Source organism: Shewanella mangrovi (genome assembly GCF_000753795.1).
GTDB classification, from domain to species: domain Bacteria; phylum Pseudomonadota; class Gammaproteobacteria; order Enterobacterales; family Shewanellaceae; genus Shewanella; species Shewanella mangrovi.
Genome location: NZ_JPEO01000006.1, coordinates 173,015 through 228,741, shown reverse-complemented (window position 1 = coordinate 228,741; position 55,727 = coordinate 173,015). Strand labels below are relative to the sequence as shown.

Annotated in this window: 52 protein-coding genes and 2 tRNA genes; 40 read left to right on the top strand and 14 right to left on the bottom strand. The window is 49.3% G+C overall.

Annotation, left to right across the window (positions count from 1 at the left end):
- Positions 1 to 51 precede the first annotated feature (51 nt).
- The 26 genes from HR45_RS10780 (at position 52) to HR45_RS10655 (ending at position 25,864) form a co-directional block, all read left to right on the top strand.
- Positions 52 to 127, top strand: a tRNA-Gly gene (locus HR45_RS10780).
- A 20-nt stretch (positions 128 to 147) separates the two neighbouring features.
- Positions 148 to 223, top strand: a tRNA-Gly gene (locus HR45_RS10775).
- A gap of 250 nt (positions 224 to 473) precedes the next feature.
- The gene (locus HR45_RS10770) at positions 474 to 929 is read left to right on the top strand and encodes a hypothetical protein (protein ID WP_037442764.1); all 456 of its coding nucleotides are present in this window, start codon (positions 474 to 476) and stop codon (positions 927 to 929) included.
- Positions 930 to 1,138: 209 nt separating this feature from the next.
- The gene (locus tag HR45_RS10765; RefSeq protein ID WP_037442762.1) at positions 1,139 to 2,611 is read left to right on the top strand and encodes a bifunctional ADP-dependent NAD(P)H-hydrate dehydratase/NAD(P)H-hydrate epimerase; all 1,473 of its coding nucleotides are present in this window, start codon (positions 1,139 to 1,141) and stop codon (positions 2,609 to 2,611) included.
- A 33-nt stretch (positions 2,612 to 2,644) separates the two neighbouring features.
- A complete protein-coding gene (gene tsaE, locus HR45_RS10760; protein WP_037442760.1) occupies positions 2,645 to 3,124 on the top strand; it encodes a tRNA (adenosine(37)-N6)-threonylcarbamoyltransferase complex ATPase subunit type 1 TsaE in 480 nt (159 codons plus the stop codon).
- On the top strand, positions 3,111 to 4,445 hold the full coding sequence (locus HR45_RS10755; protein ID WP_052074681.1) for an N-acetylmuramoyl-L-alanine amidase: 1,335 nt from the start codon (positions 3,111 to 3,113) through the stop codon (positions 4,443 to 4,445). Before tsaE ends, HR45_RS10755 begins: the two co-directional genes overlap by 14 nt.
- 7 nt (positions 4,446 to 4,452) lie before the next feature.
- The gene (gene mutL, locus HR45_RS10750; RefSeq protein ID WP_037442758.1) at positions 4,453 to 6,270 is read left to right on the top strand and encodes a DNA mismatch repair endonuclease MutL; all 1,818 of its coding nucleotides are present in this window, start codon (positions 4,453 to 4,455) and stop codon (positions 6,268 to 6,270) included.
- Between the two features lie 32 nt (positions 6,271 to 6,302).
- Positions 6,303 to 7,193, top strand: a complete 891-nt coding sequence (miaA, locus tag HR45_RS10745; RefSeq protein WP_037442840.1) for a tRNA (adenosine(37)-N6)-dimethylallyltransferase MiaA — start codon at positions 6,303 to 6,305, stop codon at positions 7,191 to 7,193.
- A gap of 84 nt (positions 7,194 to 7,277) precedes the next feature.
- Positions 7,278 to 7,556: an RNA chaperone Hfq gene (gene hfq, locus HR45_RS10740; RefSeq protein WP_037442756.1), complete on the top strand. Its 279-nt coding sequence runs from the start codon at positions 7,278 to 7,280 to the stop codon at positions 7,554 to 7,556.
- 19 nt (positions 7,557 to 7,575) lie between these two features.
- Positions 7,576 to 8,889 carry a ribosome rescue GTPase HflX gene (gene hflX, locus HR45_RS10735; protein ID WP_037442754.1) on the top strand — a complete coding sequence of 438 codons (1,314 nt, stop codon included), beginning with the start codon at positions 7,576 to 7,578 and terminating at the stop codon, positions 8,887 to 8,889.
- Between the two features lie 32 nt (positions 8,890 to 8,921).
- Positions 8,922 to 10,085 (top strand): FtsH protease activity modulator HflK, encoded by a 1,164-nt coding sequence (gene hflK / locus HR45_RS10730; RefSeq protein WP_037442752.1) that lies wholly within the window; start codon positions 8,922 to 8,924, stop codon positions 10,083 to 10,085.
- 3 nt (positions 10,086 to 10,088) lie between these two features.
- Entirely contained in the window at positions 10,089 to 11,003 is a 915-nt protein-coding gene (gene hflC / locus HR45_RS10725) for a protease modulator HflC (protein ID WP_037442750.1), read from the top strand.
- Positions 11,004 to 11,200: 197 nt separating this feature from the next.
- Positions 11,201 to 11,788 (top strand): ubiquinol-cytochrome c reductase iron-sulfur subunit, encoded by a 588-nt coding sequence (gene petA, locus HR45_RS10720; RefSeq protein ID WP_037442748.1) that lies wholly within the window; start codon positions 11,201 to 11,203, stop codon positions 11,786 to 11,788.
- Between the two features lie 2 nt (positions 11,789 to 11,790).
- A complete protein-coding gene (locus tag HR45_RS10715) occupies positions 11,791 to 13,005 on the top strand; it encodes a cytochrome b (RefSeq protein ID WP_037442746.1) in 1,215 nt (404 codons plus the stop codon).
- Positions 13,002 to 13,727 (top strand): cytochrome c1, encoded by a 726-nt coding sequence (locus tag HR45_RS10710; RefSeq protein WP_037442745.1) that lies wholly within the window; start codon positions 13,002 to 13,004, stop codon positions 13,725 to 13,727. The genes HR45_RS10715 and HR45_RS10710 overlap by 4 nt, the downstream gene beginning before the upstream one ends.
- 97 nt (positions 13,728 to 13,824) lie before the next feature.
- The gene (sspA, locus tag HR45_RS10705) at positions 13,825 to 14,454 is read left to right on the top strand and encodes a stringent starvation protein SspA (protein WP_037442743.1); all 630 of its coding nucleotides are present in this window, start codon (positions 13,825 to 13,827) and stop codon (positions 14,452 to 14,454) included.
- A complete protein-coding gene (locus HR45_RS10700) occupies positions 14,454 to 14,915 on the top strand; it encodes a ClpXP protease specificity-enhancing factor (protein ID WP_037442741.1) in 462 nt (153 codons plus the stop codon). Before sspA ends, HR45_RS10700 begins: the two co-directional genes overlap by 1 nt.
- Positions 14,916 to 15,069: 154 nt before the next feature.
- Entirely contained in the window at positions 15,070 to 15,477 is a 408-nt protein-coding gene (locus HR45_RS10695; protein WP_037442739.1) for a hypothetical protein, read from the top strand.
- Positions 15,478 to 15,480: 3 nt separating this feature from the next.
- The gene (locus HR45_RS10690; RefSeq protein WP_037442737.1) at positions 15,481 to 16,137 is read left to right on the top strand and encodes a glutathione S-transferase; all 657 of its coding nucleotides are present in this window, start codon (positions 15,481 to 15,483) and stop codon (positions 16,135 to 16,137) included.
- Between the two features lie 111 nt (positions 16,138 to 16,248).
- Positions 16,249 to 16,818, top strand: coding sequence for an anthranilate synthase component II (locus HR45_RS10685; protein ID WP_037442735.1), 570 nt, complete (start codon positions 16,249 to 16,251; stop codon positions 16,816 to 16,818).
- Between the two features lie 144 nt (positions 16,819 to 16,962).
- Positions 16,963 to 19,461, top strand: a complete 2,499-nt coding sequence (locus tag HR45_RS10680) for a S9 family peptidase (protein WP_037442733.1) — start codon at positions 16,963 to 16,965, stop codon at positions 19,459 to 19,461.
- A gap of 196 nt (positions 19,462 to 19,657) precedes the next feature.
- Positions 19,658 to 20,794 carry an HDOD domain-containing protein gene (locus tag HR45_RS10675; RefSeq protein WP_037442731.1) on the top strand — a complete coding sequence of 379 codons (1,137 nt, stop codon included), beginning with the start codon at positions 19,658 to 19,660 and terminating at the stop codon, positions 20,792 to 20,794.
- A gap of 396 nt (positions 20,795 to 21,190) precedes the next feature.
- On the top strand, positions 21,191 to 22,408 hold the full coding sequence (locus HR45_RS10670; RefSeq protein ID WP_037442729.1) for an aspartate aminotransferase family protein: 1,218 nt from the start codon (positions 21,191 to 21,193) through the stop codon (positions 22,406 to 22,408).
- 91 nt (positions 22,409 to 22,499) lie between these two features.
- The gene (gene astA / locus HR45_RS10665; protein ID WP_037442727.1) at positions 22,500 to 23,522 is read left to right on the top strand and encodes an arginine N-succinyltransferase; all 1,023 of its coding nucleotides are present in this window, start codon (positions 22,500 to 22,502) and stop codon (positions 23,520 to 23,522) included.
- Between the two features lie 11 nt (positions 23,523 to 23,533).
- The gene (astD, locus tag HR45_RS10660) at positions 23,534 to 24,994 is read left to right on the top strand and encodes a succinylglutamate-semialdehyde dehydrogenase (protein WP_037442726.1); all 1,461 of its coding nucleotides are present in this window, start codon (positions 23,534 to 23,536) and stop codon (positions 24,992 to 24,994) included.
- A 57-nt stretch (positions 24,995 to 25,051) separates the two neighbouring features.
- On the top strand, positions 25,052 to 25,864 hold the full coding sequence (locus tag HR45_RS10655; RefSeq protein WP_037442724.1) for a DUF1338 domain-containing protein: 813 nt from the start codon (positions 25,052 to 25,054) through the stop codon (positions 25,862 to 25,864).
- 101 nt (positions 25,865 to 25,965) lie between these two features.
- Here the strand turns inward: HR45_RS10655 and HR45_RS10650 are convergent, their stop codons facing one another.
- Positions 25,966 to 26,565, bottom strand: coding sequence for a TetR/AcrR family transcriptional regulator (locus HR45_RS10650; RefSeq protein ID WP_037442722.1), 600 nt, complete (start codon positions 26,563 to 26,565; stop codon positions 25,966 to 25,968).
- Positions 26,566 to 26,666: 101 nt separating this feature from the next.
- On the opposite strand from HR45_RS10650, the gene HR45_RS19435 reads away from it, so the two are divergent.
- The 5 genes from HR45_RS19435 to HR45_RS10625 all read left to right on the top strand — a co-directional run bounded on the left by HR45_RS19435 (position 26,667) and on the right by HR45_RS10625 (position 32,291).
- Positions 26,667 to 28,112 (top strand): efflux transporter outer membrane subunit, encoded by a 1,446-nt coding sequence (locus HR45_RS19435; protein WP_241461097.1) that lies wholly within the window; start codon positions 26,667 to 26,669, stop codon positions 28,110 to 28,112.
- A gap of 15 nt (positions 28,113 to 28,127) precedes the next feature.
- Complete coding sequence (locus tag HR45_RS19430) at positions 28,128 to 29,318, top strand: HlyD/EmrA/EmrK family protein (protein ID WP_037442720.1); 1,191 nt, start codon at positions 28,128 to 28,130, stop codon at positions 29,316 to 29,318.
- Between the two features lie 11 nt (positions 29,319 to 29,329).
- On the top strand, positions 29,330 to 30,883 hold the full coding sequence (locus tag HR45_RS10635) for a DHA2 family efflux MFS transporter permease subunit (protein WP_052074685.1): 1,554 nt from the start codon (positions 29,330 to 29,332) through the stop codon (positions 30,881 to 30,883).
- A gap of 191 nt (positions 30,884 to 31,074) precedes the next feature.
- Complete coding sequence (locus HR45_RS10630; protein WP_037442718.1) at positions 31,075 to 31,521, top strand: hypothetical protein; 447 nt, start codon at positions 31,075 to 31,077, stop codon at positions 31,519 to 31,521.
- Positions 31,522 to 31,547: 26 nt separating this feature from the next.
- On the top strand, positions 31,548 to 32,291 hold the full coding sequence (locus HR45_RS10625) for a metallophosphoesterase family protein (RefSeq protein ID WP_037442716.1): 744 nt from the start codon (positions 31,548 to 31,550) through the stop codon (positions 32,289 to 32,291).
- A gap of 50 nt (positions 32,292 to 32,341) precedes the next feature.
- Here the strand turns inward: HR45_RS10625 and HR45_RS10620 are convergent, their stop codons facing one another.
- The 5 genes from HR45_RS10620 to crp all read right to left on the bottom strand — a co-directional run bounded on the left by HR45_RS10620 (position 32,342) and on the right by crp (position 36,612).
- Positions 32,342 to 33,358 (bottom strand): DUF4382 domain-containing protein, encoded by a 1,017-nt coding sequence (locus tag HR45_RS10620; protein ID WP_037442714.1) that lies wholly within the window; start codon positions 33,356 to 33,358, stop codon positions 32,342 to 32,344.
- 189 nt (positions 33,359 to 33,547) lie between these two features.
- Positions 33,548 to 34,876, bottom strand: coding sequence for an ATP-binding protein (locus tag HR45_RS10615; RefSeq protein ID WP_037442712.1), 1,329 nt, complete (start codon positions 34,874 to 34,876; stop codon positions 33,548 to 33,550).
- Between the two features lie 3 nt (positions 34,877 to 34,879).
- Complete coding sequence (locus HR45_RS10610; protein WP_037442710.1) at positions 34,880 to 35,551, bottom strand: response regulator transcription factor; 672 nt, start codon at positions 35,549 to 35,551, stop codon at positions 34,880 to 34,882.
- Entirely contained in the window at positions 35,532 to 35,897 is a 366-nt protein-coding gene (locus HR45_RS10605) for a PepSY domain-containing protein (RefSeq protein ID WP_037442708.1), read from the bottom strand. The genes HR45_RS10610 and HR45_RS10605 overlap by 20 nt, the downstream gene beginning before the upstream one ends.
- Before the next feature lie 79 nt (positions 35,898 to 35,976).
- Positions 35,977 to 36,612, bottom strand: a complete 636-nt coding sequence (gene crp, locus HR45_RS10600) for a cAMP-activated global transcriptional regulator CRP (protein ID WP_037442706.1) — start codon at positions 36,610 to 36,612, stop codon at positions 35,977 to 35,979.
- A 410-nt stretch (positions 36,613 to 37,022) separates the two neighbouring features.
- On the opposite strand from crp, the gene HR45_RS10595 reads away from it, so the two are divergent.
- A complete protein-coding gene (locus tag HR45_RS10595) occupies positions 37,023 to 37,760 on the top strand; it encodes a tetratricopeptide repeat protein (protein ID WP_052074679.1) in 738 nt (245 codons plus the stop codon).
- Between the two features lie 138 nt (positions 37,761 to 37,898).
- Here the strand turns inward: HR45_RS10595 and HR45_RS10590 are convergent, their stop codons facing one another.
- The 5 genes from HR45_RS10590 to HR45_RS10570 all read right to left on the bottom strand — a co-directional run bounded on the left by HR45_RS10590 (position 37,899) and on the right by HR45_RS10570 (position 42,654).
- Entirely contained in the window at positions 37,899 to 38,828 is a 930-nt protein-coding gene (locus HR45_RS10590; RefSeq protein ID WP_052074678.1) for a phosphoribulokinase, read from the bottom strand.
- 109 nt (positions 38,829 to 38,937) lie between these two features.
- On the bottom strand, positions 38,938 to 39,192 hold the full coding sequence (locus tag HR45_RS10585) for a YheU family protein (RefSeq protein ID WP_037442703.1): 255 nt from the start codon (positions 39,190 to 39,192) through the stop codon (positions 38,938 to 38,940).
- Complete coding sequence (locus HR45_RS10580) at positions 39,176 to 40,144, bottom strand: hydrolase (RefSeq protein ID WP_037442701.1); 969 nt, start codon at positions 40,142 to 40,144, stop codon at positions 39,176 to 39,178. The genes HR45_RS10585 and HR45_RS10580 overlap by 17 nt, the downstream gene beginning before the upstream one ends.
- Positions 40,145 to 40,245: 101 nt before the next feature.
- Positions 40,246 to 40,701: a TIGR02444 family protein gene (locus HR45_RS10575; protein WP_037442699.1), complete on the bottom strand. Its 456-nt coding sequence runs from the start codon at positions 40,699 to 40,701 to the stop codon at positions 40,246 to 40,248.
- A 39-nt stretch (positions 40,702 to 40,740) separates the two neighbouring features.
- On the bottom strand, positions 40,741 to 42,654 hold the full coding sequence (locus HR45_RS10570) for an ABC transporter ATP-binding protein (RefSeq protein ID WP_037442697.1): 1,914 nt from the start codon (positions 42,652 to 42,654) through the stop codon (positions 40,741 to 40,743).
- Positions 42,655 to 42,806: 152 nt separating this feature from the next.
- Here HR45_RS10570 and HR45_RS10565 point away from each other — a divergent pair, with 152 nt between their 5' ends.
- From HR45_RS10565 to HR45_RS10535, 7 genes are all read left to right on the top strand, one after another.
- Positions 42,807 to 42,998, top strand: a complete 192-nt coding sequence (locus HR45_RS10565; protein ID WP_037442830.1) for a YheV family putative zinc ribbon protein — start codon at positions 42,807 to 42,809, stop codon at positions 42,996 to 42,998.
- Positions 42,999 to 43,194: 196 nt separating this feature from the next.
- On the top strand, positions 43,195 to 46,872 hold the full coding sequence (locus HR45_RS10560; RefSeq protein ID WP_037442695.1) for an ATP-binding protein: 3,678 nt from the start codon (positions 43,195 to 43,197) through the stop codon (positions 46,870 to 46,872).
- Positions 46,869 to 47,507: a hypothetical protein gene (locus tag HR45_RS10555; RefSeq protein WP_037442693.1), complete on the top strand. Its 639-nt coding sequence runs from the start codon at positions 46,869 to 46,871 to the stop codon at positions 47,505 to 47,507. The genes HR45_RS10560 and HR45_RS10555 overlap by 4 nt, the downstream gene beginning before the upstream one ends.
- Positions 47,504 to 48,721: a hypothetical protein gene (locus HR45_RS10550; RefSeq protein WP_037442691.1), complete on the top strand. Its 1,218-nt coding sequence runs from the start codon at positions 47,504 to 47,506 to the stop codon at positions 48,719 to 48,721. Before HR45_RS10555 ends, HR45_RS10550 begins: the two co-directional genes overlap by 4 nt.
- Positions 48,722 to 49,139: 418 nt before the next feature.
- On the top strand, positions 49,140 to 50,279 hold the full coding sequence (locus HR45_RS10545; protein WP_037442689.1) for a transglutaminase domain-containing protein: 1,140 nt from the start codon (positions 49,140 to 49,142) through the stop codon (positions 50,277 to 50,279).
- A gap of 16 nt (positions 50,280 to 50,295) precedes the next feature.
- Positions 50,296 to 50,613: a mercuric transporter MerT family protein gene (locus HR45_RS10540; protein ID WP_037442687.1), complete on the top strand. Its 318-nt coding sequence runs from the start codon at positions 50,296 to 50,298 to the stop codon at positions 50,611 to 50,613.
- On the top strand, positions 50,610 to 50,894 hold the full coding sequence (locus HR45_RS10535) for a heavy-metal-associated domain-containing protein (protein ID WP_037442685.1): 285 nt from the start codon (positions 50,610 to 50,612) through the stop codon (positions 50,892 to 50,894). Before HR45_RS10540 ends, HR45_RS10535 begins: the two co-directional genes overlap by 4 nt.
- A gap of 70 nt (positions 50,895 to 50,964) precedes the next feature.
- Here HR45_RS10535 and HR45_RS10530 read toward each other — a convergent pair whose 3' ends face one another.
- On the bottom strand, positions 50,965 to 51,387 hold the full coding sequence (locus HR45_RS10530; protein WP_037442683.1) for a CBS domain-containing protein: 423 nt from the start codon (positions 51,385 to 51,387) through the stop codon (positions 50,965 to 50,967).
- 245 nt (positions 51,388 to 51,632) lie between these two features.
- On the opposite strand from HR45_RS10530, the gene HR45_RS10525 reads away from it, so the two are divergent.
- Positions 51,633 to 52,676: an endonuclease/exonuclease/phosphatase family protein gene (locus HR45_RS10525; protein WP_052074677.1), complete on the top strand. Its 1,044-nt coding sequence runs from the start codon at positions 51,633 to 51,635 to the stop codon at positions 52,674 to 52,676.
- A 29-nt stretch (positions 52,677 to 52,705) separates the two neighbouring features.
- On the opposite strand, the gene HR45_RS10520 is transcribed toward HR45_RS10525, so the two are convergent.
- Positions 52,706 to 53,497 (bottom strand): formyltransferase family protein, encoded by a 792-nt coding sequence (locus HR45_RS10520; protein ID WP_037442681.1) that lies wholly within the window; start codon positions 53,495 to 53,497, stop codon positions 52,706 to 52,708.
- Positions 53,494 to 54,834 carry a DUF4910 domain-containing protein gene (locus HR45_RS10515; RefSeq protein ID WP_037442679.1) on the bottom strand — a complete coding sequence of 447 codons (1,341 nt, stop codon included), beginning with the start codon at positions 54,832 to 54,834 and terminating at the stop codon, positions 53,494 to 53,496. The genes HR45_RS10520 and HR45_RS10515 overlap by 4 nt, the downstream gene beginning before the upstream one ends.
- Between the last annotated feature and the right edge of the window lie 893 nt (positions 54,835 to 55,727).

The window sequence follows — 55,727 nt, the reverse complement described above, 5'->3', positions numbered from 1 at the left end:
CATCGGTTCGAACCCGATATGTCGCTCCAATACTGCTGAATATTGATGATTGCGACATTAGCTCAGTTGGTAGAGCGATACCTTGCCAAGGTATAGGTCATCGGTTCGAACCCGATATGTCGCTCCAATCATCAAGCAAGTTTCGATGCGACATTAGCTCAGTTGGTAGAGCGATACCTTGCCAAGGTATAGGTCATCGGTTCGAACCCGATATGTCGCTCCAAATTTTCTCTCCAAATGCTTTCAATTCCCCACTAAAACAACTAATTTTTAGCTGTAATTTTAGTCTAACGATGCAGTCGACCTTAGTTTTCGTGATCTATCGCCAGATTCTTACGTGTTCGCTAATGTAGCGAAATTCATGACCTAAAAAGTATGACAAGTGTCATGTAATCCTTAGACTTTTACTTACATAATGGACGTAGAGTAAATCAACCAGCGGCGTTAACGCTGCAAGTCATGGAGGGTGCGGAATGCGTATCCAACAACTGCGTGAACTACTTGAATATGTTGCTGAATGTCACTTAGATATGGCCAAGCTGTATCATAGATTGAACGAACAAGCTGACTCTTCCCGAACCAAACTGCTCTTGGATTACTTCGAACAACATCAAAAAGGTGTTGCCCGCCATCTGGAAGATTACATTGACGAAGCGCCTAAACGTATTCTTGAAAGTTGGTACAAGGACTTTGTCTTTGAAGACTTCAGCAAGCGTTGTGAAAACGCTATGTTGCCAGCCACGATGAATGACGATGATGTGCTGGAGCTACATTTGGAATTAGACAATCTGCTGATTGGCCTGTTAGAAAAAACTGCCAATTCATCTTCAGCGGCTGATGTGAAAAGCGCACTGGAAGATTTGGTACGAGTACAGAAGATCCATCAGCAACGTTTGGTCCACAGCACCATGCGCATGGATGATATCTGATTTTTACCGCTTAACTCCCGTAACTTGCACATTTTAGCCCGGCTGGACCGGGCTTTTTTCATGCTTTGGTAAATTAACCTTTCTGATAATGACCAAAGTCATATTGAGCTATGCTGGAACTTGCTAGGCTCAAGCTCTATTTATTACACACTCAAGGTTAGGCAACGCAATATTCAGGCGTGAACCTTCGGCTTCGTGGAGTAGTTTATATGGCGCAACATTTATCTCATCTTCCAACCGCATTGTATGACGCTGCGACGATCCGCGATGCCGAGCAAGCGTGGGCGAAGCACCATCAGGCACCTTTGTTTCAATTAGTTGAACAGGCCGGACTAGCCGCATTTGAATTACTGCAACAGCGCATTCCTGCAACGAGTCGTATTGTGGTCATTGCCGGGCAAGGCAACAATGGTGCTGATGCGCTTATTTGTTATTTCTGGCTTAAGCAGCGTGAGTTTGATGTCAGCTTGCTGGTTCATAGTGGAAAACGTGCAACCGCTGAATGGCAGCAAGCATGGCAGTTGCTGCAAGCGCATGATTATGCCGTTGCTGACACCGAGGCCGATTTCGCCGATGTTGATGTCATTGTGGATGGGCTGCTAGGTACGGGTGTGCGTGGCGAATTACGTGAGGATGTTGCCGCGCTGGTGACTTGCATTAACCGTAGTAAAGCCATCGTCTTCAGTTTGGATTTACCCTCAGGCATTAACGCTGATACAGGTACAGGTAATGCTATCGTCGCCGATTTCACGCTCTGTATGGGCGCCATGAAGCAAGGTTTACTCACTAGCAAAGCAAGGAACTGCACTGGCTTACTCTACTTTGCTGATATTGGACTTAGTGAGTTTTTGCCTGAACCCGAAGTAAAGCGAGTAGGGTATGAGTATCTCGCCGGAAACCTAGCTGCGAGAGCTCGCGACAGTCATAAAGGTGACAGTGGCCGCGTTACTGTTATTGGCGGTGACTATGGTATGGCAGGAGCCGTCAGACTGGCCAGTGAAGCTTGTCTGCGCAGTGGCGCTGGATTAGTCACAGTCGTCAGTCGGCCTGAACACCAGCTAACCATCAATAGCAACCGACCGGAATTGATGTTCCGGGGATGTGAGCTGGTGGATATGGAGGTGTATTCACGTCTTGGCTGGGCTAAGGTGCTGGTGTTGGGGCCTGGACTTGGCAAGCAAGATTGGGGCTATAACCTCTTCAAGGCAGTTGGACTCAGCGACAAACCTATGGTACTGGATGCTGATGCGTTAAATTTGCTTAGCCAAGAACCTCGGCGTGAAACGCGTTGGGTGCTGACGCCGCATCCCGGTGAAGCCGCACGTCTCTTAGCGGTTGACGTTGAACAGGTAGAGCAAGACCGCTTTGCTGCGGTTCGAGAGCTGCAGCAGCGATACGGTGGGGTGGTGCTGTTAAAAGGGGCGGGCACGCTTATCTGTGATGGGGATTGTGTCTATGTGGCGCCGGTGGGAAATCCCGGGCTTGCAAGCGGTGGGTGCGGCGATGTGTTATCTGGTATAATCGGCGCGCTAATTGCCCAGGGACTTGATTTATCACGCGCGACAATCGCTGCTGTGGTTATCCATGGTGAAGCGGCGGACAAAGCCGCGGAGGATGGCGAGCGCGGCATGTTAGCGAGCGATCTGTTTCCTTGGATCCGTCGTTTAGTGAATACCGTGTAAAAGCAGCGAACGCTGCAGAATGGAAGTAAAACAATGTCGAGTGAACCGCTTGTACTGCAGCTGAAAGATGAAACTGAAACCGTCGCCCTAGGTCGCACTTTGGCGCAAGCTATTCAACCGCCGCTGGTGATTTATCTAACAGGAGAGTTAGGGGCGGGCAAAACCACGATGAGTCGAGGTCTTATCCAAGCCTTAGGTCATCAAGGCGCAGTAAAAAGCCCTACCTATACGCTGGTCGAGCCTTATGAGCTTGCCGATATCGATGTTTATCACTTTGATCTTTATCGATTAAGCGATCCTGAAGAGTTGGAATTTATGGGGATTCGTGATTATTTCAGCGATCGAAGCCTATGTTTAGTCGAATGGCCTGATAAAGGTGTTGGTTGTTTGCCGCCAGCGGATATACATCTGCATATTAAATATGTTAATACTGGGCGAGAAATTACCCTAGAAGCCTCGTCTCCCGCTGGCAAGGTGCTATTAGATAACATAAATAACAATGCCGAAAGCTAATAACATCTCGTTTTATGCCATAGCCATAACTGCGCTTTTATCCCTATTTAGCGCAGCGGCATTTGCCGCCAATACACTTAATAGTGTGCGTATCTGGGCGGCACCAGATTCTACACGTGTGGTCTTTGACTTAGGAAATAAACCAGATTTTAAATACTTCACGCTGAATAATCCTGAGCGCTTAGTCATTGATCTTGATAGTACCCATCAAGGCAGTAAGTTATCGCTGGCGAATCTGAGTAATAACAGTCAACTCGTTAAGCGGGTGCGTTTTAGTAAACCGCCTAAAAAAGGCATTTTGCGGCTTGTTATTGATCTCAAACAAGCAGCGAATGCCAATCTCTTTTCATTACCGCCGACCGGGCCTTATGGTGATCGCCTTGTCGTCGACTTTGAGTCCGGCCGTAAAACCACGATTAAGCAAGATAGTGACCGTCAACCTCAGGATGATCGCGACATTATTGTCGCTATTGATGCTGGCCATGGTGGTGATGACCCTGGGTCTATCGGTCCTTCAGGGATGTATGAAAAACGCGTTGCATTGGCGATTGCTAAGCGGGTTGCCGATGAGATAAACGCCGTGCGTGGCATGAAAGCAATTATGACCCGATCAGGCGACTACTTTGTCGACTTGAACCGGCGTTCCGAACTGGCCCGCAAAGGTAAGGCTGATTTGTTAGTATCCATTCACGCTGATGCCTTTACTTCGCCGCAACCGCGCGGCGCATCCGTATGGGTGTTATCTAATCGGCGGGCAAACTCTGAGATGGGGCGTTTGCTGGAGCAAAGCGAGAAAGTATCGGAACTGCTCGGTGGTGTTGGTGAAATTGTGCAAAATACCGACAGCGAACAGTATTTGATGCGTACCTTGATCGATATGTCGATGGACAACTCGCGTTCGGCAGGGTTTAGAGTCGCGGATGATATTCTAAGCCGTCTCGGGAAAGTCACTAAATTGCACAAAAGCAGTCCTGAATACGCCAGCCTTGCAGTATTGAAATCGCCCGACATTCCGTCGCTGTTGGTTGAAACCGGGTTTATCTCAAATCCGACGGAAGAGAAGCTGCTCCGAAGCAGTAATCATCAGCAAAAGTTGGCGAATGCCATTTATGGCGGGATTATCAGTTATTTTCAGCATTATCCCCCCGAAGGTACGCTTCTAGCACGCAGCGCCAGTATCAACCATAGCGTCAGTCGTGGCGAATCCCTGTCGGTGATTGCGGCGCGTTACAATGTGTCGGTCGCCGCGATTAAAAAAGCCAACAACCTTAAATCCAATATGCTACGGATTGGCCAGAAACTGGTCATTCCTAGAGCCTGAGGTCTCCATGTCTATTCGTGTGTTACCGCCGCAACTGGCAAACCAAATCGCCGCGGGTGAAGTGGTTGAGCGTCCGGCTTCCGTAGTGAAGGAGTTGGTTGAGAACAGCTTGGATGCCGGAGCGACACGCGTTGATATTGAGATTGAGAAGGGCGGCGCCAAGCTGATTAAAATTCAGGATAACGGTAGTGGCATTGCCAAAGATGAATTGGCCTTGGCCTTGTCGCGTCACGCCACCTCAAAGCTAACCACAATTGATGATTTGGAAGCGATTTTAAGTTTTGGCTTTCGGGGCGAAGCGCTGGCCAGTATTAGTTCCGTGGCCCGTCTGACGCTGACGTCCAAGACGGCAGCACAAAATGAAGCTTGGTTAGCTTATGCGGAAGGTTCAGAAATGGCCGTAAAGGTGATGCCTGCTGCCCATCCACAAGGCACCACCATCGAAGTTGCTGATCTGTTCTTCAATACGCCGGCGCGGCGTCGTTTTTTAAAAAGTGATAAAACCGAATTTACTCATATTGATGAGTGGCTGAAACGGATCGCAGTTGCGCGCCCCGAGATCCATCTGACGCTGAAAAACAATGGCAAGCAGATGCGCAATTACCGTCCTGCAGTAACCGAAAGCCAATACCTGCAAAGATTGACTCAAGTGTGTGGCAGAGCCTTCGCTGAGAAGGCGGTTAGAGTGAATTGCGAACATGAAGGGTTAAAACTTAGCGGCTATCTGCAATCACCTATGCAGCAAGAACTGGTCGATGCGCACTATTTTTATGTTAACGGCCGCCATGTCCGCGACCGTCTAGTCACCCACGCGGTAAAGCAAGCATTTGCTGGATTAACCGAAGTGGAGCAGCCTGGTTATATTTTGATGCTTGAAGTCGACCCGCATCAAGTGGATGTTAATGTGCATCCAGCTAAGCATGAGGTACGTTTTCACGAAGCGCGTTTTGTGCATGATTTTGTGCTGCAGGGATTATCCTCGGCATTGGAACAATGTTGGTCACTTTCCCCTACAGCCGATACGCCATTAATTAAGTCGCAATTAAGCCAGCCCACCTATGATCGCGGCGCTGATGACAGCTACAGCGCAAGTCGCAAAGCTGCTGAAATTGATTATGAAACCGGTGAATATCGTCCGTCGAGCTCAACGGTTCGAGAGAGCCATGGCTCGTTCAACCTTGGTTCAGCTCCGCGGCAATATGGTGCTAGTTCGCCATCCAAAGCGGCAGTGCGGAATTATGGCGCATTAATGAGTTCGTCGCTTGCGGTCAAGGAGACCATTGCCGCGGACGAAACAAATGTTGTTGCCGCAATGCCACCTCTGCTAGACGGTGACTATTGGGTGTTGACCGACGAGCATCGTCTAAGCTTGCTGGCAGTAAAGCAGGTTGCTAAGTCTTTGACTAAGTTAGATATCGAGCTAAAGCTGACATCGGGCTTGCCGATGCAGCCGCTATTAATGCCAGTGTCTGTTGATATGGACACTAGCGCTAAACAGCTGTTAGAACAGCGCGCCACATTGATCGAACAGTTAGGCTTTGTTGTCGGCATGCGACAGCGCCAGTTGATAATCAAAAAAGTGCCCCCATATCTACGGGACACCCAGCTTGCACAAGTTGTACCCGCATTGCTGGCATGGTTGGCAGACGGTGAGCATTCATTGAGTGATATCGCCGAATGGATCGCCACCAAGAGTATAAGCGGTTTCGTTTCGGCGGCGGTTGTTTGGCAGCAGTTGATGCAAATAGATGACGCCCAGCGACAACAGATTTTTAAAATGGCCAAGTCATTACCTTGGCAACAGTGGATGAGCGAATCGGTTTGACGGTAACAGCGAAGCCCCAAATTATTACGCTGATGGGGCCAACGGCATCGGGTAAGACCGAGTTAGCCATTGCGCTTGCAGAGCAACACAATTGTGAAGTCATCTCGGTAGATTCGGCGCTGATTTATCGTGGCATGGATATCGGCACTGCAAAGCCATCGGCCGTTGAGTTGGCGCGTGCGCCACATAGATTGATTGATATTCGCGACCCCAGTGAAAGCTATTCGGCTGCAGACTTTCGTGCCGACTGCTTGCGTGAAATAGAAGATATTCTCGCAAGAGGAAAAACGCCGTTATTAGTCGGTGGCACGATGATGTATTTCAAAGCCTTGCTGGAGGGTTTATCACCATTACCCAGTGCCGATGAAGAGGTCAGAGCAGCGATATTAGCGGAAGCTGAGAGCATAGGTTGGCAGGCGTTACATCAGCAGTTATCCGAGGTGGATCCTGTGTCGGCAGCTAGGATCCATCCTAACGACCCTCAGCGTTTATCTCGAGCGTTGGAGGTGTATCGCATTAGCGGCAAGTCGCTAACCGAGTTGACCCAAACAAAGGCCGACGCGTTTCCTTATGAGGCGCTGCAGTTTGCTATTGCGCCATCAGACAGAAAAGTATTGCACGCGCGTATTGCGGAACGTTTTCAGCAGATGTTAGCGTTAGGTTTTATCGATGAAGTTACGCAGTTGCGGGCGAGAGAAGGTTTACATTTAGAATTACCGTCGATGCGATGTGTGGGATATCGCCAGTGTTGGCAGTATCTCGACGGTGAGTTTGACCGTGAAAATATGACCGAAAAAGCCATAGCCGCCACTAGGCAATTGGCAAAGCGTCAATTAACATGGTTGCGGGGGTGGCCAAACTTACATTGGCTCGAAAGCGGTGCAAACAGTAATTTAGTTACGGTTATACGCCAAAGCCGCTAGCTTAATGGCCCTTGCTGTATAATACTAAAACTAAATAAGAAAGTGTCACTGTTGGATTAATATAAAGTAAAAAGGAAATAAAAAATGGCTAAGGGGCAATCATTACAAGACCCATTCTTGAATGCGTTACGCCGTGAACGTGTTCCTGTTTCTATCTATCTGGTCAACGGTATTAAGTTGCAGGGGCAGGTAGAGTCTTTTGATCAGTTTGTTATTTTGCTGAAAAACACCGTAAGTCAGATGGTTTATAAGCACGCCATCTCAACAGTGGTACCTTCACGTCCATTCAACATGGGCAGCGGTAGCCATCAAGGTAGTCAGTCTGGTTATAACGGCCAGCATGAAGACAGCAGTGAACAGTAATATTTAAGGAGCTTACTTCTTGTTTGAACGCTATGAGGCGGGGGAGACAGCCGTTCTGGTTCATCTGGAATTTTCAGATGAAGACAGCAGAGAAGATCTCCTTGAGTTGCAACTGTTGGTGGAATCGGCAGGAGCACATTCAGTCGGTGTCATAACAGGAAGTCGTAAAGCGCCTGATCGCAAATATTTTGTTGGTACTGGTAAGGCTGAGGAGTTAGCAGCGTTAGTGGCTGCTACCGAAGCTAATGTGGTGATTTTCAACCACGCGCTGACGCCAGCTCAAGAACGTAACTTAGAAGCACTGTGCCATTGCCGGGTACTGGATCGCACTACGTTAATTCTTGATATTTTCGCGCAGCGAGCGAGAACGCATGAGGGGAAGTTGCAGGTGGAGCTAGCACAGCTGCGCCACATGTCGACCCGACTTATTCGTGGTTGGACGCACCTTGAGCGTCAGAAAGGGGGCATCGGTCTTCGTGGTCCTGGGGAAACCCAGTTGGAAACCGACCGCCGTCTGCTTCGGGGGCGTATCAAATACATTAACCGCCGGCTTGAAAAAGTCGATAAACAGCGTGAGCAAAGCCGCCGTGCACGTCAGCGCAGTGACATGGCGACTGTTTCGTTGGTCGGTTATACCAACGCTGGTAAGTCAACGCTCTTCAACACACTAACATCGTCAACAGTTTATGCAGCCGATCAGCTGTTTGCTACACTGGATCCAACACTACGTAAGTTGGATCTGGAGCATCATGCTGTCTTTTTGGCGGACACTGTAGGATTCATTCGTCATTTGCCTCATGAGTTGGTGGCTGCGTTTAAGGCGACGTTGCAGGAAACTCGTCAAGCCGATCTACTGCTGCATGTGGTCGATTGTGCCGATGACAATATGGACGACAATTTTGCTCAGGTGCAAAACGTACTTGCTGACATTGATGCGGGAGATATTCCGCAGCTTATCGTCTGTAACAAAATAGATTTGTTAGAGGAAGCACAAGCAAAAATTGATGTCGATGCAGAAGGTAAGCCCTTTAGAGTGTGGATCTCTGCGCAGCAGCAGCTTGGTTTAGAGCTGTTGCGTGATGCAATCGAACAGTTAATTGGCAGTCATGTTGTTGATTTAGATTTAAAATTGCCTGCGAGTGCAGGTAAATATGTAAGTCAGTTTTTCCGACTAGAAGCGATTCAACAGCAGGCATATGACGACGAGGGCAATTGTTTGCTCAGTGTCAAAATGCCCGAAGCGGATTGGAATCGCTTAGTGAAGCAAAGCGAAGGCGAGCTTGAAAGCTTTATTATTGAAGCTGAAGCGGAAACAGATACAGTTATTAGATAACCCTGTGTATTCATTCTGTTATGGAGTGTTAAATGGCTTGGAATGAGCCCGGTAACAAGGGTAATGATCCTTGGGGAAATAAAGGTGGTAACGATAAAGGACCACCAGATGTCGATGAAGTGTTTCGTAAATTGTCGAAGCGCTTTGGTGGTTCAGGCGGTGGTGCTGGTTTCAGCCTCGGTGCACTGTTGATTGTGGTGGTAATTGCCCTTGTTGTCTGGGGGCTATCGGGTTTTTATACCATCAAGGAAGCAGAGCGCGGCGTGGTTATGCGTTTTGGACAGCACATTGGTGAAGTGGGGCCAGGTCTGCATTGGAAAGCGACGTTTGTCGATACTGTGTTGCCAGTAGACGTCTCAACCGTACGTTCTATTCCAGCTTCTGGCAGCATGCTGACAGCTGATGAGAACGTGGTGCAGGTTGAGTTAGACGTGCAGTTCAAAGTGACGGACGCCTATCGCTATCTGTTCAGTGCTGTGGATCCTAAGTCTAGTTTGAGTGAAGCGACAGACAGTGCATTACGTTATGTCGTCGGTCATTCGCGGATGGATGATATTCTGACGACAGGCCGTGCCACCATTCGTGATAACACTTGGGCTGAAATTGAACGCATTATCGAACCTTACAAACTGGGTTTGACCATTGTTGACGTTAACTTTTTGCCAGCGCGTCCGCCGGAAGAAGTGAAAGAAGCGTTCGACGATGCAATTTCAGCGCAGGAAGATGAGCAGCGTTTTATCCGCGAAGCGGAAGCTTATGAACGCGAAATTGAACCTAAAGCTCGTGGCCAGGTACAACGTATTAACCAAGATGCTCGCGCTTACAAAGAGCGTGTCGTGCAGGATGCTGAAGGTGCTGCCGCGCGGTTCGATAAATTGTTACCTGAGTATAAGCAGTCGCCACAAGTAACCCGTAAGCGTTTATATCTTGATGCCATGCAGGAAGTTTATAGCCATAGCAACAAGGTGCTGGTCGACAGTAAAAACAGCAATAACATGATGTATTTACCGTTAGATAAATTGATGGATAAGCGTGCATCTACGTCATCTGATACCGATGTCATGCAGCCAGATTCAGTTACCAGTTACAGTAGTTCGTCGGCGAATAGCACTTCAAATTCGTCAAACAGTAACTACATGTCAACCACAGGACGTATTCCGCGTGAAGCGCGTGTGCGTCAAGGTCGGGGGGAATAATCGATGCGGGGATTACTGATTATTGTCGCCATTGTGATTGGTGTAGGTCTGTCGTCTTTGATGGTGGTTACCGAAGGTGAACGCGCTATCGTGTCGCGCTTTGGTGAAGTATTGAAAGACAACATTGACGGTAAGCCGGTTACTCGAGTTTATGGCCCTGGCTTGCACGTTAAGGTGCCGTTGATTGATAAAATCCGTTACTTAGATGCGCGCATTCAGACGCTGGATGGTGCTGCCGACCGTTTTGTTACCTCAGAGAAAAAAGATCTGATGGTTGACTCATACGTTAAGTGGCGCATTAAAGAGTTTGAAAAATTCTACCTAGCCACCAACGGTGGTATGAAGTCGAATGCAGAGATGTTGCTGCAGCGTAAGATCAACAGTGATCTGCGTACTGAGTTCGGTAAACGCACAATCAAAGAGATTGTTTCCGGCATTAGCGAAGACAGCAAAGTGGAAGGCTCAAGCCGTGACGAGCTGCAACGTTTGGCTCTGGAAAATGCGGCGAAGAGTGCTGAAGACTTAGGCATTGAAGTGGTTGATGTACGCGTTAAGCAAATTAACCTGCCTAACAATGTAAGTAACAGTATCTTCCAACGTATGCGCGCAGAGCGTCAGGCTGTTGCTAAAGAGCACCGTGCAAAAGGTAAAGAGGAAGCGGAAACAATTCGCGCTCGTACCGATGCTAACGTGGTGGTAACTCTGGCTAATGCCCGTCGTGATGCTGAAATCGTGAAAGGTCAAGGTGATGCATTAGCGGCCAAAATTTACGCTGATGCCTACAATAAGGACCCTGAGTTTTATAGTTTCTTACGTAGTTTAGAAGCTTATAAAGCAAGCTTTGCTGGTAAATCCGATGTGATGGTGCTTGCACCTGACAGTGAGTTCTTTAAGTACCTTAAAGACGGTGATAAGTAAGCTTATCGGTCAGTCAAAAGCCCAGTCTTGAAGCTGGGCTTTTTTGTGGCTGCGCGACAATATTTATGTGCTTGATGCGTGATTTTTATCACTTTTTCAAATGAATTGTTGAGTACTTTTTCTTATAATGCCGAGTCATAGCAACCCTAATTCAAGCGCTTTTCTCATTGTATGCGTGGCGCTGCGGAGATAAATGGATGAGCAGTTCGGCCGATTTCGGACGCAGACGCATTCTGGCAATAACGACTATTGCGGTCGGTGGGGCAGGTATCGCTGCCGCTACAGTGCCTTTTATCAAATCTTGGAATCCCTCCGCCAAAGCCAAAGCGGCATCAGTACCTGTTGAGGTCAATATTAGTAAGCTTGAAGAAGGTCAATTGATCAAGGTCATGTGGCGTGGCCGGCCCGTTTGGGTGGTCAGGCGTCCACGAGCAATGTTGGATGCACTACCATTGCATGATGATCTTTTGCGTGATCCTTTGTCGTTAGAGCCACAGCAACCTAAGTATGCGCAGAATCCATGGCGCTCAATTAAACCTGAAATCTTTGTTGCTGTGGGTATTTGTACCCACCTAGGTTGCTCGCCGACCTATCAGCCAGATAACTTCGCTGACCATGTTGAAGGCATTGCGTCAGGTTTCTTCTGTCCTTGCCATGGCTCTGGATTTGATATGGCAGGGCGGGTATTTCAGGGCGTGCCTGCGCCACTTAATTTAGTCGTGCCACCACATCAATATCTTGATGATGGTCGTATCGTGATTGGCACTCATCAGGAAACACGATAACCATGAAAAGTCTGATTCGATGGTTGGATGATCGTATTCCCATGACCGCGACCTATAAGCGGCATGTAGGACAATACCCGGCACCTAAGAACTTTAATATTTGGTATCTGTTTGGATCGTTAGCTCTGTTGGTTCTGTTTAACCAGTTGTTTACTGGTGTATGGCTGACAATGAGTTATGTGCCAACCACTGAAGGTGCATTCGCCTCCATTGAATATCTGATGCGCGATGTCGAATACGGCTGGCTACTGCGCTATATGCACTCCACCGGCGCGACTGCGTTTTTTGCTGTGATTTATCTGCATATGTTTCGTGGTTTGCTCTATGGCTCCTACCAAAAGCCTCGAGAATTGCTGTGGATTTTCGGCATGCTGATTTTTCTGGTGATGATGGCTGAAGCCTTTATGGGATACCTGTTACCTTGGGGACAGATGTCCTACTGGGGCGCACAGGTGATCATTTCGCTGTTTGGCGCAATTCCTGTAATTGGCGATGACCTAACACTGTGGATCCGTGGTGACTACGTGGTTTCCGGCGCCACGCTTAACCGCTTCTTTGCGCTGCATGTGATTGCGTTACCACTGATTATGGTGGTGTTGATTTTCCTGCATCTGATTGCATTACATGAAGTCGGCTCAAATAACCCTGACGGCATTGAGATTAAAAAGTACAAAGATGACGATGGCTGGCCGCTCGACGGTATTCCATTTCACCCTTATTACACAGTAAAAGATGTCTTGGGGATTGCGGGCTTTTTGATGCTGTTCTGCTTTTTTGTGTTCTTTATGCCAGAAGGCGGTGGACTTATGTTGGAGAGTCCAAACTTTGAAGCGGCTAATCCGTTGAAGACTCCAGAACATATCACGCCCGTTTGGTATTTTACGCCGTTCTACGCCATGTTACGCGCAGTACCTGACAAACTTGGTGGCATTGTCGTCATGGGTTTATCGATAGCCTTGCTGTTTATTCTGCCTTGGTTAGATCGTTGTAAGGTGAAATCGGTGCGTTATCGCAGCGGCTATCACAAGTTCAATTTGATGCAGTTTTCCGTGTCATTTATTGCGTTGGGGGTTATTGGTTTACTACCGGAAAATACCCTGCTGAAGTGGTGCGCGCGAGTGTTCACCTGTGGTTATTTTGGCTTTTTTATCGCCCTTTGGTGGTACAGCAAACGAGAGCCAACGAAGCCGGTGCCGGAAAGGGTGACATTTAAATGAAGCAAATATTTGTCGTCATCTTACTGTTGCTGCCAGCCCTCAGTTTTGCCGCGGATGTCGAGTTATTACACGCAGACGTTGATGGCAAAGATGTTGCCGCGCAAAAACGTGGTTTTAAGGCCTTTCAAACGCACTGTGCATCTTGCCACAGCACGCATTTTCAGCGCTATCAGCGTGTCGCTGATGATCTTGGGCTGACAGAAGAAGAGCTAAAGCAACTGATGTTCACAGGTGCTCAACCGAGTGACCTAATAGAAAGTGCCATGTCTGAAAAAGAAGCCACTCGCTGGTTTGGCATGGCGCCTCCTGATTTAACGCTCGTTAGTCGTGTGCGCGGTGAAGACTGGGTCTACACCTTTTTAATGTCGTTTTACCAAGATGAAAAACGTCCGTTTGGCGTCAACAACCTGTTGATGCCTTATACGGCAATGCCGCATGTGTTGCAGCATGAGCAAGGACTAGCAACACCGAAAATTGAGCAACAGCAGCAGAAGAATCGGACAGTGTCTAAAGTCGTCGCTGTTAATCCTGCGCAAGCTGGGGAAATGTCGGCAGAAGAGTATGCCGCCTTGGTCAAAGATATTACCGCGTATTTGGTCTATGCTGCCGAGCCTATCAAAGCTCAGCGTGAGCAAATGGGGCGTTGGGTATTGCTGTATCTCGCCTTCTTTTTACTGTTGGCGTGGTGGTTAAAGAAAGAATATTGGAAGGATGTACACTAAAGCCTACAAAAAGTGGTAAAATACGGCATCCAAAGAGCGCGAACTGAGCAAAATTGGCTCATGTTTGCGTTTATTTTATGAAATCTGGAGGGGATCGATGGCTCTGGCTGCCAATAAACGCTCTATTATGACCCTGTTTTCCGGGGCTGATGATTTGTACAGCCATCAGGTTCGTATTGTACTGGCTGAAAAAGGGGTAACAGTGGATGTGCTGCAGGTAGACCCTAATGAACTGCCTGAAGATTTGCTTGAACTGAACCCTTATAACTCAGTTCCAACACTGGTTGATCGTGAACTGGTGTTGTATGAAAGCCGCATCATTATGGAATACCTCGATGAGCGTTTCCCTCATCCACCATTGATGCCTGTTTACCCAGTATCACGTGGTCAAACCCGTCTGATGATGCACCGCATCGAAAAAGATTGGTACAGCTTAGTTGAGCGTATTCGCACTAATGACCGTGCTGACCAAGCGCGTAAAGAGTTGCTGGAAAGCATTTTGGCGATTGCGCCAGTGTTTGCAGAAGTACCTTACTTCATGAGTGAAGAGTTTGGTCTGGCTGATTGCTATCTCGGCCCATTGTTATGGCGTTTGCCAGCATTGGGTATCGAACTCGATGGCAAGGCTTCAAAAGAGATCAAAGGCTACATGACTCGCGTATTTGAGCGTGAATCATTTAAAGCGTCTTTGACTGAAGCTGAACGCGAAATGCGCATGGGGCTGTAATGAAAGGAATGACGCCAAGTCGCCCGTATCTGCTGCGCGCCTATTTCCAATGGCTGTTAGATAACAATCTAACGCCGCACCTAGTGGTCGATGCCACAGTGCAGGGAACTCAGGTACCAGTGCAGTACGTGAAAGACGGGCAGATTGTATTGAACATTGCACCGTCAGCAGTGGGAAATCTGCAAATTGGGAATGAGTTCGTAGAATTCAGTGCCCGTTTCGGTGGAGTACCACAGCAGTTGATTCTGCCAATGCAGGCTGTTGTTGCCATCTACGCTCGAGAAAATGGCGCCGGTACAGTATTCGATATGGAAGATGCTTATCTGCTCGAAGATGGCGAAGACGCCATGCTCAATGTGGTGGAGTCTGAAGCAACTGATGTGGTTGCGGAGAGTAAGCCCAAGGCAGCGTCGGAAGAGGATAAGGCCAAACGCCGAGCTCATTTGACCGTCGTTAAGTAGCGATAAGTTATTCAAAAAAGCCAGTCTCAGACTGGCTTTTTTGTTGCTGTATGATGCACTAACGCTTGCTATCAAACCATGCGAGCAATAATTGTGACTGCATGATGAGTTGGTTAGAATCAATGTTATACAAAATGATGACAAGGGCTTATCGATGAAAGGTGCAGGCGGCACATCAGGTGGAATAGGGCAATTTTTCCTCGGCTTGGCGATGATCTGTGGTGGTGGTTATCTGCTACTTAGTGCCATCAGTGTGACATCCAGTTTTGGTTTGGGCGCGCGGCTCTATGGGGTCGGTGTTCTCGGCAGTCAGTGGGGGATCACTGGTGGCATGATTATGATCCCTTTCATGTTTGGTGTCGGCTTAGTGTTTTATAACAGCCGCAATGTCCTTGGTTGGTTGCTCGCCGTAGGCTCATTGATTGCCCTCATCTTTGGCGTCATCTCATCGGTACACTTTCATCTGCGCAACATGACCAGCTTTGATTTGATCGTTATTTTGGTGCTGCTTGTCGGTGGCATTGGGTTGTTTTTACGTTCGCTCAAATCTGTGGAAGGTTAAGGCGTGTCTCAATTACCGTTACTCTACAATTTTCGCCGTTGTCCTTATGCGATGCGGGCGCGCTTGGCAATTTTGGCCAGTGGAATTGCGGTACAAGTACGTGAAATTGAGCTAAAGGATAAGCCAGCTGCCATGTTAGCCTTGTCGCCGAAAGCGACCGTCCCCGTGTTGCAGTTGGCTGATGGGACTGTACTGGAAGAAAGTGCTGATATCGCCTTGTGGGCATTGCAACAACAAGACCCTCATCAGTTGCTGCAGCTAACTGCAACAGAGCAAACATGGCTACAGCAGTTGTTAGCGCAGAATGATAATGAGTTTAAATATTGGCTCGATCGCTATAAGTATTTCGATCGTTTTCCTGAGCAACCTCAATCTCATTATTGGCAACAAGCTTTGGTATTCCTCGAAAAATTAGAGCAGCAATTAGCGAGCCACGAGCAAGTGTATTTGTTGGGTCGAATCACCCTAGCTGATCTATTGGTGATGCCGTTTGTCCGTCAATGCGCATTTGTTGAACAACCGCGATTTGCTGCGGCGAAGTTACCCTACCTGCAACGTTGGTTAGCGGCGTGGCTTCAACATCCTTGGTTTGTCTGCGCGATGCAAAAGCGGCCTATATGGCAACTAGGCGCAGAAGAATATTGTCTACAATTGCCTTAACGCGAACGCAATTTTTTCCGTTAACGCTGGGCAAGGTTAACCGTTGGTTCTTTGGCTCGAATCACATACAATGCCGCCGCATTATTTTGAGTTGAGTAACTAGGCGATCATATGCTGCTGATTATCGATAATTACGATTCGTTCACCTATAACTTGGTGCAGTATTTTCAGCAGCTTGGTCAGCAACCGCACGTTGTGCGTAACGATGAGATCACAGTGACAAAAATCGCTGAGCTAATGCCTTCTCATCTCGTCATCTCTCCCGGTCCCTGTACCCCAAATGAAGCCGGTATTTCGCTCGCGGCTATTGAAGCATATGCGGGTAAGCTACCTATCTTGGGGGTTTGTCTTGGTCACCAAGCTATCGCACAAGTATTCGGAGCCCAGGTTATTCGTGCCAAACGCGTGATGCATGGTAAAACGTCGGCAATTCACCACAATGGTCAGCGGTTGTTTTCAACATTACCTATGCCGCTCACAGTCACCCGTTACCACTCGCTACTGATTGACCAAGTCCCGAACAGTTTTATCGAAGATGCATGGTTTGATGACCCTCAGCATGGTCATGAAATTATGGCCATTAGTCATCCTGAGTTGCAGCTTTTTGGCGTGCAGTTCCACCCTGAGTCCATTTTGACGCAATCGGGGCATGCGCTGCTGCAAAACTTTCTCGCCCAATAAATGCTATTTGCTAACACGCTCTTACAAGTTTCCTCGCCAACAATGCGCTAGCCTTGCCGCTGCTATGGTATAAATGGCGCTTTGTTGCGATCTTATTTCCCAAAGGCCGATGCGCCTGGGCTAAAAACTACAAAAGGAAATGGAATGAACTGTTACCTTCGCCAACTTGGCTTGAGTGCAATTGCGCTCGCCGTGCTTTCTGGTTGTGCAACGACCAGTGCCGAACAAGCTGCGACTAGCAGCAGTGTCGCTGCGGTCGTCAATACACCTGCGTTAGTGGCTCCGCCAGCGGCAGAGCAGCCATTAACGTTGAAGCAGATTATGGCAGATCCCGATTGGATGGGATTAGCCCCAGAAGGTGCTTATTGGAGTGACAATGGCCAGTCGGTACTATTTTCTCGCTCTAAAAGCGCATCGCCGCTGCGCGACTATTACCAATTAAACCTTGCCACTGGTGATACTCAGCAGTTGCCATTAGCACAACTGCATCAAGCATCGCAGCAGCAAGGTGTTTATAGCGCAGATAAACAGCGCAAAGCTTACGTATATCAAAACAATCTGTTTGTGAAAGATCTCAAAAGCGGTGTCGTACAACAACTGACTCGCCAAGCCGATAGAATTGATGGTGTAAGCTTTTTGAGTAGCGGCGACTTAGTTTACTGGCAAGGTGACAAAGTTTTCCAAATCGATACTCACACTGGCATGGTGTCGGTGTTGGCCGATATTCGCTTCGCCAAAGCACCTGAGGGCGTGACAGAACCCAGTACTTTCTTGGCCAAGCAACAAGCGCGTTTAATTCAATTTATCGCCAAAGAACATGCGAATGCCAAAGCTAGCGAAGACTATAAAAAAGCCTTGCGTGCCGTCGACCCGACCATGGCGGCAGAGCCATTTTATCTCGGCGAACAAGATGCGCTGCAAGAGCTGACGGTATCACCAGATGGTCAATATCTATTCCTAGTGTTACAAGATAAGAACTACACAGGTCGTTCGCAAAGCGACGTTATGCCGGATTATATCAACGCCGATGGTCATATTGAGGCGGTGCCTGCAAGAGCGCGCGTGGCGGAAGATGATGTACCTGCGCAACGCTTTGTAGTGTTGGACTTGGTTAAACACAGCCAAAAGGATGTCACCCTGGAAGGCTTAACCGGTTACGACGAGGATGTGCTGGCTAAGGTCAAAACCGAGAACGCAAAGGCAGTAGGTAAAGATTACGACAGTGAGCCGACAGTACGTAAGATCCGTTTAATTGAAGACTGGAGCTGGCTGCAAAGTGCGATGCAATGGCAGCAGGATAAGCCTGTATTAGCCGTGATGTTAGAAGCGGTTGATAATAAAGACCGCTGGCTCGCCACCGTTGATCTGCAAAATGGCAAATTTGTCACACAGCATCGTTTGCATGATGATGCGTGGATCAACTATGACCACAACCAGTTTGGCTGGTTGCCAAACAGCAACACGCTGTACTATCTGTCCGAGCAAAGCGGTTATTCTCAGCTTTACACCAAGCCGTTAGGCGGAAAAGAGCAAGCGCTGACCAATGGCAACTATGTTGTGAGCGATCTGACTTTAGGGCCCAAAGCGCAATACATCTACTACAAGGCCAATAAAGCGCATCCTGGCAAATATAATGTTTACCGAGTGAATCTTGCTAGCGGTAAAAATGAGCAGCTAACTCATTGGACCGGTACGCTGGATTACGAACTGAGTCCAGCCGGCGATGCACTGCTGCTGACGGCTTCAAAGCTGACTAAACCAGATGAACTTTATCTGCAACCGATTGGCGGTGAACTGAAGCAGTTAACTCACTACACCAGCAAAGCCTTTGCTGATTATCCTTGGCAAGCGCCACAAATCATCGAGGTGCCATCAAGTCATGGTGCTGGCAAGGTGTATGCGCGCTTGTATCTGCCAAAGAACTTTGACGCTAAACGTGCTGAGAAATACCCCGCAGTGGTGTTTAACCACGGTGCTGGATATTTGCAGGAAGTGCATTATGGTTTCTCCGGTTACTTCCGCGAGTTTATGTTCAACAACCTGCTGGCGCAGCAAGGTTATGTTGTCCTCGACATGGACTATCGTGGTTCTAAAGGCTACGGTCGTGACTGGCGTACCGCCATTTATCGCAACATGGGCCACCCAGAAGTGGAAGATCTGCAAGATGGTGTGAACTGGATGGTGCAAAACACCAATATCGATGCCAAACGTGTGGGTACGTACGGTGGCTCGTATGGCGGTTTCCTGACCTTTATGTCGATGTTCCGCGCGCCAGACCTGTTTAAAGCCGGTGCGGCCTTGCGACCAGTGTCAGACTGGGCACATTACAATACTGGCTATACCTCCAACATTCTGAATATGCCGGATGATGATGCCATTGCCTACAACCGCAGTTCCCCTATTGAATTTGCCGCAGGGCTGAAAAACCATCTGTTGATTTTGGGCGGCGTGGTTGATAACAACGTGTTCTTCCAAGACAGTGTGCGTTTGGTGCAACATCTTATTGAGTTGGAAAACCCTAATTTTGACATGGCGTACTATCCGGTGGAGTCTCATGGCTTCCGTCAGCCGTCAAGCTGGTTAGATGAATACCGTCGTATCTTCCGACTGTTTGAAACTGACGTAAAACCCAAGCAACCATAATCGCTAGCGTTTTTGTCTCAAAATAGGCTCCCAAGGGGAGCCTATTTTTTTTGAATAACATTTCGTCACTTTAAATCGCCGCCACAAAACAGCAACTTTGCGCAGGTTACCTACAATAAAAACAGGTGAGGCCGATAAATTAACTAGTTAGAATAGCAGTTGAGTCAGGGTTAACGATTTGTAGGAAAGAAGAATTTTGGTTGCTTCCATAGTCGGCGGTGCGAAACCGTCCGCCATTAACGACATTGAACAGCGTTTTTATCAGCAATTGATTTCCGGGCAGCAGCGCGGTGCATCGTTGAATCCGCTGGAAAGTGAGCTGGAAGCCCTAGCCTACAAACTCGAAGTTGAGCGTGATGCTGCGTTAAAACGGCTTGAGAAGAAGCAACAAGCACAACAACTGATTGAACAGCTAGGTGAGCAATTGACCAAGCTATTGTTGGGCGAGTTAGGCAATTGCTTGTCGCAACCACAACAGTTTCTGAAAGACAGTAATGTTTCAGATAAACAGCTGTTACTGTTGGAACTACTGAACTCGCCGCGCTTAGATCTTAATCGTTTGCGTCCGGTGATTGCTGAAATAGGTTGGTTGGGGCGTGACCTGACGACCATAGTCAATAGTCCTTCTTTTATGGCACGGCGTCCGCAGCACTCTGATACCCAAGTGCAAGATCTCAAGCTGGTATTGGCTTATATCGGTTTAGATAATTTGCGCGTCTATATTCCTTACTATCTCTGCCGGCATTGGTTGTCACCGTCGCCGAGCTTACTGTGGGTGAACCGTAAAGTCTGGCGTTTCTCGCAGCTACAGGGGATCGCCGCGCGCGCATTAGCGCAGTTACATCATCAGGAACACAGTCTGTTTTACGCCATAGCTTTGATGAAACAATTAGGTATGTCTGTCATGTTAGGTGTGAGTGCCGGACTGTTTGAACAACTGAGGCAGACATGGATGCGTGAAGCAGCTACTGAACAAGACAGTGCGTTGCATGATGCGGTGTCTGTGTGCCAATTTCCATTAGCCCAGGTGTGGCCGTTAATTGCTGAGCAAAGTCTGGCGTTATCTTGGAAGTTACCTGAAAGCTTGGGGTTCGGCGATGCTAAAGCTGTAGAGGTTTTGCGTGAACTCACTGAAACCAAAGGTGTTTTTGACTTAACTGACGATGCCAAACTGATTGCGAAAGCGGCGTGTTATGCCAAATGTTTGATGCTCGAAGAAGTGCAGCAACTGAGTTTCAATGAGCGTCAATTGATGTATCGCTACTATGAATTATCTGAACAGGAAGTGATTCGTCTGAGCGCACAGAATTTCCGTAAAACAGATGCGGTGTGAACTGTATTCGCAACTTGCCATGCGTCACCCAATTATCCCGTAAAATTCCTTACAACAGAACTTCATTCTTATAGTCGCTACTGCTACTATCTGTATAATTATTCAACTTTATCGAATAATTAAACACTTTGGTGAGTTTGTGTTTTTTTTGTGACTATTTATGCCGCTAAATCAGCCTAATACCGCCTCATTAGGTTATTAAATCAATTTGTTATTCAAATTGGTGGTGTGAGTGCTGTCAGCCTCTGTAATCAATCTGGTGTTTTGATCACAATTTGGCTATTAATGTCACATAAACAAAACGCACACTCGCAGTAGCATTCGATCAAAACCATTGGTAACACTGCGACAGAAGCGTACATAAAGCCACCTTCTGTAAAGAAAGGATTAGCAATAATGACAGTAGAAATGAAGTTGACCCGCGAGCAATTCGATGAAGTTATGGTGCCTAATTATGCACCATCTCCTGTGATCCCAGTAAAAGGGGAAGGCAGCCGCGTTTGGGATCAGCAGGGAACAGAATTTATCGATTTTGCTGGTGGTATTGCGGTAACGGCGCTTGGACATTGTCATCCTGCGCTGGTTACAGCATTGAAAGAACAGGGCGAAAAGCTGTGGCATCTTTCTAACGTAATGACGAACGAGCCAGCTTTGGCATTGGCGACTAAGTTGGTTAATGCCACCTTTGCTGACAAAGTCTTTTTCGCCAACTCTGGCGCCGAAGCTAACGAAGCCGCACTCAAATTGGCACGTCGTTATGCTTTTGATAAATATGGTGAAGGCAAAGATCAAATCATCGCTTTTGATAAGGCGTTCCACGGCCGTACCTTCTTTACCGTAAGCGTCGGTGGTCAAGCGACCTATTCTGATGGCTTCGGACCGAAACCTCAGGGCATCACTCATATTCCATACAATGATATCGCGGCGTTGGAAGCGACGATGTCGGATAGCACCTGCGCCATTATGATTGAACCTTTGCAAGGCGAAGGTGGTATTATCAGTCCTGAACCTGAATTCCTCAGCAAAGTGCGTGAATTAGCAGATAAGTACAATGCGTTAGTGATTTTTGACGAAGTACAAACCGGTGTAGGCCGTACTGGCGATCTGTATGCCTACATGGGCACTGATGTTACGCCAGATATTTTAACCACCGCTAAAGCGATTGGTGGCGGTTTCCCTCTGGCGGCGATGTTGACCACCAATGAGATTGCTGCCCACTTTAAAGTCGGGACTCATGGTTCTACTTATGGTGGTAACCCGCTGGCATGTGCTGTGGGTAATGCGGTCATCGATATCGTTAACACCCCAGAAGTGCTTGATGGTGTGAAGCAACGTGAGCAGTTGTTCCGCGATGGTCTGAACGCCATTAACGACAAGTATCATGTGTTCTCTCAAATCCGTGGTAAAGGTTTGTTGCTCGGTGGCGTGCTCAATGAAAAATACCAGGGCCGTAGCCGCGACTTCCTGTTAGCGTCTATCGATAACGGTCTGATGACGCTGGTGGCGGGCGCTAACGTGGTGCGTTTTGCCCCATCGTTGATCATCCCAGAAGCCGACATTGCTGAAGGTCTGAAACGCTTTGAAGCCGCAGTAGCACAGATTGTGACTGCGTAAGATGTTTCACGCATTATTGCGGCGAAATATCGATCCCGCCGGGGGCATTCATGCCCCCGTGCTGTAGTTGGGATTTAGGGAGATATTGACCATGTTAATCATTCGGCCAATTCGCCATACCGACTTTGACGCCCTCAAAACTATCGCCGTGGAGTCGGGGCATGGCTTCACTTCACTGCCGGTAAATGATCAGTTATTAGCGAACCGCATCGCCCGTTCTGAAGCTTCTTTCAGTAAGCATATTACTCATCCTGGCGATGAAGGTTACTTGATGGTGTTAGAAGATACCGACAGCGGCGATGTTGTCGGTACTTGTGGTGTTGAAGCGGCGGTAGGCCAACAGGATGCTTTTTATCACTATCGTCTTGGTACAGAGGTCTATTACTCTGGCCAAATCGGGGTGCGCAACGAAGTCGAGACGCTTACCCTGTGCCACGATTACACCGGCTCCGCTGAGTTGTGCACCCTGTTTTTACGCCAAAGTTACCGCCGTGGGCTTAATGGGCGTTTGCTATCCCGTGTGCGTTTTATGCTGCTGGCGCAGTTCCCTGAACGTTTTGGCGAAACCGTGATAGCCGAGATGCGCGGCATTAGTGATGAAAACGGCAGCTCACCGTTTTACGGCTGGCTGCAAGAATATTTTTTAGGCATTGAATTTACAGAAGCTGATTATCTGTCCGGTGTAGGGCAAAAGGCGTTTATGGCAGAGATGATGCCACGCAGTCCTGTGTATGTGTGCTTATTGCCGGAAGCTGCGCAGCGAGTGATTGGCGAAGTACACCACAATACTCGTCCGGCGCTGAGTATGTTACAAGCTGAAGGTTTCCGCTGGCGCAACTATATCGACATCTTTGACGCTGGCCCGACGGTTGAGTGTTCTCGAGACGACATTCGCTCGGTCAAAGAAAGTCGTTTATACACAGTCAACATCAGCAAAGCGTTGGTTGAAAGCGAGGTTCAGTATATCGTCGCCAATACCTTGCTCGACGATTTCCGCGCCACACTCACCACGCTGCATATTGATGAAGACAGCGACACTGTGAACATTTCACCCGCACTTGCTAAAGCGCTGCTGCTCGACGTTGGGCAAGCTATGCGAGTGCTCGCAATATAGGAATTTTGGTTATGACACAGCTGATTAACGGAACATGGCAGGCAGGTGAAGGCGCATCCATGGCGTCGTTTAATCCCGCCAATGGCGAGCAGATTTGGCAAGGCAATGCGGCCACTGCGGCGCAGGTGGATAGCGCTGTAAGCGCAGCAGCTGCGGCACAATTTGACTGGTTTATGCTGGGTTTTGATAAGCGAATTGCTATTGTCGAAGCCTATAAAGCGCAGCTTGAGCAACATCGTGATGAGATGGCCACGCTGATCGCAGAAGAAACCGGTAAACCTTTGTGGGAAACCGCCACTGAAGCCGGCGCCATGATTGGCAAAATCGCGCTGTCAGCCAAAGCTTATCAACAACGCACCGGCACTACCGAAAACGACTTGCCTGCAGCGCGCGCTGTGCTGCGTCATAAACCGCATGGTGTCGTTGCTGTATTTGGGCCGTATAACTTTCCCGGCCATCTGCCCAACGGTCACATAGTGCCTGCACTTTTAGCGGGCAACACTGTGGTGTTTAAGCCGTCGGAGCAGACACCTGCCGTTGCCGAGTTGATGTTAAAACTGTGGCAACAAGCGGGCTTACCTGCTGGGGTGATTAACTTGGTGCAAGGTGAAGTCGACACTGGCAAAGCCTTGGCGGCGCACGATCGCATTGATGGCTTGTTCTTTACCGGCAGCTCACGCACCGGCCAGATGCTGCATCAGCAATTTGGTGGTCGTCCGGGCAAAATTCTCGCACTGGAGATGGGTGGTAACAACCCATTGATCGTGCGTGATGTGGCCGATTCAAAAGCTGCAGTGCATGAAATTATTCAATCAGCTTATATCTCAGCCGGACAACGCTGCACCTGTGCGCGCCGTCTGTTGGTGCCAAAAAGCACGCAAGGCGATGCATTAATCGACGAGTTAGTGAGTGCGATTAAGCAGATCCGCGTCGCGCCGTGGAATGCTGAGCCGCAGCCATTTATGGGGGCGATGATTTCCGCTACCGCTGCCAAGGCGATGTTGCAGGCACAAGCTCAGCTGCAGCAACTTGGCGGTACCAGCTTAGTCACTATGACCTCGCTTGCCGAAGGTACAGGGTTAGTATCTCCTGGGCTGATTGATGTGACAGCCGTGGCTGGGCTGCCTGATGAAGAGTTCTTCGGTCCGCTGTTGCAGCTTATTCGTTACAATAGCTTTGATGAGGCGATCAGCATCGCTAACAACACCCGTTATGGTTTGTCAGCGGGGTTGCTGTCTGACAGCCGTGACGAGTTTGACTACTTCCTCGCCCGCAGTCGCGCTGGCATTGTGAACTGGAATAAACAGATAACTGGCGCTGCGGGTTCCGCCCCATTTGGCGGTATTGGCGATTCGGGGAATCATCGCCCGAGTGCGTTTTATGCGGCTGATTACTGCGCCTATCCGGTGGCCTCAATGGAAGCGGATAGCCTAAGCTTGCCAGAAAAGCTTAGCCCAGGCTTAACCCTGTAATTTTTGTGCGCATCGGCGTGTTGCTGTCCCGATGCGGTGGATCTTCAAGGAGTTGCTATGCATCAGAATATTGATTCACTGTTTGCGGCCATGTGGCAGGATTATTTGCACCAGACCCCATCGGCGGCCAAAGTACACGATCTGTTAGCCCAAGATGATGAGATCATTAACGATCATATTGCGCTGCGTACCTTTAACCTGCCCAAAGTGGGCTTGCCTGTGCTGGCGGCGCACTTTGAAGCGCTGGGGTATCGCGCGGCGGGCGAGTATGAGTTTAAGCAGAAAAAGCTCAAAGCCAAGCACTATGAGCATCCCGATGCGACCAAACCTAAGGTGTTTATCTCTGAGTTATTGGTAGAGCAGTTCAGCCCTTGGCTGCAGCAAACTGTGGCCAACATGGTGGACCAAGTGGCGGATGCGGCAGTGATGGCGGATGAATTTCTCTATTCCGGCCGTCACTGGGCGCTGGATTTTGCCACCTACGAGCAGCTGTTAGCGGAGAGTGAATATGCTGCTTGGCTGGCTGCGTTTGGTTATCGCGCCAATCATTTTACCGTGTCAGTGAATCACCTCAAACTGTACGACTCGATTGTGGCGGTGAACGACACTCTGAAACACGCCGGCATTGTGCTCAATAGCGCCGGCGGTGAAGTGAAAGGTTCACCTGCGGTGATGCTGGAGCAATCATCCACCATGGCTGACCAAATTCCAGTGGCGTTTGATGATGGCGGCCACACCATTCCAAGTTGTTTCTATGAATTTGCGCTGCGTTATCCGCAAGCTGACGGCACTCTCTATCGTGGTTTTGTTGAGGCGTCTGCTGATAAGATTTTTGAGAGCACTAATACGAATGTGAGTGCTAAAGCTTGAACCGAGGGCTGAGCGCGTCGGTTTAGTGCGCCAGTGATTGATGGAACTAAAAAACGCGCCGATTGAGCGCGTTTTTTCATGGCCTAGTGAGTGATAAAAAGTTACTGATTTAGAGTTAAAAACGCATCAATCGCACGCTCGACTATATCGCGGATCTGCTTTGCAGTTGGTTTATCAATGGCGCCGAGCGAGTAGGGCATCACCAACTCAGCTTCCAATAACCCTTTGAGTTGCATCGCCGCATGCCATGGCTGGATATCAGCGCGTAGCTCTTTGCTCTCAATTCGTAAGGTTAGAAACTTGCTCACTTCATCCCAACCGCGTTTTGGGCCTTTGGCATAGAACTTTTTGCCCAGATCGCTTTTGCCTGCTTCCGCCATCACCATGCGTTGAATCGCCATAATTTCCGGCGTCAGAATCAAATCAAGATAGTTGATACCAAAGGCGATCAGGCTGGCGCGGATCTCTTTGGCGTTGTTGAGTGAGTTAAACGCATTTGCGATCAGTTCGGTGGCCGAAGATTCCATTACGGCATAAAAAATTTCGTCTTTAGATGAAAAGTAGTTATAGAGCGTGGCTTTGGAGCCGCCAAGTTGCTGCGAAATATACGACATTGAAGTTTTTTCAAAGCCTTGGCTGAAAAAAGCCTCTTTTGCTATCTCAATGATTGCTAGCCGTTTTTTTTCCGTTTTTACCCGCATCTTCGCTGTCCATCATCTTTTTCTGTGAACGAGTTTCGCTTGACTTGTTGGTGCTGTCAAGAATATAAACTGTACGGTACAGTTTAGTTATGGAGGTTGATGTGATTCATCACACATGTCCCAAGCTGCAGCGGTTAGCCTTAACCACGCTAGCGGTGCTTGGGGCTTTAGGGCTCAATGGGTGCGCCTTGCATGATGCCGATGAGCAAGTGCATGCCATGCAAACCGCCGTCGCGCCGCAATACGCGCAAACGTTTGCCGATAAAGACAGAATTAGTTGGCCGACTGCCGCTTGGTGGCAGCGCTATCAAGACCCGCAATTGGACAGTTTGATCGACCAAGCGCTGCACGACGCGCCAACGTTGAAACTGGCCAGTGCGCGCTTAGCCGCAGCCAAAGCCGCGGCGAAACAAGTGGGAGCGGCCGAAATGCCGCAAGTCGGTGCAGCTGCATCGGTGTCTGAGTCCAAAGTCAGTTATCGCTATCAAGCCTATAACCCGCCACGTAACTGGAATGATTACGGCTCGCTCACGCTGAACTTCAGCTACGACATCGATTTTTGGAGCAAAAACAAAAGCGCTGTCGTCGCCGCATCGTCGCAATTAGCCGCAGCAAAAGCAGAGCAAGCAGCTGCGAAATTGATGTTGACCACGGCGATTGCTAATGCCTATGCAGAGCTTGCGCGTTTGTACGCCAACCTCGATACCGTGCAAGCAGCGCTTGATGTACGTCAGCAAACTTTTGAGCTGCTAACCCAGCGGTTTGACAACGGGTTAGAAAACCAAGGCACTGCCAGCCAAGCCAAAGCGGTGGCCAATAGCGCGCAAGCGGAGGTGTTGGCGGTGCAGGAATCTATCACCCTGCAACAACACGCCATTGCCGCGCTGCTGGGCGCCGGGCCTGATGCGGCGTTAACCATCAAACGTCCGGCCATTCAGCTGCAGCAAACTTTCGGTTTACCTGAGCATGCGGGCGTGGGCTTGCTAGCGCATCGTCCTGACGTGACCGCCGCTCGGTGGCGCGCCGAAGCTGCTGCCTATCAAATAGGTGTTGCTAAAGCGCAGTTCTATCCCGATGTCAGCTTGTCGGCCTTTGTCGGTGTGCAGGCGTTTGGCTTAAATAGCCTGTTTGATAGCGGTAATGATGCCGGCAGCGTTGGCCCGGCAATTTATCTGCCGCTGTTTTCTGGCGGTCGACTCGAAGGGCAATTAAGTGCGGCGGAAGCGGGATTTGACCAAGCGGCGGCGAGCTACCAGCAAACGCTGACCAATGCGCTCAATGAAGTAGCCGATGTGCTCACCAGTACCCAAGCGCTGGATGGGCAAATAGCTGCGACACAAGCCGCGGTTGATGCTGCGGAAGTGGCGCACCAAATTGCCAGCAATCGCTACAAAGGCGGACTAGCCACCTATTTGGAAGTGCTCTCCGCCGAAGACCGATTGCTTGGCAGTAAGCGGGCGTTAGTGAATTTGCAGTCGCGGGCGTTCTCGCTCGACCTAGCGCTAGTGCATGCGCTGGGTGGCGGTTATCAATCTCAGCAGTCTTAATCACAGGAAAGTTTCATGAGTTCTCAAGAAGTTGTAGAGCAGCCGTTTGATGCTGCCAGTGCGCAATCTGCGCGCAAAAAAGGGTTTACCGTGTTAGTTGCTGTGATTGTGTTGGCGGCACTGGCGGCAACCGCCTATTGGTATTTTATCGGCTCACGCTACATCGCGACCGACAACGCCTATACCGCGACCGAAGTGGCGGCGGTTACGCCTGCGGTGGGCGGTATTGTGGCCAAAGTGAATGTGGTCGACACCCAGTGGGTTAACAAAGGCGATGTGTTGGTGGTGATTGACGACAGCGATGCCAAGCTGGCGTTTGATCGCGCGACCGCTGATTTGGCTTTGGCTAAACGCCGCGTGCAAGGCTATATCGCTAGCGATGAAGGCTTAGCCGCATTAGTGGCTGCCCGCGAAGCGGATCAACAACGTGCAGCAGCGCAGTTGACCATCGCCCAAGCGGATTTTGCCCGCGCAACATTGGATCTTAAACGGCGCGAAAACCTGATTAAATCCGGCTCCGTATCTGGCGAAGAGATGAGTAATGCCAAAACCGCATTTGCTCAAGCCCAAGCCAATCTGAATGCTGCTAAAGCCGCCGCTGCCCAAGCGAAAGCAAACCGCTTATCTACCATCGGCAATAAGAAAGCCAACGCTGCGCATATTATTGATACCACTGTAGAAACCAACCCAGAAGTACTGCAAGCCAAAGCCCGTTTTGAGCAAGCCAAAATCGATTTGGAACGCACCGTTATCCACGCGCCCGTCAGTGGTATTGTGGCGCAGCGCAGCGTGCAAGTCGGCCGCCGGGTACAAGTGGGCGAGCCTCTAATGGCGGTAGTCCCTGTGCAAAATATGCATGTGGATGCCAACTTCAAAGAGGTGGAACTTGGTAAGCTGCAAGTCGGCCAACCGGTGGAAATTACTGCGGATTTGTACGGTGATGATGTGGTCTATCACGGCGTAGTCACCGGCGTGTCTGGCGGTACGGGCTCAGCGTTTTCGGCGATTCCGGCGCAAAACGCTACCGGTAACTGGATTAAAGTGGTGCAACGTTTGCCAGTACGGATCGGGCTAGATCCCGAAGAGTTGGCTAAGCATCCGCTGCACGTGGGGTTGTCGATGGAAGTGACCATTGATACCGCTGCGCCGCTAAATAAAGATGCGATTGCCGCAGTGGCTGATCGTCAACTGCCAACTGAAGGCTAAGGTTGGCACTGATGACTCAGACCGATGTAACCGCTGCGCCTGTGCCGAACGAGCCGGCGCCGCTAACCGGCCTCGCGCTGTTTGGTGGGGTGCTGTGTTTGGCAATGGCAAACTTTTTGGCGATTTTGGATACCACTATCGCCAACGTGTCGGTGTCGAATATCGCCGGTAGTCTCGGTACCTCAACCAGCCAAGGCACATACGTAATCACCTCTTATGCGGTGGCTGAAGCGATTTCGGTGCCGCTCACCGGTTGGCTATCGCGCCGCTTTGGTTCGGTGCGAGTGTTCGTCACCTGTTTGATTATGTTTGGCGTCTTTTCGCTGCTGTGCGGTATGGCGACCAGCATGACCATGTTGGTGGCGTGCCGGGTATTTTTAGGGCTGTCTGGCGGCCCGATGATGCCATTGTCGCAAACGCTGATGATCCGCATCTTCCCCAAAGACAAAAGCCATGCGGCGATTGGTATTTGGAGTATGACGACCTTGGTTGCGCCCATCATGGGGCCGATTTTGGGCGGCGTGCTGTGTGACCAATTCTCATGGCCCTACATCTTTTATTTCAAAGTGCCATTGGCGATTTTGGCGGGCTTAGCTTGCTGGAAGATCATTGCTAAATTTGAAACCAAAACGGTCAAAGCCTCTATCGATAAGATGGGCTTGTTGCTGCTGGTGGTTTGGGTTGGCGCGCTGCAGATCATGCTTGATGAAGGCAAAGATCACGACTGGTTCGAATCGACTCGCATCACCGTGCTGGCGATTATCGCGCTGATTGGCTTTATTTCATTTTTGATTTGGGAGCTGACCGAGCGCAATCCGGTGGTGGATCTGCGGGTGTTTCGCCATCGCGGGTTTTCCGCCAGCATGCTGACCTTGAGTTTAGGCTTTGGGGCGTTTTTCGGCATCACAGTGATCACGCCGTTGTGGCTGCAGATCTACATGGGCTACACCGCGACTGAGTCGGGTTACGCCACCGCCACCATGGGGATTATTGCGGTGTTTATCGCGCCCGCGATTGCTGCGGCGGTGAGTAAGTTCGACCCAAGGCCGTTCGTGTTCTTTGGCGTGTTGTGGCTCGGGTTATGGACCTGGCTGCGAGCGGGCAACAATATGGATATGACCTTCTGGCAGATCAGCATGCCGATGTTTTACCAAGGGATTGGTATGCCACTGTTCTTTGTGCCGCTGACGGCGATTGCGCTTGGGTGTGTTAAACCGGCGGAGATGGATTCCGCAGCTGGTTTGTTCAACTTTATTCGAACGCTCTCCGGCGCCTTTGCTACCTCGATGGTGAATACAGCGTGGGAAAACGAAACCACCTATGTGCATTCCGAGTTATCAGGGTTGACTGACCGTGTTGGCGTGGCGGCGCAGCAGATGCAGGCGGGCGGCATGAGTCACGATCAAACCCTTAACTCGCTCAACTGGATGCTGCAGCAGCAAAGCTCGATGATTGCCACCAATCAGATCTTTATGTGGATTGCGGCGATCTTTGCGGTCGGCGCGTTTGCGATTTGGCTATCGCCCAAACCGCAGCATGCGGTTGACCCCGGCGCCAGTCACTAATTTTTTCATCCTTCCAAAGCCCTTTTGCTCCTCTTGTTGAGGAGCTTTTTTTGGATTTATTATCTGAGTGTTAACCATCATCATTACTGCTTTTGCAATGGCAATCATGGCATTATGGCGATTGAGTTGTTGAGATTGAGTCATACGCGTTAACTGTTATCTATGGGCCAGCTACGCACGCAAGGAACACCATGAGTATTTGGAAAGAGCTATATGATGTTGTCGAAAAGGAGTTTTCTCGCTGGCAATCGCGGCAGCATAAACAGCAGACGCTAGTGTTTGAAATACAAAGTAATCTGCTGTTTTTGGCCGAGGCGTTAAAGGCGCAATTGCCTGCTAAGCAAATTGTTGCAGGGTTAGAGCACAAAGCGTTTGATGACGCGTTAGCGCAGGGATTGACCTTGGATAGACGCCTTGTGACATCGACGACGATTGGCGATTTCGATGAATTCAAAAAATATATCGGTAAGGACAGCACTTATATGGTGAAAAATGCCTATGCCAAAATGAAGACATTAAGCAAACTCGTACAGGCGGACAGCCAAGCCAACTACGATTTAAAAATAAAGTCATTGTTTAGGTTTATGGTGTTACTGGCAGCGCATCTCGATGCTAAGTCTCTATCCAAAGCTGAATAACTCAAACAGAGATCCGATAAGGAGTTATGGTGCGTATTGCGGCAATTTCAGACATTCATAGTAACGTTTACGCGTTACACGCTGTGCTTGAGGATATCGCTAAACGACAGGTCGATATAGTCGTCAACTTGGGTGACATACTTTATGGGCCGATTGCACCGTTAGCGACTTATGAATTACTGCTGCAACATCCATTAATCACCATCCGCGGTAATCAAGATCGGCAAATCTATCAAGCAACCGCACAAGAGCTGGAGATGAATCCGACGCTGCAATTTATATTGCAGCAGTTAGGAGATGCACCATTACGCTGGTTGCAAACCTTACCAGCAAGTTTGCAACTAACACCAGAGGTGTTTATCTGCCATGGTACGCCCGACGATGATTTGATTTATTTGCTGGAAGATGTCCAACAAGGTCATGCCGTTATACGCAGTGATGCGGAGATTATGCGGCTGCTCAAAAGCCAGCGTGCGGAAGTGGTGTTGTGTGGACATACGCATTTACCACGTACCGTAACAACCAGCTCCGGGCAATTGATTGTGAATCCTGGCAGTGTGGGATTGCCAGCATATACCGATGATTTGCCAGTGGCACATGCCATTGAGAATTACAGTCCGCATGCGCGTTACGCCATTATTGAGCAACAGCCCCAAGGTTGGCAGGTGGAACAGATCGCGGTTGCCTACGATTATGCGCAGGCTGCAACGGCCGCCTTACGGCAAGGACGTGCTGATTGGGCACGTTTCCTCAGCAGCGGGCGGCGTTAATCGGTGATATCATTATTTGGTATTATTATCAGTAAGTTACTTGGAAATGATTAGCCGCCACCCATTCCCATGCCCATACCACCCCAATGACCATTGCCTGTTCCCATCATGCCGCATTGCACATAGGTATCTGTGCCACCTGTTGCACCAGCAACAATTGTTACCGTGCCCGCATCGGCAAACATATTGAATTGGCCACTCGAGGTGTCATCGGTAAGCGGATCATCTAAGTTACCCGAACAGCTATAGCCAACACGGTATTCGCCTTCTGGCAGATAACCCATGCCAAAATACCAGTTACCGTCATCATCTAAGTGAATAGGCGCGACAGCCATTGGAGCTGTCATCCCTGCTGCTGGCGAGGCATAAACGTCGCCCATCTGTGAAATATCGGTGACACTCGCAGCCGGATAGATATAGGCCAGATGGATAAAACTACCATTCGCTGCAACGGCATCAGGGTTTGCTGCTTCACAACTGGCAATCCATTGTGGATCGACGTCGCCAAGCATATGTCCCATGTGCAAGTTGTTCACAGTTCTCAATCCGTCTTGTGCCAATTGATAACCATACTGCTGTCCATAATGCAGTCCTTGGTACAGGTTAACCTCCATGGTGTAAGTATGATTTTCGGCATTAAGCATGGTGAAGTTCTGCATGGGGAGCACACCATCTTCGACGGTTAAGGCGTGGCGGCCTTGACCATCATCAACATAGCAGCCATTGTTGCCATCGCCTTGCACTACCGTCATGTAGACGTTGTGATATTGGCCTGCGGGGATCTGCAAGCTATCCACCACATTTATGCTCGCTTTGCCCTGATAGTCGAGCATATTGATGGTCATGTTGTTGAGCGAATAACTGTGTTCAACGTTGTTAGCATCAGTCATCATCAATTGACCCAGCTGCAATTGCACGGCCGAGACTCCCGCCATGGGTGAATCTGATAGTGCAATCGATATCAGGCCTGCTTGTTGTTCTTTCGTGTCGACAGTATCGCTACTGCCGCCACATGCCGTCACAGCTGATATTGCTGAAAATAGGAAAGCATATTGGAAGAGCTTCATGGTGGGCTCCTTCGTTAACAAAATAGGTTAACAATTGTAAAAAGAGCCCCAAACATAACGCTGCACTTTGTTACGTTTGCTGATGTAAATCAAAGTTAGGCGTTTTTCATTCAAAATATCTAATGGATATTATTGTAATACTTAGTGCTGGTTATTGATGCAGAAGCGCTGTTGGGAAAGCTAAGAATGTTAAGTGTGGCTCAAGCTAACGCGTAAGCCGCCAAGTGCCGGGCTACGGTCAAATTGAACCTCAAACTGATATTGCTCGGCGATATCTTTCACAATTGACAGTCCAAGACCATGACCTGCGACTTCTTCGTCTAGACGTTTACCACGACGAGTGACTTTATCCAGCTCATGCTCAGGTACGCCGGGCCCATCATCTTCAACGCTAATAAAGATGCGCCCTTGCTGTGGCCAGACGCGGATCAGCACTTGCGCTGACGCCCACTTAAAGGCGTTATCGAGCAGGTTACCAAGCAGCTCCATGCCATCTTCGCGATGAATTGGCAGCCGAGTGATTTGTGAAGATAGATCGAACTTTAACTGAACCGCTTTATGGTGGTACACCTTCTGCAGCGTATTGCAAAGACTGTCGATGTCTCGCGGCAATACCATTTGCGCCGCAGGTAACATATCGCCAGTGGCACGTGCTGCCGCCAACTTGCGCTCAATCATATTGTGGATTTGCTGCAATTGTTGGTCGAGCACCTGTGCGGTTTGCGGGTCTTTAAGTGCTAACACTTCTACCTGTTGTCGCATCACTGCCAGCGGTGTTTTCAGCCCATGGCTGAGGTTGCCAAGGTTATTACGACTCCGCTGGATCTGGACCCCGGTATATTCCAACAGACCATTGTAGGTTTCCGCCAGTGGTTTAATCTCTGCTGGCATTTGGCTGATATCGAGCGAATTAGTTTCGCCTTGACGCAATTTGGCTAACGCCTGCTTTACCCCGGAAATGGGCTTAAAAGACTGATGCAAAATGATAAAAATGCCGATAATCATCGCTGCTAACATGGCCAAATTACCGAGCAACTTGGTGCCATAAACTTCGCGAAACACTTTACGACCGATGCTGAGATCCTGTGCGACGGTGAGCGTAGCATTGCCGGTTTCCGATGAAGTGGGCAGGCCAATCGATAATAGCTGAATATCGTGTTTTTTCGGGCCTTTTGCTTGCCATACTCGGGTTTTACCGGCCTCAAGTGGTTGCACGTTCAGATGTTGATCCCACAGCGAGCGCGAACGAATTTCGGTATTACCGACGTTGAGTTGGTAGTAACGTCCCGAATAGGCAGGTTTGTAGAAGCTTGACAACACATTGGCATCAACACTGATTTGCTGCGCGCTGATTTGGGTGGCCATCTCCACCTGGGTAATATCTTCGCGCAGGCGATCGATAATGGAGTCGTGAAAAGCTTGGCGCAGCATCGACTCAATATAGATTAAGCTCACCAATGAACTTATCATCACCAGCGAGGTGAGCCAGATGGTGAGCTTAAGGCGGATGGACATCATAGCTTATTGAATGCCGTGAAAAATATAGCCCTGACCGCGACGAGTTTCGATGGCTGTTTTGCCGAGTTTCTTGCGCAAATGCGTTACATACACCTCAACGACATTACTCTCTTTTTCATCGTCAAACTGATACAACTTGTCGCTTAATTGATTCTTAGACAACAGCTTTTTCGGTGAAAGTAAGAAAATACGTAGCAGGCGAAACTCCATGGCGGTCAACTCATAACGCTGTTCGCCGACCGCCACCGTTTGCTCTGATTCATCGAGCGTGATGCCGCCAAAACTGAGTTGTTTGTTGGGCGCAGTCGCGCGGCCATTGCTGCGTGAGATCACCGCCTGCAGACGGGCGAGCAACTCCTGCGTGTGAAATGGTTTACCCAGATAATCGTCAGCACCCGCATTAAAGCCTTCTACTTTTTCGTGCCATTGGCTACGCGCGGTGAGCATAATCACAGGGGTACTAATATCTTGCTGGCGCCAGTGTTGTAACAGCTCAAGCCCATTGCCATCAGGTAGACCGATATCCAGTATGACGCAGTCATAAGGACTTTCTTTCAGTAGATAATCGGCATCCATAGCGTTGGCTGCAACATCGGTAACATAGCCAGCAGCTTTCAGTTGTTTAGTCAGTTCACTGACCAGTAATTCATTATCTTCAACGAGCAGCAGCTTCATCGGGTAAACAATCTCCTGGTAACTTGTCAGGACTTATCAGTGTGCCGTCACTGGCATTTACTATCAGGCTTTGCACTATGCCCTGACGAAACCTGATATATAAATCATAACGCCATTCCCCATCAGATTGATATAAGTGGGCGTCAAGTAGTTCAGCATTGCAGTGGCGCAATAGCTCTGCAAGAGTTTGATCTAAAGAGCGGATGATGCCCGAGGCGACTAAAGATTTGGCTAACTCGTGGTCGGGTTCTAATGGATGGGCTTGGTCGTGGGCGAGTGCCGAAAAATTGGTGAAGGCAACGCATGTCAGCAGGCTGAAATATTGCACTAAATTCAGTCGTGTCATGGTGCTCCACTAAATAAAAATGGCCAGAATTTTCATTCTGACCATTCTAGATTTGCAGCATTAACTCAAACTGAAGCTATCAGCGAGTACCATATACTACGATGGTTTTACCGTGTGCTTGGATGAGGTTTTGCTCTTCCAGCATCTTCAAAATACGGCCAACAGTTTCACGTGAACAGCCAACAATCTGGCCGATCTCCTGACGGGTGATCTTAATTTGCATACCGTCTGGATGTGTCATTGCGTCTGGTTGTTGCGCTAAGTGCAGCAAAGTTTGCGCGATACGACCAGCCACGTCTAAGAATGCGAGGTTACCCACTTTCTGACTGGTGTTCTGCAGACGGTGTGCCATCTGTGCTGCCAGCTTCATCAGAATTTCTGGGTTAACTTGAATGAGTTGTTTGAATTTTTTGTAGGAAATCTCGGCAATCTCACATGCCTGTTTCGCACGTACCCAAGCGGTACGTTCTGCTTGTTCTTCAAACAAACCTAGTTCGCCAATGAAATCACCCTGGTTCAAATAAGACAGGATCATTTCTTTGCCTTCGTCATCCTTGATCAATACAGCGACAGATCCTTTTACGATGTAGTAAAGCGTATCGGAATCTTCGCCAGCATGGATCAATGTACTTTTGGCTGGATACTTATGAATGTGACAGTGAGATAAAAACCATTCCAGCGTTGGATCTGGTTTTGGCTTACCAATCAGAGCCATGCCTGTGTTCCTCGATTGATTGAAGTAAAGTTAGGTTATGCTAAATAACTAAAGCGAGTCAAATTATCGACAGTTGCTCCCCAGAACTCTTGGCCGTTTTGACTCACTCCTTATTAATGTTTGTCAATTAACGCAACCATTTTGATACTTTAGTGATATATGTCAATGATTACTCGTTAAAACCACAACTCGGATCTCTGTCTTGCAAGTCAAGTCACAATCACCACTTGCAGCGCTCATGCCGATAGACAAATTGATTGAAAAAGATGACGCAATTTGGATCTGAGTTTTCGTCGTTTGTGGCTCGACTTTAATTGTTAAATCTGGCTAACTGAACGGCACCGGATGATTTAAGAGGACGCAGCTTGAGATATTCTGCTCTTATCTATTGCGCGCTAGGTAGTGTATTGATGCTATCGATGCCAGCTTCAGCATTTCGTTTACCGCAGCCTCAACAAGAGGTGGTTGCTGGCCGAGTGGCGCTGATCCAATTCAATGCCGACCGCGGCGATGCGCAGTCACAGTACCTGCTTGGGCTGATGTATATCTCGGGTCGTTATATGTCAAAGGACATAGATAAAGGCATGGGGCTGCTGCGACAAGCGGCTGATGCCAATGATGCCGATGCACAGCGTGCGCTCGCTGATCTCACCTTTGAAGGCCGCATTGTTGCGCGTAATTTGTCGACCGCGGAACATTGGTATCGCAAGCTGGCGGACACGGGGGATCACTGGGCCAAGTTCCGACTTGGATTTGTCTATGCGGCGGGTGGAACCGGCGTTGCACGCGATTGTGGTAAGGCGGTGCATTACTTTTCTGATGCTGGCGATAAGGTCTCGATGGGCAATGTGGCTTGGATTTTAGCGACCTGTCCCGAGCAGCAGTTTCGTGATGGTGAACGCGCCGTTGCGCTGGCGACCGAATTGTTAAAAGCGAATGAAGCTGATCCCACATTTCTCGATAACCTTGCCGCCGCTTATGCGGAAATGGGCGATTTTGTCTCGGCGGTCGCCACGCAAAAGCAAGCGCTGGTACAACTCGAATTGAGTGCTAACCATCAGCTTAAAAATAAAGAGGATGAGTTTCGCCAACGGTTAGAAGATTACCGTAATCACAAACCTTATCGGGAGATTTTACCGCTCGAATAAGCGTTAAGTGGGATGATGACATACTCAGTTAACAGACAGATTGTGGTGGGGGAATCCGGATAGCTGAGTATGTCATCTATCAGTATTTCAACGAAATCCTGATGCTGCTCAGCATACGGATGACGACTTAATCCAACATTAATTGCCTGGCTGTGGATCGGGTTTATTTCGCGCCTGTGCCTCCAACGCTTCCATGGCTAAACAGGCCTTACGTTTTTCCATGAGCTCGCGGATTAATGGAGTCAAAATTAGCTCCATGGCTAAGGACATCTTGCCGCCCGGCACGACCAAAGTATTCACCCGTGACATAAATGAGCCCTGGATCATGCGAAGGTAATACGGAAAATCGACATTATCCATACCGCGAAAACGGATCACTACAAAGCTCTCATCTAGGCTAGGAATATCTTTGGCGCTAAAGGGGTTAGAGGTATCGACCGTCGGAACCCGCTGAAAGTTAATATGCGTACGGGAAAACTGCGGCGTAATGTGGTTGATGTAATCTTCCATCGAACGCACGATAGAGCCCATCACCTTTTCTTTGCTGTGACCACGTTCCGAGGTATCGCGAATAATCTTTTGGATCCACTCAAGGTTTACAATTGGTACCATCCCAATCAGCAAATCCACATGTTGTGCCACATCATGCTCAGGCGTGACTACGCCGCCATGTAGCCCTTCGTAATAAAGCATGTCGGTGTCGTCGGGCAGTGGGTGCCATTGGGTGAAGGTGCCGGGCATCTGGTTGTAAGGCACCGCTTCGTCAAAAGTATGCAGATAAGCACGGGTTTCGCCGACGCCACAGGCGCCATAATCAACAAAACATTTCTCTAGACGGGCAAAGTCGTTAGCTTCGGCACCAAAATAACTGATGTTACGATTCTCCGCTTTGGCTTTGCGGATCATCACCTCCATTTCGGCGCGGGTATAGTGATGAAAACTGTCACCTTCCACATATGCCGCGTTAATGCCCAGCTGTCTGAAGATGTGGCTAAACGCAGTTGTGGTTGTCGTTGTACCGGCACCTGAGGAACCTGTAACAGCGATAATCGGATGTTTTACAGACATTTTCTATACCGTTTAATTTGCATGTGCGAGGGAGGAGATGCGCTGCTTTATGAGTAAAACAGCATATCAGGCGGTATTAACTTATAAGGTAGTGTGCGGCCTAGGTCAATCATTCGCTGATCGGCGTGCGGCGTGAGATCTCCTCTCGGCTGCGGATCGCGATCGATTCATCATCTTCACTGTACTCCACATATAGCTCTTTTTTCTTAAGCATCATCATGCATTTAGCGGTTGCTTGTTGCATGGTATCGCTATCCAATTCAACAAAACTACCATCTTCTATTTGCGACAGCAGATATTCATGGATCAGATTGTCGAGGGTGGCTTGCGGTAAGCTTTGCAGCGCGTCAAAAGGCACTAACATCACAATGCTCCTGTAAAAATTGGATAATTCGGCTTTCTAAATAGTATTGCGGGCGCCATGGAGTTCCGCCGTTAATAAAACCGACATGGCCGCCGTGGGGCCATAATTCATACTCTACTGCCGCTGGCAGTTGCTTGCTATCTAATAGCACCGCCTCACTCATAAATGGATCGTCAGCAGCATGTAAAATCAGTGTTGGCTGGCAAATTTGAGCAATGAGTGGTTTTGCGCTGGATTGTTGGTAGTAATCGTCCGCATCGCGAAAACCGTGTAATGGCGCCGTTATCTGGTCATCGAAGCGATAGAAGGTGTTTAATGCAGCGATATCCATCTTGGTGATGCTCTGATGGCGTTGCAGCTTCAGCCGCATTTTTTGCTGCAACTGCTTAAGTAAATAGCGTTGGTAGATGCGTGAAAAACCTTGCTCCAGTTTGCGTGAACAACTGGCGAGCGCTAAGGGGGCAGACACGACCACTGCGGCCTGAAGCAGGCTATGTTGCTGTTGCTCAGCCTGATATTTTGCTAGGACATTTCCGCCTAAACTGTAACCTACCGCCAGTAAAGGCTGTTGTGGATAGCGTTGTTTAATCAGCGCTAAAGTGGCCTGTAAATCGGCAGTGTCACCACTGTGATAACTACGCGCCAAGCGGTTATCTTCACCTGAGCAGCCCCGATGATGATGCACGACGGCATTGAGGCCTTGTTGCTGACACCGATGCAGCATGCGCCTTGCGTAGTGCGATTTAGCGCTGCCTTCTAAGCCATGCACTATGATCACAATCGGTGCCTCAGCATGCCAGTTACTGAGCCAGTCCAAGTCGATAAAGTCACCGTCAGTGAGTTCGAGCCGTTCACGCCTTAATGCCGGCATCGGCGGTTTTGTCATGACGGGCAAAATGGTCTGAACATGCGGATTTTTTGCCCACCAGGGCGCTTTAAATGTTTGTGGCATACGGGCAGTGGCTACCGTGGATAGAGCAAATAGAGAGTTGATGGAGAGTGTAACATGAAGCCGATGCTATATCGGCTTCGACAACTGCTGCTGGTATTCGTCTAGCGGGCGGCGAGTAACTCGGGGAACTGTTCAGCTGAGAGATTAAACATCGACAGATAGCAGTTGAGATTCCAGTGTGGCGCTTGATAAGGATAGACAGAGCAGTCTTGATTAAGCCTGTTGAGAATAAGTCTTTGACCATTGCGCTCTAACATCAACTCGACATCCAACATGCGGCGATATTCCTGCTCTTGCAGTTGCGTCTTTGAAAGTCGTCGTAGCTGTCTGAACGGCGCTAAAAAGCGCTGCTGCCAACTGTTAAACTCATCCTGCAATCGTTGCCAGCAGTCTTCCCCTAAAGCGATAGTGCGTTTGTCCAGCGTGATAGCCAACAGCAGCAAATTGACTGCTAAGCCGTACTCATCCTGCAGCGTAATACAGGTGTTTTGCACTGTGCTGTACAACCGCTCGCCGTCGCTCCAGAGCGAACTATCAAATACCCGTTCCTCTAACACTTGCTTATCCCTGCCTTAATAATTGAACTACAGCACTCGTTAGCTATTGAATGCTTCCGTTTCAATGTCATCTATTTGCTCTTGCAGTTCAAGCCACTCCATCTCACTTTCTTCAAGTTGTTGGCTCAGTTGTGTGCGCTCGGCCAAAATTTGCGTCAAGGTGGCTTTGTTTTGTGCTTCATACAAACTGGTATCAGCCAGTTGTTGTTCCAACTCGTTTAAGCGTTGATTACATTTTTGCTGTTCAGTTTCTAACTTACTTTGCTGCTTTTTCAACGGCGACAGCTTCTGCCGCAGTTCCGCTTCAATCCGCTTTTGCTGTTTTTTGTCCTGCTGTGGTTTCGGTGTTTCGACTTCGGTTTGGGCTTGCGATTTGGCCGCTTTAGCTGCGTCCAGCAGCCACTGGTGATAATCGTCCAGATCGCCGTTAAAGCTTTCCACTTCACCATTGTCGACTAAATAGTAATCATCACAGGTGAGGCGCAACAGATGGCGATCATGCGATACAATCACCATCGCACCTTCAAAGCCTTGCAGTGCCAGCGTCAGCGCGTGACGCATGTCCAAGTCTAAGTGGTTGGTCGGTTCGTCGAGCAGCAACAGGTTAGGGCGCTGCCACACCAACAACGCTAATACTAAGCGCGCCTTTTCACCACCGGAGAATGGCCGTACTGGCGCTAACGCCATATCACCGTGGAAGCCAAAACCGCCAAGAAAGTCACGCAGCTCCTGTTCGCGGGCATTTGGGGCCAAACGCTGCAAGTGCATCAGTGGTGAATCATCCAAGCTTAAAAATTCAATCTGATGTTGGGCAAAGTAACCAATGCTCAGTCCGGGGTTGGGTTCATACTTGCCGCGTTGCGCTTGTAGTTCACCCGCAAGCAACTTAATCAGCGTCGATTTACCGGCACCATTGCGCCCCAGCAAACCGATACGTGCTCCGGGTACAAGATTCAGATGCACTGAATTCAGGATGGTAGTATCGCCATAACCAACGGCCACTTTTTCCATCGCCACCAACGGATTGGGCAACGCGAGTGGCGCCAAAAACTCCATATGGAACTCGCTGTCGGCCTTGGCTGGCATCAGCTCAGCCATCTTTTCCAACGCTTTTAAGCGACTCTGTGCCTGACGGGCTTTACTGGCTTTATAGCGGAAACGATCCACAAACGACTGCATGTGCGCGCGTTCCCGTTGCTGCCGTTCAAAGGCAATCTGTTGCTGCACCATGCGCTCGGCGCGGATACGTTCAAAGGCACTGTAGTTGCCTTTGTAATAATTGAGCTGCTGGTTTTCTACATGAATGATTTCATCGACCACACCATCGATAAAATCGCGGTCGTGGCTGATGAGCACTAAGGTGCCGGGGTAACTCTTGAGCCAGCTTTCCAGCCAGAACATGGTATCGAGGTCTAAGTGGTTAGTTGGTTCGTCAAGCAGCAACAGATCCGAGCGACATAACAGCGCTTGGGCCAAGTTAAGGCGCATACGCCAACCACCGGAAAAACTTCTCACCGGATTGCTTTGTTTCTCTTCGCTAAAACCTAAGCCAGCGAGTAGGGTGCCAGCGCGAGCGCGAATGCTATAACCGCCCACCGCATCCAGCTTGCCGTGTAGCTCAGCAATTTGATGGCCATCATTGTTGGTTTCGGCCACGGCGAGTTGTTGCTCCAACTGGCGGAATTCGCGGTCACCATCCAACACATATTCTAACGCTGATACATCCAACGCCGGGGTTTCCTGAGCCACAGTGGCAATTTGCCACTGACTTGGCACTTGGATTTCCCCTTTGTCCAACTGCAGTTTCCCCATGATTAACGCCAGCAACGACGACTTGCCGGTGCCGTTGGCGCCGACTAAACCCACCTTGTGGCCGGGATAAAGCGTCATGGAGGCTTCGCTCAGCAGCGTTTTGCTGCCACGGATAAGTTCTGCTTGGGAAATGGTGATCATCTACAGCGCTGGTTCTACAAATAGGCAATTAAAGCGCCGATGATAGCTTAGTCGCGGCAGCCAGTGCTAGCGCCGCGGCGAATGAAAAGCTGCCGCTTGCGCGGTGAATGTGGCAAAATGGCGCTATCAAATTGATTACCATCAGGCTCAAAATGACCAGAAAACGCTTTGTTGCCGGTGCTAAGTGCCCTAAATGTAACGCGGTAGATAGCATTGTGCTGTTTAAAGAGAACGGTATTGAAACTGTCGAATGTGTCGAGTGTGATTATCGCGAACAGCAAACTGAACAAAAAGTCAGCCAAAAAGCCAACGGTGAAGTTATCGGCTTGTTCAAGCCCGATTAATCCTCCATTTCATTAACGTAACATTTTTCGCGGAATTGCTTGCGTGAGCGGCAGTTCTGCGGCGGTTGCGTTGCCAAGATCAATGCTTTTGATTACTTTAGTAAGCTTGCGTTTACGGGCGGCTTCAGACCGTTTGCAAAAGATGCCATAGAAAACACAAAAAGGAATGTCATCTTTTTGAACAATAAGGATAATTATGCCAAGCCTTATCAGAATTATACTGATTGATACTCATCTTCCTGGTGTGGTTGAGCTGCGTTTAGATGGCCACACCAATATTTGTGGTACTAACGCCTCAGGCAAAACCACCTTACAACGTCTGGTACCGGTATTTTACGGCGAATATCCCAGCCGTGTTGTGCCATCCACTCGTGACAGCTTTGAACGTTGGTATCTGCCACACGAGTCGAGCTATATCATCTATGAATATCAAAAAGCCGATGGCTTGTTATATCAAGCGATTCTGGCGTCAGCGGGCGATGGCAAAGGGGTTAACTATCGTTTCGTGGCCAAAGGCTTTGAGCTGGACGATTACGTTAAAAGCCGTAATGGTGATGCCATTCTGTGTTATCCCATGGCGGAGCTGCGCGGTGTCTTTAGCAAGCTCAATGTGCCGTTTACTAATCAGCTCAACACTCGCGAATTTCGCGCCATTATCCAGAACGATCGCAGCCTGCTAAGTACCGGCGCCAATCGCACCGAGCTGCGCAACTATGCCCGTATCTTCTCCTTGTGCGAAGCGGATCATTCACTGCGTCATATCGAAAAACTCGCCAAAGCGGTGCATTCCAAAGAAGGCAAGATGGAGACCATCAAGTCGATGATCGCCGCTATTTTGGAAGAAGACGGTGTCAACCCGCCCACTTCCAGCATCAATCCGCAGCGTGTTGAAGCATGGATCCGTGAGAGCCAGTTGATTGCGGGCTTCGATAAAATCCGCCCAGAATTTGAAAAGTTAGATCAAGAGTTTAACGAGCTGCAAGCGGCTGAACTGCGCTTAGCGAGCTTAGCCGGTGGTTATCGCCACGATGAAGTGCTGCAAACCGAGCGCGCTGAAGCTGAACAAAACCGCGCCAATGAACTCAATCTACAGCTGAAAATGCTCGATGAGCAGTGGAAAGAGCAGCGTGATGAATTGAGCTTGGAGCTGTCGGCTGCCAAAGGTGATGCCAATAACCTTGAGCATGAACTCGATAGCATCGAAAACCAGCAAGCGGCCTATTTGGATGCCGACATCGAGCAAGCCAAAGCCAATCTGGAGCAGTTGCCGCACTGGCGCAGCGATTTAGACAATCTGGCTGAACGCCACAAATTGCTGACCGAAAAACACCAAGACGTGGAAGCGGCCTATAATGCCCGCCGCAGTAAAATTGGTGAGCAGCTCAACCGCGAACTGGAGAAACTGCACCGCGAACAAGATGAACAGCGTGAAGCGCTCGATAAGCAAAAGCAAGTGGCCAGCGACGATATGGCCGAGTTGGATCGCTACTGGCGCGAGCAGTTAGACGCGGGTAAACAGCGTCATCAACAGCAGCAATATGAGTTAAAACTCACTGCCGCCGAGTTGAAGATGAAGGTCGACAGCGTTACCTATACCGAAGACGAGAAGATGTCGTTGGCGGTGTTTGACGAGCGGATTGACCGCGCCGACGCCGAACAGGAAGCCGCCAACAGCAAAGTTGAACGTCTCTCCAGCGACGAGCGTAAATTCAAAGCGGCGCGCGAGCAGGCTAGCGAAGCACTGCGTTTGGCGTCATTGCGTGTTAATGATCGTCAGAATGAGCTGGAAGAGATCAAGCAGATGCTGTTCCCGCAGTCACACACGCTGCTGGAGTTTCTGCGTCGAGAACAACCCGGCTGGGAGCAACAACTGGGGCGGGTGATTAATCCTGAATTGTTGTATCGCACCGATCTGCATCCGGTCACAGGTGAAGCGACCGAGTCGTTATTTGGTTTGCAGTTGGATCTGAAAGCGATTGACGTGCCGGCTTACGCAGCCAGTGAAACTGAATTGCGTACGCGTCTGGCGAGTGCTGAAGAAGCGTTGACGCATGCCAAAGAACTAAAAGAGCAAGCGGAAGAACAGCTCGTCGAAGCCAACAGTGCGCTGGAGCAACTTAATCGCGAGCTGACCTTTGCGCGCACCAGCTATAAAAACCTGCGCGATGACGTGCGCCGCTTGTTTGAAGAGCGCCGCAACACCCAAGCCGAGATCAATAAAGCGCTGGCCGAGCGTAAAGCGCAAGCTGGCAAACAGCTGACGCAGCTTGACCATGAAATGAAGCAGCTCAATAACCAACATCTTGATTGGTTGGAGCAGCAAAAAGAGTTAGCGCTGGAAGCGCGCATGGAAAAGCAGGTCTATTGGCAAGACGTCACTGGCGCAATCGAGCAGCAGTTACAGCAGCTGCGTGACAGCATTAATCAACGCCGCGAGCGCGCCAAAGAGGAACAAAAAGCCTGTGAAAGCTGGTATCGCAATGAGCTGAAATCGCGTGGCATTAACGAAGATGACATCGTCTCGCTGAAGCGCCAGATGCGTGATTTGGATGGACAGATTGCCAGTGCTGAGCAGCGTCGTAGCGATGTATTGCGTTATGACGATTGGTACCAACACGTGTGGTTGGCACGTAAACCGAAACTGGTGACGGATTTAGCCAAAGCCAAGCAGGCTGTGGCCGATTTAGACGCGCAGCTCAAACAACGCGCCAATGAAGTGAAACATAAACGCCAACAGCTGGAAGCGGCACGACGGCAGTCGGACGCGGCGCAGGTAGAAGCCTCAGAGTTCCTCACCAAGCTGCGCAGTTTGCTGCGTAAGCTGAGTGATTTGAAGCTGCCGAAAACCGCTGAAGAAACGCCGGGTAACCTCGGTGAACGTCTGCGTCAGGGCGAAGAGTTACTGCTAAAACGCGAACATCTGCTGACCTCGGTAAAACAGTATGTCGACCATTTCGATCAGGTCATTGCCAGCAAATCAGGCTCCAGCCTGTCAGAAACGTGGGAACGTTCCCGCGAAGGCGCGAGCTTTGTTACCGATAAAGGCATTCGTCTGCTCGATTACCACAAACTGGTGCCGGAGCTGGAACAGCTGCTGAATGTGATGGTGCCGCAATCGGTCACCGCGCTGCGCGAGCAAGGACGTATCTTCGGCGTTGATTTGACAGCCTTTTATGATGTGCTGGCCGATATCGACCGCCGCATCGCGTCGCAGAGTGCGCGCATTACTCGCGAAGTCGGTGAAGAGTTGTTCCTCGACGGCGTATCGGATTCTGCGGTGCGCATTCGCTCGCGTATCAGTGAGTTAGAGTTCTGGCCTGAGCTGGAAACCTTTGTCAAAGCCTTCCGTGCTTGGAAAGCCGATGGCTTTAGCAAATTGCCCGATGAGCATTACACCGACAGCATGCGCCGTGCCTTGGATATTATTGGCCGTTCAGCTTTGTCTGGCGGTATTGCCAAACTGTTGGAAATCGAGCTACGTCTGAAAGAGGGCAATTCTGATTTGGTGATCCGTACCGATCGCCAGCTCAATGAATCTTCCAGTCACGGTATGGCGTATCTGATTTTGTGTAAGTTCCTGCTGGCCTTTACCCGCCTGCTGCGCGGAAAAGCCAACGTCACCATTCACTGGCCGATTGACGAACTCGGTACATTACACCACAGCAACGTGAAGAAGATTTTCGATGCCTGTGAAAACAATGATATCAGCGTGTTGGGCGCGTTCCCGAATCCAGAATCGGAAGTGCTCGGCTTGTTCGCCAACCGCTACATCATCAACAAACAAACCCGCAAGCTGCAAACTGTGAAGCCTAAAGCTGATCCTATTGCGGCCATGCTGCAACAACGTCAAGCCGCCGAAGGAGCTGTGCAATGAGTGAAATGATCGCAACCGGTGAGCTGATAGAGCGTTTGCTGCGCGGTGAATTTATTTGTCGCACCACCTTCGAAGATGGCTGGCGTGCGCTGAAAAGCCCGGCAACCTTAGACAAAGTAGAAAGTTACTTAAACCAGATTAACCGCACCGTGGCACAAGCTGCAGAAGGCGAGGTGTTTTTCGCTGGCTACGTCAATCTCGGTGACAATGAACGCAAAGTGATTTCGCAGCAGTTTCGTGAAATTTGTCATTCGCTGATCCCACTGGTGGAATGGTTGGTGTTAGTGCAAGAAGCCAGTGGTCAGGACGCGCCATTGTCGCAAGGTGCACCGGTGCGGCTTACCGAGCTGCAAACCCGCATTGAAGACACGCCGGCATTTCGTGAGCAGCTGGCCAAGCTGAGCCAATATCGCTTATTTGGCTCTAGCGCCAGTACCGTTGATGGTCAGATTAAGTTGGTATTCAAGCGCTTGGTTGAGCTTGGCTATCTGATTAAACCTAATCCAGAAAAGCAGATCTTTATTGCCACCGGTAAGTTGGATTATCTCTACGAAGTGATCCGCTTTATTGATGAGACGGAGAGCCTGAGCTTAGAAGCGCAGGCAGAAACGGCCAGTCAACGGGAGCTGATATGAGCAATAATCTGCATCAGTCGGGGGTAAAACTGCTGCGGCTGCTCGGGCGTAATGCCGAGCTGGTGATGGATGCGTACCTGAGTGGCAGTGTTGACGAGCAAGCATTAGAGCCCTCCACGGTCACCAAACTGACCGAAAGTGGCATTTTGTGGCGTCCAGAGCCGAATGAGTCATTGCGTTTATCACGTAATGTGCGGGCCATGCTGGAAGATGGCCTCAAAGATGAACGGAACCGCCAGATCAACGCGAATGTGGGCTCGGCGTTAGCGACGATTAAAACCGTGGCCGGACATTATCGCGAAGCGCGCGCTAGTGTGGATTACAGCGCAGCAGAGGCTTATTTGGCCGATCTGTCAGAGCAGGTCTACAGCTTTACCGAAAGTCTGCGTTACTCCATCCGGGTATTGTGGGGGCGCATTAATAACGAATTTGGTTATGTCGGCTCGCTGAATGCCAAAATTCGTGAAAACGAGCTGGCACAAAGTCAGGTGTCTGAACTGCTTAACGGCTTGGAGATGTTTGAGTTTGCTGAACTCAGTGAGTTAGCCGGTGATGTGCGCGAATTGCGTAAGCTGCTGGTAACGGGGTTACAAGAAACCCTGACCAATTGTGCTCAAGAGTTAAGTGTGGTGCAGGGGCGACTGCTGGAATTGCTCGGCCGTTTTCGGCAAATTCAGGGCCGTACCCGTTTACTTAAAGGTTGGTTGCTTTATACCGATCTGCATCCCGATTATGAAGTGGCTGACCACGTCGCCCACAAGCAGATCCCACAGCTATTTAATCAGGCGGAAGCCTTATTGGCCCCCGCAGCTGTCGATGTGCACAATGCGCAACATGAAACCGAGTTGATGCAATTAGTGGCGGGGATTCGCAGCATTAGCCGCGAACAACAGCAAACGCCGTTATCAGCGCCAACGCCGGTAGAAGTTTCTGCCGCAGAAGAGTTTGATATTCCCGATAATCCGCTCAAACAAGCGGTAGAAGCGTATTTCTGCGCGGTAATTGAGTCAGGGCAAAATCAGTCGGCGTTAGACTATCTGTCAACGCAGGCGCTGCCTTGGGATCGCGAGAGCTGGTTGTTCCAAGTCATCGGCGGCTTTGAAGGCTTAAGTGATGAACATAAGCAGTTCTTCGCTATTGAGCCGCTTGGCGTGTCACACGACATCTATACCGGTAACTTTATTATTCAAGATGTGGAAGTGGGCCTGCGCTAAGTGTAGGCCTTGAACAGCTGAACTCGCTGTAGCGGAAGTATGATCCAGTTAGTGTTAATCAGTTGAGGCTCATGCTACTGTGCCGCTCGCGCAAACATGCAGTGTTAAAGCAGGTTTGAACGTCACTGATACTCTCTTGTCCGGTTTTGGCATTTGTCCAAATACCGTGTCATTGCAGCTTAGATTCGTCACCAGTGCGACAAAATGTCGCCGTCGAGTGTTTAGGCTGTGGCTGATGTCATTATTTATCTTTTGCACATAGTAATTGGCTAGGTCAATTAAGCGGTTCGTGCTAGAAATTCAGCGTTCACTAAACTAGATGCATGATTTGCGCTAGATAGATTATTTTTGGCTACGCATTGAGCGGAGCCTGAAACCAAGTTTTATTTCCCACGAATGAGAAAAAGGATTGGGTTACATGTTAAGACGTGATTTTTTGAAAGGTGCGGCAGTGATGTCTGCTGCTGGTATGGTTGCTCCAGTGATGGCCAGTGCGGCAACTACTGATGTTACTACACAATATTCAGCAGGCGGTCGCCGTCGTTTCGTCATGACCCAAGCCTATGATGTGAAGCCGCCAATGGGCTCTGAAGGTAAAGTTAAGCTGTGGATCCCGCTGCCAGAAAATACTGAGTTCCAACAGCTTAATAAGGTGGAATACAAAGGTAATTTTGATGATGCCTATATCACCATGGATTACAGTTACGGGGCAAAGACCCTGTTTGTGACTTGGGCGGATTCTAAAAAGCCAATGAATCTGAACGTGGAGCTGGATATCAGCACTGAAGATTGGGAGCCTGCGGCAAGTGGCGCGCTGAAACACTATCGCACACCCACAGAAATCCGTTATCCAGAAGATGTGCAGCGCTATCTGCAACCTACAACTCATATTCCTACCGATGGTATTGTTAAAACCACGGCTGACAAGATTGTTGGCAGCGAAACTGATCCACTGAAAAAGGCGCATAAAATCTATTTATGGGTCAGCGAAAATATGTTCCGCGATAACGATGTGATTGGTTGCGGTACTGGTGACGTGCGTACCATTCTGGAAAGCGGTAAACTCAGCGGCAAATGCACCGACATCAACTCAGTGTTTGTTGCTTTAGCTCGTGCTGCAGGTATTCCTGCGCGTGAAATGTTTGGTATCCGTTTGGGCCGTGGCATCAAAATGGGTAAATACTCTAGCGCCTTCGGCAGTGCCGATGAGCACAATGTAGCGAAAGAAAGTGGCGGTCAACACTGTCGCGCTATGTTCTTCTTGGCGGGTTTTGGCTGGGTGCCGGTAGACCCTGCCGATGTGACCAAAATGCGTCTGAAAGAGCATAAAGAACATAGTGCACCTGAAGTCCAAGCCGTGAATGAATATCTGTTTGGTAACTGGGAAATGAACTGGGTTGGCTTTAACTGGGCGCGTGATTTCACCTTAGCGCCAGCGCCAGAACAAGGCGCCTTGAATAACTTCGGTTATCCATATGCTGAGGTTGATGGTGACCCAATCAACTTCTACGATCCGAAAGCTTTTGCCTATGACTATCGCTCAACAGAGCAGCTCTAAAGGATTATTGGCGACCATGGCCGCTGCCATTGTGGCAGCGGTAGCGTCGAGTCTTTGCTGTATTGGCCCACTAGTTTACTTAGTGTTTGGCGTGTCAGCTGCCAGCTTGTCGGGTTTGGAGCAGTACACTTGGCTGCATTATCCGATGCTGCTGTTATCCTCAGCGCTGATTATTATGGGCTTTTGGCGACTGTATTTTTCTAAACGGCCGATTTGTACTGGCCGTTTTAGTCGCACCAAAATGCTGGTGGCATACTGGATAACAGTCCCCATTGTCTTAGCATTTCAGCTGTATCCTTACGTCTTACCTTGGTTGTTGGAGTTGTTTGAATGAAACGATTACTCATATTAGCGATGTTGCTGGTGTCACCACTCACTTGGGCGGCGAATGTCAAAGTAGTGATCGACGTTGAAGCGATGACATGTCCACTGTGCGTCACGGTAGTGAACCAGGTATTACGTAAGACCGACGGGGTGATTAAAGCTAAGTCGTCGTTGAAAACCCGTCAGGCCAACGTCATTGTGCCAGAAGGTTTTGATACCGAGCTGCTGATTAAAGCGATTGATAAAACGGGCTATAAAGGCGTGATAAATAGCGTCGAACCGTTATCCTAAACGGTGTTTAGTCTAAAAAAGCGATGCCTAGCGCATCGCTTTTTTGTGGCCGCTATCCGCGAATATGACGTTATTGTGCTTGCAATAGCTGCTTACAAAGGCTGACGAAGTCAGACGAAGTAATGATTCCCTGCACCTTGCCATCGGCATCCGTGACCGGTAAACACCCATATTTGTGTTGAATAAAATAATCGACCACCTCAAGTAGCGGCGTATCACTAAACAATACCGGATACTCAGTCTCAACCAATTCGGTCAGCGGCATATGACGCTCACGTCGGTCTAATGCGCCAGCCCCATAGCGATTGTAGAGGCTCATGACCGTGGCAATCATCTTTTTGTGGGTTAGCACACCGACCAGCGTGCCAGAGGTTTCGGAGATAACGGGCAGATGGCGTACGCCGCGGCTCTGCATCAGCGCATGGGCATCGTAGATGGTGGCGGCATCGCTGATGCATACTGGATTGAGCGTCATAATATCGTGCACTTTCATGGTATTTCCCCTTACATCAGCCAAACAAACGGCTTCCTAGCTTGCATTATTATAGGCAGTTTTAGGCGAAACATAGCCGTCACCGGTAAGCTATCGTGGCCCTTTACAAAGCAAGCTATTCATAAACACTTTACCCGCATCATTCGCGATAACTCTATCGAGTCGGTCATAAAAATCAGTGACTTTACAAAATGGCTAGGCAGCTTAAGATCAATAGAGGACTCTTTTACTAAGCATCGTTTTTTATGACCACTGATGTCAGTATTGCCACGCTAAATTTGTTTAATTATGCCGAACCACCGCTGGCCTATCATGAGTTCGATAGCATCTACACGCAGGCGCAATGGCAGTTAAAAACGCAGTGGTTGTCTGACTGGGTGGATCAAGCCCAGCCTGCGCTGCTGGGAGTGCAGGAAGTCTTCAGTCCGGAAGCGTTGCAAATACAGTTAATGACACATGGGTATGAACACTTTGCCTGTGCGGGATCGCCATCTGTAAGTGGCTATGTTGCCAATCAAAGTGTGGTGATGCTCGCTAGCCGATTTGAGATTACCGAAGCCGCTTCAGTACCGCTCGACTTTACGCTAGCTGCACGTTTTGGCGTTAACGAGGAGTTTACTCCTAGCCGGGAAATGCTGCGTGCCACCATACAAATACCGGAAATTGGTACCACAGATATGTACGTGGTACACCTTAAGTCACCGCGCGCGATGTTAGGTCATCAGGATGTGAATCTCGAAGGCTACAGCGCTGCGCTGGCGGGCAGTGCCCTTGGTCGTTGGGCTTCAGTGGTCAAGCGTGGCACAGAAGCCATGCTGCTATATCAGGCGATTTTGGAGCGCCGGGCGCAAACCGGCAATGCGGTCGTGGTGGTGGGTGACTTTAACGCGACGATCGACAGTAGCGAGCTACGTGGACTGTTGACCGCGCCAGATCAGCTTTATCGTGGTGATCTGCACGCCACCGGGTTATTAGCGCTTAATGAGCAAGAGCGACTGTGTCATTTACGCCATTTCCAGCTGCAGGATGCTCAGACGCTGGCGGTCGCCTGTGCGCCAGATAAGCCAAAACGTGTCAGTCATTTCCACGGTGCGCGCGGCTCAATTGTGGACCATATTTTACTCAGCCAAGAATTTGATTGTCAGCAGCAACATAGTCTGGGACAAGTCAGCCAATATCACATCTTTAATCAACATCTCATTAAACCCAAACACCCTCATGATGATTATGCCAGCGACCATGCACCTGTAATGGTCAGTTTGGCATTACGCCATGAGGGGACCGAATAGCGCCCAAGCGTATGCGATACCGCACTTTGTTAAAACTGGCGAAATAGCTGCGGCGCTTTTTGGGTGAGTTTTCCATCAAGATAAGCATCGACTATCGCATCTTGGTAATGCTGGTAAATCAGTGGTAGATGGTGCGGTTGCCACTGGCTGGCGCGCCATAGCATGCCGTTGCTAGTTTGTGGTTGGCTTGGAATAGCATCTGAGCTGATGGCGAGTTCTGCCAATTGTGGTAGTTCCTCGCCAAGCGCGATGACAGCACGTGCAGCGAGCATGTGTAGCGTGTCGCCACGCACCAAGGGCGCGGTGCATTGGTGAATGATCGCGCCAGCATCAAGCTGGTTGCTGAGCTGATGCACTGTCATGCCCGTCATCTGCGGTTCCAACATATAGCTCGGCCAGAAATGGGTGATGGCGCCCTTGTACCAAGGCGACAAGCCGCCGTGACAGTTCCACTTATGTTTAGGCGCACTGTCGAGTAACTCTTGGCTGAGTTTGTGGCAGCCGTAGGAAATGAGCAGGTCGGTTGCATGTTGCTTGATGATATCGATCACTGGCTGGCTATTAAGCTCAGTTACTCCGATAGATAAGCTCGGTACGTCTGGCCATTGCACCGCGCCAAAACTGTCATTTTCAACGCGCTCTCGCTCGCTGAAATGGTGATCAAATAGCGTGCGCAGTGACTCTTCAATATGTGCAGGAGCTTTGGGGAGAAACTGTTCTCGTTGCTCGATAATCACATAGGCGAGTTTGCCGGTTTTAGCTAAGCAACGAGCGATGTAGGCATGGCGAGGATGGTTGCCGCACACAAAGACTATGCTCATAGGGTTTTCCCTGTATTGAATCTAATTAATTGATGTTGTTCGAGCTTTTCAATTACGCCCCGTAAGCTTGCCAAAGGTAACTTGAGCTTGTCGGCAATGTCGAGCATGAAAGTCTTCCCGTCTGACTCACTTAAAACCGTCAGAATCGCGTTCAGCTCCTGTCGGCCATCAAGCAGTTGGTCGCTGGATGTGTGGCGATTTATCGGGGTATTGATATTCGGATACAAGCCGCGTTTGCCGAGTTGCGGCTCTCCATAAGGTTTGAGGTTGAGCGCTTTGCCCGAGATTTCGGTGCTGAGCAGCAACTGCTCCAATTGGTCGATGGAGTCGATGACTGAGCCCATATCCATAAAGGCTTTATCGTCGAGCGAGTTGTGATACTGCGGGAAAACACCATACACTGTCTTCGCGACTTGCCCCATAGGTAGGTTAAAGCCAGGCGCGCAATATTGGCGTTCATCCGAGCCGTACAGCGGCGTAAATGATTCCATGCGCCAGTCACCAGTTGCCGCCAGTTTACCTATGTAACGATCAAACAAGGAATTACCCCGCTTACTCGCTTTATAACGCAAATTGGTGGCTGGGCCGCCAAGACAGGTGAGAATTAATCCCGCCTCCAAATGTTGCTGCAAATGCTGATGATGCTGCGACAAAAAACACAATGACCCGATAGTTTCTGGATTGAGTAGAAAGCGGTAGCTGAAGCGACGCCGCGGCCATTGTTGCATCCGACGATAAAGCCCAAGCAACACCAACGGGCCGCTTAGTTCGTTATTTGCTAGCGAAGGATGGCACAAATAGCTGCTCAGTAAAATTTCACGTTCGCTTTCCCCGGCAAGTAGTGTTTGCGCGTATGGGACACCACCTTGTTCATCAAAGTGACTGTCGATTTTGACCTTATAAACTCCCGCAGTTAACCGCTCACGTTGCTGCTGGCTGAGACAAAACCCCCATGTGCGGTGGTAATAACTGGTGACATAGGGAATCGCATCAGCAAGGTGCGGAATTGAGTGCAGATGCGGCTGCAACTGCTCAAGCGTCATCTCGGCCTCAATCGGTTCGGAGTAGTTCACCACATGCAGGTTGCTGACTTGGGAATCGCAGATTAATTTGCCGTCCGGCCCCCACAGGCGAGCTCGTTGAAAATGCCACTCAGGCGGTACTGTCCAATCAAACACCTCAGTACCTGAAGCGACCTTGGTCATGGTGAGCGGCATGAACTGGCTGAAATATGCGATAGATTGTTCTAATCCCGGCCCTGAAATAGAACGGCAAATGGGAAATAGATCATCAAAAACCTTGTTTAAAAACTGATACTCAGCTGCGTTCGAACTCATCCTGTTTTCCTGCATGATGTCGGAGTCGTAAAATTATCACATGCTTACCCCGTTGGGGGAATGGTAATTGTCTGATTCCTATGGATGATTCTGGTGGGCATTCACAATGCCAAGCGCAAGTGACGGTAGGCATAGCAGACTATGTCGAATAGGGACTCAACTTTCCAAGATGGTCAATATTTCTACTCGTGTTGCATCAGCATAGTGCACTGGTCAAGTGTAGTGCTAGCTCTTCACTGACGGTTCAAGTATCAGTTCACATGAAGTCAACTGTGTCAGTTGCATGAGGTTTAGTATCAGTCGCGTGAATTTTAGTCGCTTTGTGATCGTGTTGGCGGGTCTCTTTTGATGCACTTACATGAAAAACTCTCATCATTGCTTCTATGGCGCTTTTCAGTACATTTTGTCGTTTTGAACAAATCCGTGATCTGCCGCGTAACTTTTGCGGCCAACGCCTGAGAGGTCGATCACACGCTGGCAGTTCTCATGAAAAACATCACCGTTTGCCATACGGTAAATAGGCTGCTTTTGTTAAGCTAATTTGCTGCGACTCATAATTAACTTAATGATTTTTAACAGTTAAACTAATATTATTAAAGCGCTTATAAGTTACAAAAGTACGACTTAGTTTCAATGTAACCCGCCCCAACTTTCCATTTTTACGCCGTTGTTATACTCGCCTCGAAAGCTGAAGGAGGTGAGGTAAGCGTCGTGAAAAACACGCCACCATCACCACAGAATGCCCCGATTCTTTGTGCATGCGGACACTGACACAAGCGCCTAGCGTCACCTCCATAGAGGTGCTGGTAACGGGTTTTCAACCGGATTCTGAGAGTGCTCAGGCAAAAAACAGTAAATCACACTGAAGCACTCGTGAGTAATGACAAGCCGAG

Bases quoted from the DNA above. Each gene is read 5' to 3' on its own strand.
- HR45_RS10770 (WP_037442764.1), top strand. From the start codon at position 474: ATGCGTATCCAACAACTGCGTGAACTACTTGAATATGTTGCTGAATGT.
- HR45_RS10765 (WP_037442762.1), top strand. From the start codon at position 1,139: ATGGCGCAACATTTATCTCATCTTCCAACCGCATTGTATGACGCTGCG.
- tsaE (WP_037442760.1), top strand. From the start codon at position 2,645: ATGTCGAGTGAACCGCTTGTACTGCAGCTGAAAGATGAAACTGAAACC.
- HR45_RS10755 (WP_052074681.1), top strand. From the start codon at position 3,111: ATGCCGAAAGCTAATAACATCTCGTTTTATGCCATAGCCATAACTGCG.
- mutL (WP_037442758.1), top strand. From the start codon at position 4,453: ATGTCTATTCGTGTGTTACCGCCGCAACTGGCAAACCAAATCGCCGCG.
- miaA (WP_037442840.1), top strand. From the start codon at position 6,303: ATGGGGCCAACGGCATCGGGTAAGACCGAGTTAGCCATTGCGCTTGCA.
- hfq (WP_037442756.1), top strand. From the start codon at position 7,278: ATGGCTAAGGGGCAATCATTACAAGACCCATTCTTGAATGCGTTACGC.
- hflK (WP_037442752.1), top strand. From the start codon at position 8,922: ATGGCTTGGAATGAGCCCGGTAACAAGGGTAATGATCCTTGGGGAAAT.
- hflC (WP_037442750.1), top strand. From the start codon at position 10,089: ATGCGGGGATTACTGATTATTGTCGCCATTGTGATTGGTGTAGGTCTG.
- petA (WP_037442748.1), top strand. From the start codon at position 11,201: ATGAGCAGTTCGGCCGATTTCGGACGCAGACGCATTCTGGCAATAACG.
- HR45_RS10715 (WP_037442746.1), top strand. From the start codon at position 11,791: ATGAAAAGTCTGATTCGATGGTTGGATGATCGTATTCCCATGACCGCG.
- HR45_RS10710 (WP_037442745.1), top strand. From the start codon at position 13,002: ATGAAGCAAATATTTGTCGTCATCTTACTGTTGCTGCCAGCCCTCAGT.
- sspA (WP_037442743.1), top strand. From the start codon at position 13,825: ATGGCTCTGGCTGCCAATAAACGCTCTATTATGACCCTGTTTTCCGGG.
- HR45_RS10700 (WP_037442741.1), top strand. From the start codon at position 14,454: ATGAAAGGAATGACGCCAAGTCGCCCGTATCTGCTGCGCGCCTATTTC.
- HR45_RS10695 (WP_037442739.1), top strand. From the start codon at position 15,070: ATGAAAGGTGCAGGCGGCACATCAGGTGGAATAGGGCAATTTTTCCTC.
- HR45_RS10685 (WP_037442735.1), top strand. From the start codon at position 16,249: ATGCTGCTGATTATCGATAATTACGATTCGTTCACCTATAACTTGGTG.
- HR45_RS10680 (WP_037442733.1), top strand. From the start codon at position 16,963: ATGAACTGTTACCTTCGCCAACTTGGCTTGAGTGCAATTGCGCTCGCC.
- HR45_RS10670 (WP_037442729.1), top strand. From the start codon at position 21,191: ATGACAGTAGAAATGAAGTTGACCCGCGAGCAATTCGATGAAGTTATG.
- astA (WP_037442727.1), top strand. From the start codon at position 22,500: ATGTTAATCATTCGGCCAATTCGCCATACCGACTTTGACGCCCTCAAA.
- astD (WP_037442726.1), top strand. From the start codon at position 23,534: ATGACACAGCTGATTAACGGAACATGGCAGGCAGGTGAAGGCGCATCC.
- HR45_RS10655 (WP_037442724.1), top strand. From the start codon at position 25,052: ATGCATCAGAATATTGATTCACTGTTTGCGGCCATGTGGCAGGATTAT.
- HR45_RS10650 (WP_037442722.1), bottom strand. From the start codon at position 26,565: ATGCGGGTAAAAACGGAAAAAAAACGGCTAGCAATCATTGAGATAGCA.
- HR45_RS19430 (WP_037442720.1), top strand. From the start codon at position 28,128: ATGAGTTCTCAAGAAGTTGTAGAGCAGCCGTTTGATGCTGCCAGTGCG.
- HR45_RS10635 (WP_052074685.1), top strand. From the start codon at position 29,330: ATGACTCAGACCGATGTAACCGCTGCGCCTGTGCCGAACGAGCCGGCG.
- HR45_RS10630 (WP_037442718.1), top strand. From the start codon at position 31,075: ATGAGTATTTGGAAAGAGCTATATGATGTTGTCGAAAAGGAGTTTTCT.
- HR45_RS10625 (WP_037442716.1), top strand. From the start codon at position 31,548: ATGGTGCGTATTGCGGCAATTTCAGACATTCATAGTAACGTTTACGCG.
- HR45_RS10620 (WP_037442714.1), bottom strand. From the start codon at position 33,358: ATGAAGCTCTTCCAATATGCTTTCCTATTTTCAGCAATATCAGCTGTG.
- HR45_RS10615 (WP_037442712.1), bottom strand. From the start codon at position 34,876: ATGATGTCCATCCGCCTTAAGCTCACCATCTGGCTCACCTCGCTGGTG.
- HR45_RS10610 (WP_037442710.1), bottom strand. From the start codon at position 35,551: ATGAAGCTGCTGCTCGTTGAAGATAATGAATTACTGGTCAGTGAACTG.
- HR45_RS10605 (WP_037442708.1), bottom strand. From the start codon at position 35,897: ATGACACGACTGAATTTAGTGCAATATTTCAGCCTGCTGACATGCGTT.
- crp (WP_037442706.1), bottom strand. From the start codon at position 36,612: ATGGCTCTGATTGGTAAGCCAAAACCAGATCCAACGCTGGAATGGTTT.
- HR45_RS10595 (WP_052074679.1), top strand. From the start codon at position 37,023: ATGCTATCGATGCCAGCTTCAGCATTTCGTTTACCGCAGCCTCAACAA.
- HR45_RS10590 (WP_052074678.1), bottom strand. From the start codon at position 38,828: ATGTCTGTAAAACATCCGATTATCGCTGTTACAGGTTCCTCAGGTGCC.
- HR45_RS10585 (WP_037442703.1), bottom strand. From the start codon at position 39,192: ATGTTAGTGCCTTTTGACGCGCTGCAAAGCTTACCGCAAGCCACCCTC.
- HR45_RS10580 (WP_037442701.1), bottom strand. From the start codon at position 40,144: ATGCCACAAACATTTAAAGCGCCCTGGTGGGCAAAAAATCCGCATGTT.
- HR45_RS10570 (WP_037442697.1), bottom strand. From the start codon at position 42,654: ATGATCACCATTTCCCAAGCAGAACTTATCCGTGGCAGCAAAACGCTG.
- HR45_RS10565 (WP_037442830.1), top strand. From the start codon at position 42,807: ATGACCAGAAAACGCTTTGTTGCCGGTGCTAAGTGCCCTAAATGTAAC.
- HR45_RS10560 (WP_037442695.1), top strand. From the start codon at position 43,195: ATGCCAAGCCTTATCAGAATTATACTGATTGATACTCATCTTCCTGGT.
- HR45_RS10555 (WP_037442693.1), top strand. From the start codon at position 46,869: ATGAGTGAAATGATCGCAACCGGTGAGCTGATAGAGCGTTTGCTGCGC.
- HR45_RS10550 (WP_037442691.1), top strand. From the start codon at position 47,504: ATGAGCAATAATCTGCATCAGTCGGGGGTAAAACTGCTGCGGCTGCTC.
- HR45_RS10545 (WP_037442689.1), top strand. From the start codon at position 49,140: ATGTTAAGACGTGATTTTTTGAAAGGTGCGGCAGTGATGTCTGCTGCT.
- HR45_RS10540 (WP_037442687.1), top strand. From the start codon at position 50,296: ATGGCCGCTGCCATTGTGGCAGCGGTAGCGTCGAGTCTTTGCTGTATT.
- HR45_RS10535 (WP_037442685.1), top strand. From the start codon at position 50,610: ATGAAACGATTACTCATATTAGCGATGTTGCTGGTGTCACCACTCACT.
- HR45_RS10530 (WP_037442683.1), bottom strand. From the start codon at position 51,387: ATGAAAGTGCACGATATTATGACGCTCAATCCAGTATGCATCAGCGAT.
- HR45_RS10525 (WP_052074677.1), top strand. From the start codon at position 51,633: ATGACCACTGATGTCAGTATTGCCACGCTAAATTTGTTTAATTATGCC.
- HR45_RS10520 (WP_037442681.1), bottom strand. From the start codon at position 53,497: ATGAGCATAGTCTTTGTGTGCGGCAACCATCCTCGCCATGCCTACATC.
- HR45_RS10515 (WP_037442679.1), bottom strand. From the start codon at position 54,834: ATGAGTTCGAACGCAGCTGAGTATCAGTTTTTAAACAAGGTTTTTGAT.